The 57,671-nt window shown below is 52.8% G+C and carries 41 protein-coding genes and 4 pseudogenes (1 of these 45 only partly in view); 27 read left to right on the forward strand and 18 right to left on the reverse strand.

The features are described from left to right. From FD737_RS07665 to FD737_RS07675, 3 genes are all read left to right on the forward strand, one after another. A protein-coding gene (locus tag FD737_RS07665) for a DMT family transporter (RefSeq protein ID WP_176505746.1) crosses the window boundary here: on the forward strand, positions 1 to 266 show its 3' end. 601 nt of this gene lie to the left of the window's left edge; 266 of the gene's 867 nt are visible here — the last part of the coding sequence; its start codon lies beyond the left edge, outside the window; its stop codon occupies positions 264 to 266. Positions 267 to 713: 447 nt separating this feature from the next. Continuing rightward, entirely contained in the window at positions 714 to 1,949 is a 1,236-nt protein-coding gene (locus FD737_RS07670; protein WP_160833162.1) for a polysaccharide biosynthesis C-terminal domain-containing protein, read from the forward strand. Positions 1,950 to 1,954: 5 nt separating this feature from the next. Beyond that, entirely contained in the window at positions 1,955 to 2,824 is an 870-nt protein-coding gene (locus tag FD737_RS07675) for an ATP-grasp fold amidoligase family protein (RefSeq protein WP_160833163.1), read from the forward strand. A gap of 107 nt (positions 2,825 to 2,931) precedes the next feature. Here the strand turns inward: FD737_RS07675 and FD737_RS07680 are convergent. Then, positions 2,932 to 3,057, reverse strand: a pseudogene (locus FD737_RS07680) (Fic family protein); the annotation flags it as partial. A 479-nt stretch (positions 3,058 to 3,536) separates the two neighbouring features. Between FD737_RS07680 and FD737_RS07685 the strand changes: the two are divergent. From FD737_RS07685 to FD737_RS07705, 5 genes are all read left to right on the forward strand, one after another. Then, a complete protein-coding gene (locus FD737_RS07685; protein ID WP_237448766.1) occupies positions 3,537 to 4,181 on the forward strand; it encodes a response regulator transcription factor in 645 nt (214 codons plus the stop codon). A 118-nt stretch (positions 4,182 to 4,299) separates the two neighbouring features. Beyond that, entirely contained in the window at positions 4,300 to 4,857 is a 558-nt protein-coding gene (locus tag FD737_RS07690) for an autotransporter outer membrane beta-barrel domain-containing protein (RefSeq protein ID WP_160833164.1), read from the forward strand. A gap of 458 nt (positions 4,858 to 5,315) precedes the next feature. After that, positions 5,316 to 5,597 (forward strand): response regulator transcription factor, encoded by a 282-nt coding sequence (locus tag FD737_RS07695; RefSeq protein ID WP_160833165.1) that lies wholly within the window; start codon positions 5,316 to 5,318, stop codon positions 5,595 to 5,597. A gap of 226 nt (positions 5,598 to 5,823) precedes the next feature. Next, on the forward strand, positions 5,824 to 6,045 hold the full coding sequence (locus FD737_RS23850; protein ID WP_058960781.1) for a hypothetical protein: 222 nt from the start codon (positions 5,824 to 5,826) through the stop codon (positions 6,043 to 6,045). 95 nt (positions 6,046 to 6,140) lie between these two features. Then, a complete protein-coding gene (locus FD737_RS07705; protein WP_058960780.1) occupies positions 6,141 to 6,590 on the forward strand; it encodes a GNAT family N-acetyltransferase in 450 nt (149 codons plus the stop codon). Between the two features lie 7 nt (positions 6,591 to 6,597). Here FD737_RS07705 and FD737_RS07710 read toward each other — a convergent pair whose 3' ends face one another. Beyond that, a complete protein-coding gene (locus FD737_RS07710) occupies positions 6,598 to 7,206 on the reverse strand; it encodes a TetR/AcrR family transcriptional regulator (protein ID WP_160833167.1) in 609 nt (202 codons plus the stop codon). 190 nt (positions 7,207 to 7,396) lie between these two features. Between FD737_RS07710 and FD737_RS07715 the strand changes: the two genes are divergently transcribed. Next, complete coding sequence (locus FD737_RS07715) at positions 7,397 to 8,602, forward strand: MFS transporter (protein WP_160833168.1); 1,206 nt, start codon at positions 7,397 to 7,399, stop codon at positions 8,600 to 8,602. A gap of 75 nt (positions 8,603 to 8,677) precedes the next feature. On the opposite strand, the gene FD737_RS07720 is transcribed toward FD737_RS07715, so the two are convergent. Further along, entirely contained in the window at positions 8,678 to 9,598 is a 921-nt protein-coding gene (locus tag FD737_RS07720; protein ID WP_160833169.1) for a LysR family transcriptional regulator, read from the reverse strand. 110 nt (positions 9,599 to 9,708) lie between these two features. Here FD737_RS07720 and FD737_RS07725 point away from each other — a divergent pair, with 110 nt between their 5' ends. The 3 genes from FD737_RS07725 (at position 9,709) to proX (ending at position 13,597) form a co-directional block, all read left to right on the forward strand. After that, the gene (locus tag FD737_RS07725; protein ID WP_160833170.1) at positions 9,709 to 10,848 is read left to right on the forward strand and encodes a M20 family metallopeptidase; all 1,140 of its coding nucleotides are present in this window, start codon (positions 9,709 to 9,711) and stop codon (positions 10,846 to 10,848) included. Then, complete coding sequence (locus FD737_RS07730; protein WP_160833171.1) at positions 10,835 to 12,235, forward strand: YfcC family protein; 1,401 nt, start codon at positions 10,835 to 10,837, stop codon at positions 12,233 to 12,235. The genes FD737_RS07725 and FD737_RS07730 overlap by 14 nt, the downstream gene beginning before the upstream one ends. 363 nt (positions 12,236 to 12,598) lie before the next feature. Then, positions 12,599 to 13,597 carry a glycine betaine/L-proline ABC transporter substrate-binding protein ProX gene (gene proX, locus FD737_RS07735; protein ID WP_097117693.1) on the forward strand — a complete coding sequence of 333 codons (999 nt, stop codon included), beginning with the start codon at positions 12,599 to 12,601 and terminating at the stop codon, positions 13,595 to 13,597. A gap of 62 nt (positions 13,598 to 13,659) precedes the next feature. Here proX and FD737_RS07740 read toward each other — a convergent pair whose 3' ends face one another. Further along, positions 13,660 to 14,430 carry a GntR family transcriptional regulator gene (locus tag FD737_RS07740; protein WP_160833172.1) on the reverse strand — a complete coding sequence of 257 codons (771 nt, stop codon included), beginning with the start codon at positions 14,428 to 14,430 and terminating at the stop codon, positions 13,660 to 13,662. Positions 14,431 to 14,509: 79 nt separating this feature from the next. On the opposite strand from FD737_RS07740, the gene FD737_RS07745 reads away from it, so the two are divergent. The 8 genes from FD737_RS07745 to ddpX are packed head-to-tail and all read left to right on the forward strand — an operon-like array spanning position 14,510 to position 23,749. Continuing rightward, positions 14,510 to 15,790 (forward strand): M20 family metallopeptidase, encoded by a 1,281-nt coding sequence (locus tag FD737_RS07745; protein WP_160833173.1) that lies wholly within the window; start codon positions 14,510 to 14,512, stop codon positions 15,788 to 15,790. 21 nt (positions 15,791 to 15,811) lie between these two features. Next, a complete protein-coding gene (locus FD737_RS07750) occupies positions 15,812 to 17,410 on the forward strand; it encodes an ABC transporter substrate-binding protein (RefSeq protein WP_160833174.1) in 1,599 nt (532 codons plus the stop codon). A gap of 9 nt (positions 17,411 to 17,419) precedes the next feature. Continuing rightward, positions 17,420 to 18,367: an ABC transporter permease gene (locus FD737_RS07755; protein ID WP_084932348.1), complete on the forward strand. Its 948-nt coding sequence runs from the start codon at positions 17,420 to 17,422 to the stop codon at positions 18,365 to 18,367. Further along, on the forward strand, positions 18,360 to 19,187 hold the full coding sequence (locus FD737_RS07760; protein WP_058960763.1) for an ABC transporter permease: 828 nt from the start codon (positions 18,360 to 18,362) through the stop codon (positions 19,185 to 19,187). Before FD737_RS07755 ends, FD737_RS07760 begins: the two co-directional genes overlap by 8 nt. Then, positions 19,187 to 20,824 carry an ABC transporter ATP-binding protein gene (gene nikE / locus FD737_RS07765; RefSeq protein WP_097117696.1) on the forward strand — a complete coding sequence of 546 codons (1,638 nt, stop codon included), beginning with the start codon at positions 19,187 to 19,189 and terminating at the stop codon, positions 20,822 to 20,824. The genes FD737_RS07760 and nikE overlap by 1 nt, the downstream gene beginning before the upstream one ends. A 10-nt stretch (positions 20,825 to 20,834) precedes the next feature. Further along, on the forward strand, positions 20,835 to 22,061 hold the full coding sequence (locus tag FD737_RS07770; protein ID WP_160833175.1) for a M20 family metallopeptidase: 1,227 nt from the start codon (positions 20,835 to 20,837) through the stop codon (positions 22,059 to 22,061). Then, positions 22,061 to 23,173: a Xaa-Pro peptidase family protein gene (locus FD737_RS07775; RefSeq protein ID WP_160833176.1), complete on the forward strand. Its 1,113-nt coding sequence runs from the start codon at positions 22,061 to 22,063 to the stop codon at positions 23,171 to 23,173. The genes FD737_RS07770 and FD737_RS07775 overlap by 1 nt, the downstream gene beginning before the upstream one ends. 15 nt (positions 23,174 to 23,188) lie before the next feature. Then, on the forward strand, positions 23,189 to 23,749 hold the full coding sequence (gene ddpX / locus FD737_RS07780; RefSeq protein ID WP_160833177.1) for a D-alanyl-D-alanine dipeptidase: 561 nt from the start codon (positions 23,189 to 23,191) through the stop codon (positions 23,747 to 23,749). Positions 23,750 to 23,752: 3 nt separating this feature from the next. Here the strand turns inward: ddpX and FD737_RS07785 are convergent, their stop codons facing one another. Continuing rightward, the gene (locus FD737_RS07785; protein ID WP_160833178.1) at positions 23,753 to 25,237 is read right to left on the reverse strand and encodes an MFS transporter; all 1,485 of its coding nucleotides are present in this window, start codon (positions 25,235 to 25,237) and stop codon (positions 23,753 to 23,755) included. Between the two features lie 117 nt (positions 25,238 to 25,354). Here FD737_RS07785 and FD737_RS07790 point away from each other — a divergent pair, with 117 nt between their 5' ends. Further along, positions 25,355 to 26,359, forward strand: coding sequence for a helix-turn-helix domain-containing protein (locus FD737_RS07790; RefSeq protein ID WP_370523032.1), 1,005 nt, complete (start codon positions 25,355 to 25,357; stop codon positions 26,357 to 26,359). A gap of 7 nt (positions 26,360 to 26,366) precedes the next feature. Here the strand turns inward: FD737_RS07790 and fhuB are convergent, their stop codons facing one another. The 9 genes and pseudogenes from fhuB to FD737_RS24120 form a co-directional block, all read right to left on the reverse strand. Beyond that, positions 26,367 to 28,286 (reverse strand): Fe(3+)-hydroxamate ABC transporter permease FhuB, encoded by a 1,920-nt coding sequence (gene fhuB / locus FD737_RS07795; RefSeq protein WP_237448758.1) that lies wholly within the window; start codon positions 28,284 to 28,286, stop codon positions 26,367 to 26,369. After that, positions 28,283 to 29,167 (reverse strand): ABC transporter substrate-binding protein, encoded by an 885-nt coding sequence (locus FD737_RS07800; RefSeq protein ID WP_160833180.1) that lies wholly within the window; start codon positions 29,165 to 29,167, stop codon positions 28,283 to 28,285. The genes fhuB and FD737_RS07800 overlap by 4 nt, the downstream gene beginning before the upstream one ends. Next, positions 29,167 to 31,515 carry a TonB-dependent siderophore receptor gene (locus FD737_RS07805; protein WP_160833181.1) on the reverse strand — a complete coding sequence of 783 codons (2,349 nt, stop codon included), beginning with the start codon at positions 31,513 to 31,515 and terminating at the stop codon, positions 29,167 to 29,169. The genes FD737_RS07800 and FD737_RS07805 overlap by 1 nt, the downstream gene beginning before the upstream one ends. Positions 31,516 to 31,594: 79 nt before the next feature. Next, on the reverse strand, positions 31,595 to 32,632 hold the full coding sequence (locus FD737_RS07810) for a FecR domain-containing protein (RefSeq protein ID WP_160833182.1): 1,038 nt from the start codon (positions 32,630 to 32,632) through the stop codon (positions 31,595 to 31,597). Beyond that, positions 32,629 to 33,132 (reverse strand): RNA polymerase sigma factor, encoded by a 504-nt coding sequence (locus FD737_RS07815; RefSeq protein ID WP_058960788.1) that lies wholly within the window; start codon positions 33,130 to 33,132, stop codon positions 32,629 to 32,631. Before FD737_RS07815 ends, FD737_RS07810 begins: the two co-directional genes overlap by 4 nt. A gap of 158 nt (positions 33,133 to 33,290) precedes the next feature. Beyond that, complete coding sequence (locus tag FD737_RS07820) at positions 33,291 to 33,581, reverse strand: type II toxin-antitoxin system RelE/ParE family toxin (RefSeq protein WP_034822506.1); 291 nt, start codon at positions 33,579 to 33,581, stop codon at positions 33,291 to 33,293. Then, positions 33,574 to 33,816, reverse strand: coding sequence for a type II toxin-antitoxin system ParD family antitoxin (locus FD737_RS07825; RefSeq protein WP_160833183.1), 243 nt, complete (start codon positions 33,814 to 33,816; stop codon positions 33,574 to 33,576). The genes FD737_RS07820 and FD737_RS07825 overlap by 8 nt, the downstream gene beginning before the upstream one ends. Positions 33,817 to 33,994: 178 nt before the next feature. After that, complete coding sequence (locus FD737_RS07830; protein ID WP_370523041.1) at positions 33,995 to 38,884, reverse strand: autotransporter outer membrane beta-barrel domain-containing protein; 4,890 nt, start codon at positions 38,882 to 38,884, stop codon at positions 33,995 to 33,997. 2,016 nt (positions 38,885 to 40,900) lie between these two features. Continuing rightward, a pseudogene (locus FD737_RS24120) lies at positions 40,901 to 41,074 on the reverse strand (ESPR domain-containing protein); the annotation flags it as partial. Positions 41,075 to 41,515: 441 nt separating this feature from the next. On the opposite strand from FD737_RS24120, the gene FD737_RS07835 reads away from it, so the two are divergent. The 5 genes from FD737_RS07835 to FD737_RS07855 all read left to right on the forward strand — a co-directional run bounded on the left by FD737_RS07835 (position 41,516) and on the right by FD737_RS07855 (position 48,510). After that, positions 41,516 to 42,139, forward strand: coding sequence for a response regulator (locus FD737_RS07835; protein ID WP_160833185.1), 624 nt, complete (start codon positions 41,516 to 41,518; stop codon positions 42,137 to 42,139). Beyond that, positions 42,139 to 45,633: a response regulator gene (locus FD737_RS07840; RefSeq protein WP_160833186.1), complete on the forward strand. Its 3,495-nt coding sequence runs from the start codon at positions 42,139 to 42,141 to the stop codon at positions 45,631 to 45,633. Before FD737_RS07835 ends, FD737_RS07840 begins: the two co-directional genes overlap by 1 nt. 95 nt (positions 45,634 to 45,728) lie before the next feature. Beyond that, the gene (locus FD737_RS07845; RefSeq protein WP_160833187.1) at positions 45,729 to 46,364 is read left to right on the forward strand and encodes a response regulator transcription factor; all 636 of its coding nucleotides are present in this window, start codon (positions 45,729 to 45,731) and stop codon (positions 46,362 to 46,364) included. Between the two features lie 93 nt (positions 46,365 to 46,457). Further along, positions 46,458 to 47,015 (forward strand): lipid IV(A) palmitoyltransferase PagP, encoded by a 558-nt coding sequence (gene pagP, locus FD737_RS07850; protein ID WP_097117704.1) that lies wholly within the window; start codon positions 46,458 to 46,460, stop codon positions 47,013 to 47,015. Further along, entirely contained in the window at positions 47,005 to 48,510 is a 1,506-nt protein-coding gene (locus tag FD737_RS07855; RefSeq protein ID WP_160833188.1) for a carboxylesterase, read from the forward strand. The genes pagP and FD737_RS07855 overlap by 11 nt, the downstream gene beginning before the upstream one ends. Here the strand turns inward: FD737_RS07855 and FD737_RS07860 are convergent. The 3 genes and pseudogenes from FD737_RS07860 to FD737_RS07870 form a co-directional block, all read right to left on the reverse strand. Next, positions 48,500 to 49,465, reverse strand: a pseudogene (locus tag FD737_RS07860) (acyltransferase). The gene FD737_RS07855 and the pseudogene FD737_RS07860 overlap by 11 nt on opposite strands. Then, positions 49,462 to 52,524: pseudogene (locus FD737_RS07865) on the reverse strand (efflux RND transporter permease subunit). Before FD737_RS07865 ends, FD737_RS07860 begins: the two co-directional pseudogenes overlap by 4 nt. Next, positions 52,524 to 53,609, reverse strand: coding sequence for an efflux RND transporter periplasmic adaptor subunit (locus FD737_RS07870; RefSeq protein ID WP_160833189.1), 1,086 nt, complete (start codon positions 53,607 to 53,609; stop codon positions 52,524 to 52,526). The pseudogene FD737_RS07865 and the gene FD737_RS07870 overlap by 1 nt, the downstream one beginning before the upstream one ends. Positions 53,610 to 54,373: 764 nt before the next feature. On the opposite strand from FD737_RS07870, the gene FD737_RS07875 reads away from it, so the two are divergent. Next, complete coding sequence (locus tag FD737_RS07875) at positions 54,374 to 57,061, forward strand: cation-transporting P-type ATPase (protein ID WP_160833190.1); 2,688 nt, start codon at positions 54,374 to 54,376, stop codon at positions 57,059 to 57,061. 117 nt (positions 57,062 to 57,178) lie between these two features. Here the strand turns inward: FD737_RS07875 and FD737_RS07880 are convergent, their stop codons facing one another. Continuing rightward, positions 57,179 to 57,493 carry a hypothetical protein gene (locus tag FD737_RS07880; protein ID WP_153012301.1) on the reverse strand — a complete coding sequence of 105 codons (315 nt, stop codon included), beginning with the start codon at positions 57,491 to 57,493 and terminating at the stop codon, positions 57,179 to 57,181. Positions 57,494 to 57,671 lie beyond the last annotated feature (178 nt).

A 57,671-nucleotide genomic window follows, 5' to 3' on the forward strand; every position in this document is an offset into this window, starting at 1 on the left:
GGCGCGGTTGGCTCGGGGTCATCTACAGCGCGCTGGGTTCGTCCATCCTCGCTTATTCATTGTGGTACGGCCTGCTGAAACGCTATCCCGCCAGCCAGATTCTGCCCTGGTCACTGCTCAGCCCGGCGCTGGCATTACTGATGGGCGTGGCAATTCTGCATGAATCGCTGGATCACAGCAAAGTGATCGGCACGCTGCTGATTGTAGGAGGGATATTGCTGGCAGTGGTGCGAGGCACAGTCATGAAGAAGAGGGTGGTCGTGTAATTGGGATTTTTCAGCCGGAATGCCCAGAATTCTTTATGTAAGAGGGTTATATCGGCATATCACTCAACCCTGCTATGCGGCATGTAAGGCGCGCACGTCGGCTCAAAACCGCGAGTTAATTCCCCTATCTTCCTGATTATTACTCTCCTATTTAATTAACTCCCTCAATACAACGCTTTATTAATGTCTGGCACTAATATTTATAAATGACTGCTATTAATCTGATTCGAATAGAAAACCCTTCACTATTTTTGTGTAAACAGTCACAGTATCGACCAATTAAAATGAAAGCGTAAAGTAAAGAGAGAATGTGAAGGTTATTTGACTATATAACCTTTTGACAAATAAATATACCAGCAATGCATATAAACCCCGTTGCTTTTGAGCGTAGAACATCAATCAAGCATAAACAACTGCAACTCAACATAAGTGTATGTGAGACGTGACATGTATTCTAACGCGATATGGATCATGCTGGAGAAGTCAGTCAATATCATCGGACTGATATATATCAATTCATTAATGGCTAAATACATTGGCCCGGATAACTTTGGCAAGATAAACATCGCCACCTCGCTGTTTATCTTTGTACAGACGTTGTCATGGTTTGGTGGCCAGAATATTATTTTTAAACGCATGAGTGAGAGAGCCCGTTCAGGTATCTCTTTGGCGATGCACACGCAGAATCAGAGGCGTTTTTTCTTTCTCATCTCCTCAAGTGCAGTACTCACGTATCTCTACTTCTTTACGGATCTCACGGTCTTTATCTTTGGCGTTGCCAACTGCATCGCGACGTATTACATCGTGATGGACTTCTTTTCGATCTATAACAACACTCAATTAAAATCGAAGATCAATACGATTACCAATGTCATCGGATTGTCTTTGGCACTGATGGCCAGATTCTACATATCTCACTTTGAACTGCCGATTTACTATTTCACGATACCTATCATCATTATCCCTCTGGTCCCTTACGTCATGCGCCTTGTGTACTTTAGGCAGACCACAGCAGTCAATGAAAGTAGTAAAGGTGCTGTGATGTATAACCGCCATATGTTGTATACCGGCGGGGCCTTAATTCTGTCGAGCATATCAGCGGATATCTACACGCAGATTTCGAGTATTTTTCTGGCTAAAATGATCTCTTACTCAAATCTGGGAATCTATAGCGTTGCATTAACCATAGGAGGCGCCTGGTCATTTATCGTATTGGCATTAATAACGAGTTTCTTCTCAAAGATTTACAATGAAAAGAATCAACCTGCTGTAGATGAATTACTAAGTAAAATCAACAGGATTGTTATCCTGCTGTCTTTAGTTGTGCTAGGTGGGTTCTATCTGTTTGGTGATGACTTTATCCATTTGCTTTATGGCAATAAGTATATGGAATCTGCCGAAATTATACCCATCATCATTATTGGCACGATGTTCTCGTCACTGGGAACGATCTGCTACCGGTATATGATTAAAGAGTCCGGATACAACTACCTGGCTAAGAAGATGTTTTTATGTTGTGTATTAACCGTGCCATTTTCCTGGGTCATGATCCGTTCCTTCGGAATTAATGGCGCTGCATACTGTTTTTTGATTGTTGAAATTTTGTCTTGCACGTTACTGAATTACTTTTTCAAGAATAGAACAATCATCAAAATGCACCTCAACATTTTTAAAACGAGATAATTTCAATGAGAATGATAAAACACACAGTTAAGTCAGCTCTGAAAATTAGCGCTAATATTTCACCAGAATTCTGTGCTAAAGCCCACTACTACATTAAATTCAAGAAGAAACTTAATTTAACCAATCCTACCAATTTTAATGAAAAGATTCAGTGGCTCAAGTTCAATGAGCTGAACAATGATATCTACACTCGCTGTGCGGATAAGTATAAAGTCAGAGAATATATTTCATCCAAAGGCTGCGGTCAAATTCTGAATGAGCTTTATGGCGTCTACGATAGTCCTCAAGATATTGACTATGCTGCACTGCCTGAAAGGTTTGCGCTCAAGTGCAATCATGGTGCAGGCTACAACATCATTTGTAGTGATAAATCCTCATTAGATGTTGATAAAACCAACCGGCAGTTGAGCAAGTGGTTAAGTGAGGATTTCTCATCACTTTTTATTGAGCCACAGTACCGAAAGATTGAGAGAAAGATTCTCTGCGAAAAATTTATCGAGAATGAACGCGGTGGTTTTCCAGACGACTATAAGTTTTACTGCTTTAACGGTAAACCCTACGCCGTCATGGTTTGTGTCGGCCGTGAAAAAGGCACGCCTAAATTCTATTACTTTGACATGAACTGGAATCCGCTACCCTTTGAGGATACGGTGAAGTTGATTAATAAGTATGACCTGCCCGAGATGCCTGAGGGCTTTGTAAAAATGAAGCAGTATGCAATGAAACTGGCGAGCGATTTTAAATTCGTGCGCGCTGATTTCTATCTTCTCAATGGCGAAGTCATTTTTGGTGAACTGACATTTACGCCTTCAGCAGGTCTGGATGTCTCCCTTCAGGAAGCGGATGCCATTTTGGGTGGGCAACTGAGGTTGTGATTGGTGTGCATGGAGCGCCCCAGACAGAGTAGAGTTAACTCTGGCAGTTGATGAATAGCGGTTCGGGGATTGAGGGCGGCATAATGAAGCACTCAATCCCTTTTCATTTATTGATTCAGTTCCTGCAACAGGCGTGTATTCATGTACAGCTTCTCGCGCCCATAACTTTTCTCTTCTAATACGCCGATTCCCACAAGCTGTTTCAAATAAGCGGATGCCGTTTGACGTTTAGCGGTAGCCAGTCGCTGTACTGCATGGTAACAATCCAAAAAACTATTTGGTGAGGCACCATAGGGGTCCCATTGATGCTGTTTGTCCTGCATTAACGCCAATAACCCGTTCTCAATTTCCGTTTGCTGAAGTAGAGGCTGATCGGAATGTAACACCACGGCCTGACCGTGCAGCCAGGGCAAGGAGGCGGCAACGGTACGGTTGTTCTCCAGAGCGGGACGCCAGATGGCCAGCATGTCGATGTCACCCTGATGTAACGCCTGTCAGAGAAGTTTGATGGCACTACTATTTGCCATGGCTGTGTAAGTAAATCCCTACCGTTTAATCAGTAACTGTTGACTCAGAATGGTCTCAACTTGCGTTTCGATCAGCACGCAATAAAACGTATTTTGTTGTTTATTCTGGCTGACTGATGAGGTTGACATTGATGATTCGTTACGCGGGTGAAAAAATATCGGTAGTATTACTGGATGACCACCCGATGATTCGATTATCACTGGAAATGGCAGCCAGCCACTATCCCGATATGCAGATCACCGGCAGCTTTTCCCATAGCCACGAACTCTTATCATGGTTGCAAAAGAACGCTGCTGATGTGCTGGTGCTGGATTATATTTTGGGTGGCGATGAGCTTGATGGTTTGTCGTTAATAAAACAGATCTTATCACGCCATCCAACATTAAAGATTTTACTCTCGTCCTCCATGGAAAGCCTGGCGGTAATACGTGCCGCCTTTATGAGTGGAATCAAAGGCTATATTTCTAAACGTGAAGAGGCGCAGACGTATTTTGAAGCCATCCGTGTGATTGACAGAGGGCTGCGCTTTATTCCAGATAACATTGAAAGTGAATTAAGCAAAATACCGGTGCGAAAGCGCGATGGCGCGGTATTAGATGGGCCGCTGTATCACGCCAACGGCGAGAAGCTTTCGCGACTGGATACGCTGTTATCGCCGCGTGAAGCGGAAGTGATCCGTTGTTTCCTTGATGGCATGCAGGTAATTGAGATCGCAGAAAAATTAAAACGCAGCCGTAAAACCATCAGCGGGCACAAGCAATCGGGGATGAAAAAACTGGGGCTGACCACCGATTTAGAATTGTTTAAATACCGCGATCATCTTTTCTAACATTCAATTTTTTATTCCATTCAGCAGAGACTGGATGGTTTTACGTCAATCAGGAAGTATACACCTTATCAACACCTTGGGCGCGTCACTTTTAAAGGTGTACCGCCGCAAAACAAAGGTGAGAATCAAGTGCGTATGTCAAAGCAGTGGCAATGTATTACAGGGCAACAGCAATGCCTTAGCCGCAGTCACCGCCAGCCATGACTCGGTACTCACCGGTAACAACCGCACTGACACCACCAGCCGCATCGCACTGGCATTGAACAGTGGTTCCTCGCTTGCAGGTACGATGACCGGTTTAGACAGCTTCAGTATTGATGGCAGCGGTGGCGGGTTCGTTGAGGCGTCGGCACAGTTGAGCACGCTGTGGACGAAGAGTGATAGTTTGGCTGCCCGTAGCGGTTCGGCTCGCTCGCAACAAGTTGCGCTGCACGGCGTCGTGGGCAAGTCACTGACCTTATCCCAGGGGGCGCAGTCAACGCCGTGGGTACGGTTATCAGCGATTCAGGAGTTGGAAAACAACAATCGCATGACCCTTAACGATCAGCGTTTCAGCAATGATCTGGCCGGTACGCGCGCAGAGATGACATGGCGGATGCCTGCTCAGCTTCAACCTGATCTACAGCTTTATACCGAAGCAGCGACCAGCAAAGCACGGCATATGAACAGCCCTTAGAATGCGTCTTTCGGTGTGCGCTGGAGCTGGTAATCACAGATATCTGGCGGCATCCTGGCGCCGGAATTTTGCTCAACAGATAAGTACTCTCCTACAGCCGATGCAGCGTTCGCGGGCTAAGGTGATAAGCATGCAAGGACGTTTATTCACCCTCTGAAAGGAACATCAGTACGCCATGAAAACCGCCATTATGATCGATGACCACCCAGACCACTGCCGCGAACGCGTGATGGCGTTGGAATACAGCGGCATCGCCGTCTTAGCTGAATGCTTGCCTGTGGTTGAAGGGCTGGATCAGGTTCAACGACGGTGTCCGGACTTGCTGGTGGTTAATCTCATCAACAACCTTGAAGGATTAACGCTGCTGTCCGCATTTCGCGCAGCGTTGTCTGGACGCGGGTGCCGATGGCTATGTCATCGCCTCGGATCAACTCAGCGAATTCAAAGAGGTGGTGCGCATGGTGATGCGTGGTTACAGTTTCGCCCCAGCGCAGGATTTTCCGACGGCAGCCCATCGTCGCCATGGGGCCAGTGATGAGCAACGCTTACGCATGCTCTCCGCGCGCGAAATGACGGTGTTGATTTTGCTGGCAAAAGGCATGGGCAATAAACAGATTGGTGCGCAACTGTCGCTCAGTGAAAAAACCGTCAGTACCTATAAACATCGCCTCAAATTAAAGCTGAACATCACCTCATTAGTGGAACTCATTGACTTCGCGCGGCGCTATCATCTGCTGTAGCAGCACTCACAGTCTTAATCAGAACTCTTCCAGGCAACGAACAGCATGACGGTGTGCCGTGTGTGATTGATGAATGGGTGATGGACGAAACCCCATTGCAGCACCCAATCAACAACCATTCATCAACAGCCCGCAATCAGTGGTGCGCCTCAGCGAATAGTGCACGAATTCAAACAAATTTATCGGTAACGTACTCAGCTTCATCCCTTTTCGGAACCACAGTTGTATGAAAAATCTGTCAAAGTTGGTAATCACTTTAGGCCTGTTTTTAGCCGTCAGCGCTCAGGCTGAAGCACAAGGATGCCTGAAAGGCGCGATGATTGGTGCCGCAGCGGGGCATGTTGCGCACCATGCCGTGATGGGCGCGGTAGGGGGGTGTGTCGTGGGTCATCACATGGCCAGTAAGAAGCAAAAGGAAGCTGAAGCAAAACAGCAGCAACAAAAGTAATTGGCAGATAAGCGCTTCCGGTTTAACGTGCTGACTGCAGATTAATCCGGAGGCGATGAGCATCATCGCCGCACATCAGGAATAGATCCCCCATTATGATCACTATCGAGTCCGCTGACCCCCTCGCCCCTGAATCCCAACGTCTGATTGAACAACTCTCCACAGAGTTGGCGGCCATCACCGGGAACAACGGAAAGAGCCACTTTAATGCTGAAGCCTTGAATGAAAGACGCTCCATCTGGGTGTTAGCAAAAGATCAGCAAGGGAGAGCGGTAGGATGTGCTTCACTGCGGCCGCTATCGCATGACATCGCAGAACTAAAACGCATGTATTCGGATCGCAGCGTATACGGCGTGGGGGCGGCGCTGTTAGAACATTTGCAGCGGTGGGCCGTGAGTGTAGGCTTCGAAGAAATTCAGCTTTCAACACGCGCCATCAACACTCGCGCCGTGGATTTTTATCTTAAACACGGCTTTAAGCAGATTGAAAACTACGGCCCGTATGTTGGTCGCACCGAATCCGTTTGTTTAAGCAGAACACTCTGATCTCACCTTATCTATTCGCATCCCACATCCACATCATCTGCGTAATCGCCTGGTTAAGTTCCTCAATGCTGGCGCCGTCGCGTGCCTGAATCGATAAACCAAACATAAAAGTGCTGAAAGATGCCGCCAGCGCGCTGACATCAACATCCGGCCGCAACTCGCCCGCGGCAACGGCACGCGCGATCGCGGCGGTGATTCCGGCTCGGGTACGCTTGCGCGAGCGTGTCAGCGGTTCGGCCACGGCAGCATGTTCGGCGGAGGTGGCGCTCATGGCACCGAGGCCTACCATACATCCGGTTGGATGGCCTGGCTCGCACTGCATCTGCGCTGAGCGTCGCAACGAGGTTTCCACGGCTTCACGTCCCGTCAGATTCGTATCCCACAGGAATTCCGTTACCTGACCAAAGGTCGCGAGATAGCGCTGCACACACTCACGAAATAATGCCTCTTTCGAACCAAACGCGGCGTAAAAGCTGGGTGCGGAGATGCCGCTATTGATGCTGGCCTTGAGCTGATTCAGTGAAGTCGATTCGTAGCCCTGCTGCCAAAACAGATACATCGCCTGTTCGATCGCCTGGTCCCGATCAAATGTTCTTGGGCGTCCCATCGTCGCCATCGCGTCCTCCTGTTTAATACGTGCGGTGGATTACTATACTAAACGATACATAACTCATTGACAAAGCGAACCCGCCTTACTAGTGTATCGATCGTTACATTAGTTCAGGTCGCTCTCTTTAACTTCATCAAGGCGATATTGCACGGCTAAATATATACCAGTCGATACATAAATGATTTCAGAAGGAATTATGGAAAAAGAACTCGCACTCACCGGGGAAGATGCAGCAACAGAATCGCTGCCGATATCTGCTCTGCTGGCGCTGGCGATGACAGGCTTTATTTGCATCATCACCGAAACCTTACCCGCCGGGCTGTTGCCGCAAATGGCAGCGGGACTGAGCATCTCTAATGCGCTGGCGGGGCAGACGGTCACGGCTTATGCGCTGGGCTCGCTGATCGCCGCGATCCCATTGACCATCGCGACACAGAGTTGGCGGCGCAGAAATGTATTGCTGCTGGCTATCGCCGGGTTCCTGATTTTCAATTCTATTACGGCGCTGTCCGCAAACTACTGGCTCACGCTAACGGCACGTTTTTTGGCTGGCGTAGCAGCGGGATTGTCATGGAGTCTGCTGGCGGGCTATGCCCGCAGGATGGTGGCGATTCACCAGCAGGGCAAAGCGATGGCCATCGCCATGGTGGGCACGCCTATCGCCTTGTCACTGGGCTTACCGCTCGGCACCTGGCTGGGTGGCCTGCTGGGTTGGCGCAGCGCCTTCGCGGTTATCTCTGCCTTAACCCTTGTGCTGGTGGTATGGGTGCTGACCAAAGTGCCTGATTATCCGGGGCAATCGCGCCATGAACGTATGCCGCTATTGAAGGTGCTCACCACGCCAGGTGTGAGACCCGTGCTCAGTGTGGTGATCGCCTGGATGCTGGCTCACAACATTCTCTATACCTACATCGCCCCGTTTCTGCAATTGGCCGGATTGGGTTCTCAAGTGGATGTCGTGCTGCTGGTCTTCGGGCTTTCCGCGCTGCTGGCGATTGCTGTGATCGGGCGGCTGATCGATCGCCAATTACGCAGCAGCGTACTGGTGAGTCTGGCGGTATTTGCCCTGGTTTCATTGGGGTTTATGGGCTTTTCGCACATTCCAGCAGTGCTGTACCTCGGTGTTGCCGTGTGGGGGTTGACCTTCGGCGGGGCAGCAACGCTATTGCAAACGGCGCTCGCGGATACCGCCGGAGAGGGCGCAGATATCGCACTTTCCATGAACGTGGTGGCGTGGAACGGCGCGATTGCGGCGGGCGGCATCACCGGCGGCATTTTGTTGAATCACTGGGGCGCGCAATCATTCCCACCCGTTTTGCTTGTGCTCTTGATCGTGGCATTCGTTATCGCCTGGCAAGCAAGTGAACACGGATTTAGAGCGGGCGCTCGCACGGGTCATTAATCGTTCGCTCAATATAAGGTCTGCCCCCACGTTGGAAATGTTAATCGCCGCTCACGTGGAGTGGCATCTCCCACATTAAGCGTCATGTGAACTGCCCTCAAAAAACTGGCACAGCAGCTGCCAAAGGTGCTGTGCCGCTGGGGTAAAGCGGTGGTCGGCGCTGCGTAACAGATGGCATTGGCTCTCGCGGGCGATGCGATGATTGATCGGCACCGCGATCAGATTACGCGACGTCAACGCGTCTTCAACGACTTTGGTGGTCATAAACGCAATGCCCATTCCCGCCTGGCTCAGCGCAATCGCACTGGAAAACAGGTTGCAGCTGTAGGCGGGCGTGAACACCAATCCTTCCTGATTAAACATGACGTTCATATAGCTTTGAATACCAAAGTCTTTGTCCATGCCAATCAGTGGATATTCGGCAAGATCGCTGACCTCAACCTGCTGATACAATCCGATGGGGTGATCACGATGCACAATGGCGCAGATGGGGCCGCGCAGATAACTGTGACACTTCACGCCGGGCGGACCCAGGGGGCCAAAACCCACGGCCATATCCACTTCGCCACGAGTGATCAGGCTCACCGTGGTTTGCATATCGCCCGATAAAATATCGATGAACACTTCAGGATAGCTTTGTGAAAAAGGCCGCAAGACATACTTCACCACCTCATCGACCATCCCCTGGCCGACACGCATACGGATCGAGCCGCCGCGTTTATGGCGCAAATCGCGCAGACGTCTTTCCAGGTGGCTTCTGCGTTGATGCGTTTGCGCATAATCCTCAGCCAGCAATTTCCCCGCTTCGGTGAGTACCACATTGCGTCCGCGCCGCTCCAGCAGCGGTAGTTGCATATCACGCGCCAGCTGCGAAAGCTGACGACTGATGGCCGCGGGATCGACATCCAGTGCTTCCGCCGCACGACGAATGCCGCCATGGACACCGACTTCATACAAGTATCTTATGGACTTGTCAGGATAGAGCAGCATTGCCATAGGTTTTCATTATCTGTTGTTCTCAGGTCAACAATAATAACGTTTTATACCCATTTTTTAAGCGCAATTTTATCCTCATACTCGAGATTCACTTGGTGAGGACAGAAGTAATGAAAAATATAATAAGTTATTTGCAACAGCATTCAGACGACATTCTCTCAGATATCAAAACCCTGGTGGCAGCAGAGTCACCCTCCATGGACAAGGCAGCGGTGGATCGCTGTGGCAACGTGCTGCAAGCCCTGTTCGCCGAGCGTCTGGGTATTGATGCTGTAATCGATGTACAGGAACATTACGGGAACCACCTCAAGTTCACGCTGGGCTCAGGCGACGATCAAACCGTGGTGCTCGGCCATTTTGACACCGTCTGGGATGAAGGCGAATTGCCGATGGGCGAGGAAGACGGCAAGTTTTATGGCCCCGGCATTCTGGACATGAAAGCGGGCCTGGTGCAGTCGATTTGGGCGGCGCGCGCGTTAAAAGAACACGACTTGCTGGCAGGGAAACGCATCGTTTTCCTCTGTGGCAGCGACGAAGAGGTGGGCAGCCCAAGCTCCAGTGAATGGCTTTCCCGTCATGCGTTAGGGTCATCGCAAGTGCTGGTGGTGGAACCCGCCGTGGCTGGCACCGGTGCGCTGAAGGTTGCGCGCAAAGGCACGGGTCAGTATCAAATCGTGATCACCGGCCAGGCCGCGCATGCGGGTAACAACCCTGAAGAAGGTATCAGCGCGGTGCAGGAGATGGCACATCAGGTGCTGTTCCTGCATGGATTGAATGCACCGGATCGCGGCACCACCGTCAACGTGGGTATTGCGCAGGGCGGTAATCGCATCAACGTGGTGGCGGATAAAGCGGTGCTGGGCATCGACACGCGCGTCACCAGCGAAGAGGAAGCCCAGCGCATTCACGCCGAAATCACCCAGATTCAGCCACACTTACCGGGCATTAAGCTGAAGATTACCGGCGCACAATCACGTCCACCGATGCGCCAGAGCGCAGAGTCTTTGGCGATCATGCAGCGTGCGCAAGCCGTGGCACAACAGATCGGTTTCAGCGTGGAAGGTCAATCGGTGGGCGGCGGCAGCGATGGTAACTTCACTGCAGCGTTGGGTATCCCAACCTTAGATGGATTGGGCGCGACCGGTGCAGGTATTCATGCGCGTCATGAGCACATCATCATTGCCGATATTGCCTCACGCACCGCGCTGGTAGCGGGTTTAATGCTGGGGGAAGACCATGTCGCAGGTTAATGTTGAAAAAAATAGTGCGATGCAGCCCGCAGGCAAGAAGAGTGAGCAGAGCCCTTATCTGCTGCTGTTTATCATCCTGGTGCTGGCAGCGGTCGCTACCTGGATCATCCCGGCGGGTAAATTTGATCACGAAACCCGCAATGGCGTGACCTTTGCCATTAAAGGCAGTTTGCATGAAGTGGCGCGTACCGGCGTTTATCCCGGCGAGATTTTCATGGCCATCGTAAAGGGGGTGATCAAAGCGGCACCGATCATTTTCCTGATTCTGTTCACCGGCGGGCTGCTGGCGGTGATTGAAGCCACAGGCGCGATTGCCACCGCGCTGAATTCGCTGTCACGCAGCACCAAAATCAGCGATACCCGTTTGATCCTGATTTTTGCAGTGATTTTCGCTGTGCTCGGCAGTACTGGCGTGGTGCAAAACTCGGTGGTGGCTTTTGTGCCGATTGGCCTGCTGGTGGCGCGTTCGTTAGGCTTGCCGCCCGTTATAGGTATGGCTCTGATCTATCTAACCTGCGCGGCAGGCTTCAACGTGGCGTTCCTCGGCCCGGCCACCACCGGTCTGACACAGCATCTGGCGCAGCTGCCGCTGTTCTCAGGCATGCTGCTGCGCGGCATTACCAACCTGCTGTTTGTGTTAACGGTGGCGATTTACCTGATTATTACCGTGAAGCGCATGCGCAAAAATGGTCAGGTGCGCGTGGCCACGGCGGTGGAAAGCGCTGAGCCGCTGGCGATTACCGGCCGTCATAAATTGATTCTGCTGACCTGTGCGGTGACGCTGATTCTGTTTATGGTCGGCACGGTGCAGCTGCATTGGGCCACCAATGAGATGTCGGCGATGTTTATCATCCTGTCGATCATGGTCGGTTTGATTGGTCGCCTTTCCGGTTCTGCTATTGCTAACACCTTCCTGAGCGGCTGCTCTCAGCTGGTCAAAGGCGGTTTTATTGTCGGGATGGCAGGTGCGATTTCGGTGGTGCTGCAGCAGGGCAATATCCTCGATCCGATTGTTGGCTTCCTGTCAGACTTGCTGGCACCGGTTCCGCCTGCGATTGCCGCTGTGGGCATGTTTATCAGCGCCGCACTGATGCATTTCGGCATTTCATCCGGTTCGGGCGAGTCAGCGTTGTTGATCCCGATTTTCTCCCCGCTGGGCGATAACCTCGGCCTAACACGTCAGGTCACGGTGCAAACCGTGCTGCTGGGCGAAGGGATAGTGAACTCCATCAGTCCGACCTCGGGTGTGCTGATGGCCGCGCTGGCCACGGCCAATATCTCGTTCGGCAAATGGCTTAAATTCGTGGCACCGGTCGTCGCCATCTGGTTTGCGATTTGCGTGGTGACGCTGCTGATTGGCGTGGCGATCAACTGGGGTCCGTTCTAAATATTTTCTTCTGACAAAAGGGATGGCCTGTTTGGCATCCCTTTTTCATCGCTGCTAATATTTCATTAGCGGTTGCAGCTCGAAAATAATGTGTTATGGTAACTGCACGATTAATTTACCGGAGTGAATGTCGCGGACCTGATAACAGGAACCAGGGTCTGTCACCAGATATCATAATGATGAATTCTGACTTATCTTTTTTCTCCACCTACAACACCCGCCTTCGTTACGCACGTCACTATCTGCAACAGTAATATTCTGCTTTTAAACTTTTACTGACAGCTGCATTTCATCTCTCTTCACTGCAGAGGGATATTCTCACGCCATTTGCTGGCATCGACCAAAATAATAAGGTTTTAAATTATGACCAGGAAGAATCTACTCGCGATTTCCCTCACTGCGTTAATCAGTTCACCGACACTGTTTGCTGCCGACTTGCCGGGCAAAGGTGTGACGGTCTCCCCGGTGCAAAGTACCTTGCCGGAAGAGTCATTCCAGACGGAGCTGATTAACAGAGCGCTGGAAAAACTGGGCTACGAGGTCAAACCCACTGAAGAAGTGGACTACAACGTGGCTTACACGGCGATTGCTGCGGGCGATGCGACTTACATGGCGGTTAACTGGGAACCGCTGCAAAAGGATATGTACAACGCCGCAGGCGGGGATACAAAATTCTATCGCAAAGGCACCTATATCAGTGGTGCCGCGCAGGGTTATCTTATCGATAAAAAGACCGCTGACAAATATCACATTACCGATCTCTCTCAGCTGAAAGATCCGAAACTGGCTAAACTCTTTGATGCTAATGGAGATGGCAAAGCCGATCTGGCGGGATGTAATCCGGGCTGGGTCTGTGGTCAGGTGATTAATGCACAGATTGATGCTTATGGTCTGAGTAATACGGTGCAGCAGAATCAGGGTAATTATTCTGCGATTATTGCCGATACGTTGACCCGCTATAAAGCGGGTAATCCGGTGCTCTATTTTACCTGGACACCTTATTGGGTGAGCGATGAATTAAAACCGGGCAAAGATGTGGTCTGGTTGACGGTGCCGCATTCTGTCACGCCAGGCTCGCAGAAGAATGAAGATACTGCGCTGCCAAATGGCAAGAATTATGGCTTCAAACCAAACAATGAACATGTGGTGGCAAATAAAGCCTGGGCAGAAAAGAATCCTGCCGCGGCGAAACTGTTCGAGATCGTCAAACTGCCGCTTAATGATGTTAATGCGCAGAACCAGCGGATGCATCAGGGAGAATCGTCCAGCGAAGATATTCAGCGCCACGTGAATGGCTGGATTCATGCGCACCAGGCCACGTTTGATGGCTGGGTGAAGCAGGCCGCCGCCGCAGCGCAATAACGGCGTTAGCGTCCCCAGGGATCCGCTTCCCGCCCTGCAGAATCGCAGGGCGGGAAACCGTTTTACCGTACTTCATTCACATACATGAAGTGCTCGGTGCTGAAACGATGATGCGCCAGGATCACGGGGATCGCACTCTGGTCAAAAGACACTTCATCTATCACCATCACCGCGTGCGGCAATGCCAGCTCCAGCAACGTCGCATCTTCTTCGTTCGCCAACTGTGCCGTGATCTGCTCACGTACCGCTGCCACTCGCACATCGTAATGTTCGAACAGAAAGCGATAGAGCAGCGGCGGCAAGTGTTCTGCCGGAGGGAAATCAGGCAGACGCGCAGCAGGCAATATCAGCGTTTCATGCATGGCGGCAATGCCTTTCACCCGACGCGTGCGCTTCAGGCGTATCACGCCATCTCCGGCAGCGATCTGCAGTTTTTCTGCTTCCCGCTCGTTAGCTTGACTCAACTGATAATCCAGCAGTGTCGTGTCTGAATGTAGCAGTCCGCCGCTTTTATCGTGCAGGCGAAAATACTGGAAAAAGTGGCTCAGGTTGTGCAGCGGTGCCCAGCCGGTCACCACCGTGCCGGTTTTGCGACGGCGCATCAACATCCCTTCGGTGGTCAACGCGGCCAGCGCTTTGCGCACCGTTCCCACCGACACGCCAAATTTTGACGCCAGGCTGTTTTCACTCGGCAGGATTGTGCCCGCAGGTAGCTCACCCTGCAGGATCGATTCGCTGATATGGCGTTTCACCACTTCATACAATGGCGCGCCTTCCCCTTCGCTTAAACGAGAGAATTGCGGCCTGTCGTCTGCGTCATAGTTTTTTTGCATGTTTCCGATTACCGATTGACCTGCGTCCTTGAATTGCATTATCTATAAACTATATAGAAATACAACAGACGATAATCCTATGTTGCAGAATTCTCGACTTAACAGTGCGTTAGAGACCATTGCGGATGACACCGCACAGATAACTGACGATATGCAGCGCATGCTGGCCGTGGATACCTGTTTTCCACCGGGCAATGGCTATGGGCAATTTGCCGATCTGATGACACAGCTGTTAGCGCCAATGCACTTTAGCTTTGAGCGTGTTTCAGTGCCGGAAGATCTCTGGCAAGCGCCCGATGGCAGCGCATCCGGCGAGCGAGTGAATTTGCTGGCAACGCTTAACTGTGGCGCAGCCGAAAACTGCAATCTCTACTTTCACACCGATACGGTGCCTGCGGGTGATGGCTGGCGATTTCCTTCGCTGGCACTGACGGTGGCCGAAGGTAAGTTGTTTGGGCGCGGCGCGGCGGACATGAAAGGGACGATCGTGGCGGCGATGGCGGCGATCCGTGCAGCGCAGGCCTGCAATCTGCCGCTGCGTTTCAATCCGGTCTTTCTGCTTTGTACCGATGAAGAGGGCGGGTTGTATCCCGGTATTCGTTACCTCGCGGAACAGCAGCGCTTCGCTGGGCATCTGTTGAGCTTCAATGGTGGCGCAGTGCCACGCATCTGGGCGGGCTGCTTTGGCAGTATCGATCTCAAAATCATTGTTACCGGGCGTTCCGCGCATTCTGGCGATCCGCTGCACGGCATCAATGCGATTGAAGCCGCGCTGCCGCTGATGAACGCGCTTTATCAACTGAAAGGCGAAGTGGAACAGCGCACCTCGGCAATGCCTGCGCCGCCGCATTATCAGGGCAAACCGCTGACCTCACTGTTGACGCTGGCTGCCGCACAGGGTGGCAGCAAAGGCTCAACCATCCCCGAACGTTTCGAACTGCTGATCAATCGACGTTATGCCCCAGAAGAGGCGTTTGACAACGTCTGGCAGGAGTTGACCCACTGCATCCAACAAGCGATGCAAGGCAGCCCAGCGCTTGATGTCAGCGTGCAAATGATTGGTCATCTGGCCCCGGTGGCCAATCCTGATGGCCCGCACTGGCCACGCTGGCAGGCCGCACTGAGTCAGGGGTTTGGTTTTAAAGCGGAGGAGTTTAAACCCTGGGGATCCTCAACCAGTTCGGATATGGGTTGGGTTCAGCAGGCCGGTATGCAGGAAATTTTACTGGGTGGTTTAGCCCGCCCCGACAACCGCATTCATGCCGCCGATGAGTTCACAACGATGGCAGATGTTATCGCACTTTCGCAGTCCATTCTGGCGTATCTCGCCGATGAGTTTCAGCCAACCCAGGATATTTAACAAACTAACGAGGAAGAGAAGATGTGCGCGATGAAAGGGTTAAACCGCAGACAGTTTATCACCAGCTCTACCGCTCTGACCGGTGCAGCCATGTTACCCTGGTCGTTCTCGGCCCATGCCGCAGCGGTAACCAGCGCGACGCCGGGCGGCACGCCACGTAAAGGCGGCGTACTGCGTATTAGTGTCGATCAGGCGGTCAGCGTGCTGAATCCGCATCAGGTGCGCGTCAACCCGGAATATCTGGTCGCGGAGTTGCTCTACAGCGGCCTGACGCGCCTGACGCAGGAGATGAAAGCCGAAGCAGACCTGGCCCAATCCTGGCAGGCGAGTGCCGATCTCAAGCAGTGGACTTTCACCCTGCGTCCGAACCTCAAGTTCAGTGACGGCAGCGCATTGACCTCGGCAGATGTGGTAGCCAGTTTGCAGGCGTTGCTGGATCCGAAAAATGCTTCTCCGGCACTGCACAACATCGGTCCGATCAAAGCGGTGAGCGCCAAAGATGCCAACACCGTGTTGATCGAAACCGATGCCCCTTACGCTGACCTGCCGGTGATGCTGGCCTATCCCGATGCCAAAATCATTCCCGCCAGCATTGCGCAGGGTCAGTACGACAAACTCACCAAAGCCTCGCTGGGCGCCGGTCCGTTCCAGCTGGTTTCCTACGACCCCGAACGCAAAATCGTGGTAAAGCGCAACCCGCATTATTACGACCCGGCGCGTCCTTATCTGGATGGCGTGGAAGTGGTGGTCTATCCCGATGGCATCGCAGAAAGCTCGGCGCTGATCTCTGGTGATACCGATTTGATGCTGAGTGCGCAGTCGAGCGAATTTGCGCGTCTCTCCAAATCGTCAGGTGTGCTGCCACTGCGGGTGGCATCCGGTCAGTTCCTCAATGTGAACATGGGCTGCGATCAAAAGCCGTTTAACGATGTGCGCGTGCGTCAGGCGCTGGCACTGTGCGTTGATCGCCCGGCATCGGTGGACTTTGTTGCCGATGGCCTCGGTTCGCCAGGCAACGATACGCCAATCAACGCCTCTTACCCTTACTTCGCTAACCTGGCGAAAAAAGCGGTGGATTACAGCAAAGCCAAAGCCTTATTGGCGGACGCGGGTTATCCCAACGGCCTCGATTTAACGTTGATTGCCTCGGATAAACCGGCGACTCGCACCCAGTTGGGTATCGCGCTGCGTGAGATGGCTAAGCAGGGCGGTTTCCGCATTGACGTGCAGACCATGGCACACAGCACTTACCTCGATCAGGTATGGAAAAAAGGCAATTTCTACGTCGGTTTCTACAACATGCAACCGACGCAGGATGCGGTGTTCTCGCTGCTCTACACCTCGACCGCGTCATGGAACGAAACACGCTGGAACAACGCCGATTTCGATAGTGCGGTCAATGCCGCCCGTGAAACCAATGATGATGCGCAGCGCACCACGCTGTACGGTAAAGCACAACAGTTGATGCATGACGAAGTGCCTTCGCTGATTCCGACCTTCTTCGATTTGCTGGCTGCCAGCCGTGATTACGTTGGCGGATATCATCTGCATCCGCGTGGTGCCGTGTTCCGTCTCGACCATACCTGGTTAACTGACAAAGCGCCTAAGCGTGCAGTGTAAGGAGCGACCGTGACAGCCAGTTATCTGCTTAAACGCCTGCTGCTAATGATCTACACCTTGCTGGTGGTGTCATTGCTGGTCTTTGGCATCACGCAGCTGTTGCCAGCGGACGCCGCTGTCACCTTGCTGGGGCAAAACGCCACGCCAGAGGCACTCGCCGCGGTGCGCGAACGACTGGGATTGGATGCGCCAGCATGGTTGCAGTATTGGCATTGGCTGAGCCAGGCGTTGCAGGGCAATTTTGGTGTGTCGATGCGCAATGGGCTTGAAGTGGGGCCGACGTTGTTGACCGCGCTGTCGCGATCGCTGTTGCTGGCGGTGTGTGCACTGTTGCTGATGCTGGTGATCGCTATTCCGCTCGGTATCTGGGCGGCGGTACGTCGCGGTAAAACCGCCGATGTGCTGGTCAGCGTCATCTCCTACATCGGTATCTCTTTCCCGGAGTTTGTCACCGCCACGCTGGTGCTGCTGCTGTTTGCTGATGTCTGGCAGATTCTGCCCGCCACCGGTTATGTGCCGTTGAGTGAAAACTTCATCAGCGGCGTCCAGCACCTGATCCTGCCGTCAATCACCGTGGCGCTGATCCTGGTGGCGCACGTCTCGCGCATGGTGCGTTCGGAGATGGTGGATGTGCTGCATACCGACTACATCCGCGCCGCCTGGCTGAAAGGCCTGTCGCGCCGCCGCATTCTCTGGCGTCACGCGCTGCGCAATGGCTTGTTGCCGACCATTACCATTGTGGCGTTGGATGTCGGTTATCTGCTGGGCGGCATTGTGGTGGTCGAGGAGATCTTCGCCATTCCCGGTATTGGTCGTGAGCTGATTGTTGCCGTGCAGGCACGCGATCTGCCCACCATTCAGGCCGGTGTGATGATTCTCGCCGCGACCTATTCGGTGGTGAATTTCCTCGCCGATTTGGCCTATGTGGTTCTGGATAAGCGAATTTCCTATGCCTGATATTTTAAAACGTTTACTGCGCTCACCGCAGGGCGCGGTCGGGGTACTGATTATCCTGCTGTCGCTGCTGATGGTGGTCGGTGGCGCGCATGTTGCGCCCTTCGATCCTGAATCCATCTCGATTTTGACACGTTACAAACCGCCGAGTGCCGAGCACTGGTTTGGCACCGATCAAATGGGGCGAGACATCTTCAGCCGGGTAATGGTGGGCGCACGCTCTACCATCGTGCTGTCACTGCTGGCAACCGCATTGGCCATGGTGATTGGTTCAGTACTGGGCACCGCCAGCGCCTATCTGGGCGGCAAGATCGATGAATTTATGATGCGCACTATGGATGCCGTGATGGCGATCCCCAGCCTGCTGTTTGCTTTGCTGATTGTCAGCACTTTGGGTCAGAGCAGCATGAATGCGGTGCTGGCGATCACCATTGCGTTTGTGCCGGGCATGGTGCGTATTTCACGCAGCGTGGCGCTGGCGGCGCGGCAGCAGGATTACATCAACGCGGCGATTGCCCGTGGTGAAGCCGGGCACTACATCATCCTGCGTGAAATGCTGCCGAACATCCTCGCACCGATCATCGTGGAAGCCACCATCCGCGTGGCCTTCGCCATCATGCTGTTCGCCACCCTGAGTTTCCTCGGTTTAGGCGCACAGCCTCCCGAGCCAGAGTGGGGGCTGATGGTCTCCGAAGCCCGCACCTATTTCTTCACCGCGCCGTGGATGATGATGATTCCGGGCCTGGCGATCGCGCTGGTGGCGATTGGTTTTAACTTACTGGGTGACGGGCTGCGAGACGTGCTCAACCCAAGGAGCCACTGATGAGTGTGAAGCCTGAACCGGTGCTGTCGGTGGAAAATTACAGCCTTGATTACGCGTTACAAAGCGGTGAGTCACTGCCGGTGTTGCGCGATATTACGTTAAACGTGATGCCCGGCGAAGTGCTGGGGTTAGTGGGGGAATCCGGGTCCGGCAAAACCACGCTCGGCTGGGCGATCATGCGTTGGCTGGCGGGCAATGCGCGCGAGAAGTGGGGCGACATCCGCCTCAACGGAGAGAGCCTGCTGAGTTTGCCCGCCCCAAAACTGATGGCCTTGCGCGGCGCGAAGCTGGGGATGATTTTTCAGGATCCGAGCGCTTCGCTCAATCCCACCCTCACGCTGGGCGAGCAGGTGACAGAAGTGCTGCGGCGCCATCGCGGCTTAACGGCACGTGAAGCGCAGGAATTGGGCGAGTCGCTGTTACATGACGTCGAGCTCAAACATCCGGCACGCATGATGCGCCGTTATCCGCATCAGGTTTCCGGAGGTGAGAAGCAGCGCATCTTAATCGCCACGGCGTTCGCCTGTCAGCCGGACTGCATGATCTTCGATGAACCGACCACCGCGCTGGATGTGATCAGCTCGGCGCAGATCCTCGATCTCTATGAACGTCTGCGCGAAGAGACGGGGGTGGCCTCACTGTATATTTCCCACGATCTGGCGCTGGTGGCGAAAGTCGCCGATCGCGTTTGCGTGCTGGAGAAGGGCCGTATTGTTGAACAGGCCGATACGCAGAATTTGTTTAGTGCACCGCAGAACAGCTATACCCGCAAATTGATCTCAGCAGTGCCAAATCCGCAGCAGCGTCTGGTACAGGATGCCGCCGGATCGCAGCCGCTGCTGACGCTGGACGCGCTCACCATCGATTACGGCCAGCAAGGTTTTGTCGACCGCTTGCTTAAACGTGAAGCCAATACCACGCGTGCCGCCAACGCGGTTTCGCTCACCGTGCATCAGGGCGAGATCCTTGGCGTGGTGGGCGAGTCAGGTTCGGGGAAATCCTCGCTGGGCAAAGCGATCACCGGACTGGTGCCGTTTAGCGGTGAGCTCGACTTCTGCGGCTATGCGCTGCAAGGCCGCGCGCAGATGGATAAAGAGTATCGCCGCCGGGTGCAGATGATCTTTCAGCATCCGGACGCCTCGCTGAATCCACGCATGACCATCGGTGAAATCATTGCGCGTCCGCTGCGCTTATACGGTTTGCCGCCGGGAGAAACGGAAGCGCAAGCCGTGGCTCGCCTGTTAGAGGAAGTGCGGTTGCCCGCAGAGTTTGCCATGCGCTATCCGCACGCGCTGTCCGGTGGTCAGAAACAGCGTGTTGCTATCGCACGTGCTTTTGCCAATCCACCAGATTTAGTGATTTGCGATGAAATCACCGCTGCGCTGGATGTGTCCGTGCAGGCCACCATCATTGAGCTTTTGCTGGAACTGCGTCGCCGCTACGGCACGGCCTATCTGTTTATTACCCACGATCTCAACCTGATACGTCAAATCGCCCATCGCGTGGCGGTAATGTATCGCGGCGATGTGGTGGAAGTGCTGCCCGGCGAGAATATGAGCGCGCTGGCGCAGCATTCTTATACCCGCGCACTGCTTGACGCGGTGCACGTTCCCGAGTTAAACCAATCCGTTGCTTAACGAGAAACGCATGAATCCTGAACAGTTAATTCATCATATCGATCGCGAGTTTTGTCTCTCTTTCCTGGCAAAAATGGTGCAGCACAAAAGCTACAGCGCCACCGACGGCGAGCGTGAGTTAGCCCGCTATATGGCAGAACAAATGGCACAGTTGGGCCTGGAAACCGAACTGCAAAAAGTCCCGGGCGACCGTCTCAATGCCATCGGCCGCCTGGCGGGCAGCGGCTGCGGCAACAGCCTGCTGTTCAACGGCCATCTGGACACCAATCCGGTAACCGAAGGCTGGACGGTGGATCCCTGGGCAGGAAAAATTGACGATCAGTTTATTTACGGCATTGGCGTCTCCAATATGAAAGCGGGCGATGCGGCCTACTTCTGTGCGCTGAAAACGCTGATTGATGCCGGTGTGAAACTGAAAGGTGATGTGATTCTGACCTACGTGGTGGGCGAATTGCAGGGCGGTATCGGCACGCTGGCGGCAATTGAACAGGGCGTGCGCGCCGATTACTTTATCAATGCGGAACCTACTGATCTCCAGGCGCTGACCATGCACGCCGGTTCGCTGATGTTCACCATTGAACTCACCGGAGATACCCGCCATCTGTCGAAACGCGAAGAAGCCGTCGATGCGATTAACGCCGCCGTGGAGCTGATTCCGCAGATTAACGGCATGGTGTTCAGCGACGCAAAAAGCGATGAACATCTGAAAATTAACCGTGGGCACATCGGCACCGTGCACGGTGCGCTGGGACGCGATCTGGAAGAGTGGCGTCCGCCGCAGGTGGCTGACTTTGTACGCCTGAAGGGTTCAGCCCGCTTTGCGCCGGGTCAAACCGTTGAAGGCGTGTTGGCGGATCTGCAGGCGCTGCTGGATACCCTGTGCCAGCGCTTCCCCGGCCTGAAAGCCGAGCTGTTTGATGACGGTATCCGCGATAAGCCCACCATGTTGCCTTTCGAAGTGTCGCCAGAGTCACCGATTGTCAAAGCGGTGAATCGCGGCTGGAAAACCGTGCGTGGCACCGAACAGCCTACTGGCGTCATCACGCCGCCAGCCTTCTTTGGTACGGATGCTGCACACCTGTATCAGCATGCAGGCATGGAAGGCATCGTGTGTGGTCCGGGCGGTAAATACAACACCATGCCGGATGAGCGCGTCGAGATAACCGAATTCCTTGATATGGTGCGTATTTATCTGCTCGCGATTCTGGAGATCTGCCAGCCGGTCGAGGGCGCATAATGAACGCTGCGGCGCTGAGTCGCCTGCGTGCCACGATGCAGCAGGCCAATGTGGACGTAATGATCATCGATCATGGTGAACTGCTGGCCTGGCTGACCGGTTATACCGTGTCAGAAACCTTGTATCGCGCTTGCCTGGTGCCGCTTAACGGCGATCCCTGGATGGTGCTGCGTCAGTTAGATGAAGCGCCGTGCCGGGCGCAATCTCCTGCGCTGACAGTAGAAAGCTATCGTGACGATGAGGACCCGTGGTTTGCGGTGGCGCACAGTCTGCTCCGACGCGGTTTTCAACGGGCGCGGTTGGGCGCGGATTACACCTCTTATGGCATGACGGTGCACAGCTGGCAGCAGCTGTCGCGCCATTTGCCGGACGTGCAGTGGTGCGATTTAACCGGTGTGAACGATCGGCTGCGCAGCGTGAAATTCCCGGCAGAGCTGGAGGCGTTGCGTCAGGCCTCCGCCATTGCCGATACCACGCTGGACGCGATGGGCAAAGCCGTGCAGGGCAGCTGGCGTGTACGCGATGTCGCTGCGCTGGCGGCAGGCGAATTTTTGCGTCTGGGTGCGGATACCGGGGAAACCGGGCCTATCGTCATCGCCAGCGGCGACAACGGTTTTCTCCATGCCAGCGGCCACGAACAGCGTTTACAGCGTGGCGATGTGCTGCACGTAGAGCTGATTCCTAAAGTGAAACACTACAGCGCGCGTCTGATGCGTCCGTTTATTGTGGGGGAGATCTCCACCCAGCGCGCTGAGCTGGCGCTGCAACTTATCGCAATACAGGATGAACAGTTCAAGGCCATGAAATCCGGCGTCAGTGCGCGGGAAGTGGATGCGATTGTGCGCGAGGGGTTATTGCGCAATGGACTTCGCGCGGATTATCCCAACATCACCGGCTATGCGCTGGGGCTGTATACGCGCACGCCGCGCCCGAGTGATTTTTCCTGTAGCTTCCATGCCAAAGCGGAGTGGTTACTGGAGGAGGATATGGTGTTCCATATGTATACTTCCGCGCAAAGTCTGGCGTTCAGCGAAACCGTTCGCGTGACGCCGCAGGGTGCAGAGCGGCTGACAACGCTGCCGCGCCAGCTATTATCATTGCCGGAACATTGATCAACAGGATGAAGGATGACGCAGGACATTTTACTCACTGATTTAGCCGCTAGCTTTCCAACGTTGGCTTTTGACCTGAAGTACGCCACAACCGATAACATCACCGGTTACGCCATTTATCGCGAAGCGCGAGCCCTGCTGCATCCAGCAGCCGCGCGCGCGTTGCAAAAAAGTGTTGAGGTCGCCCGACTGGCTGGCTTCACCTTACTGATTTTTGATGCTTATCGCCCGCAGCAGGCGCAGTGGCATCTGTGGGATGCCTGCCCGGATGCCGACTACGTGGTGCCGCCCGCAATCGGCTCGAATCACAGCCGTGGCGTGGCAATTGATCTGACGTTAGTGGATGACGCGGGCAAGGTGCTGGAGATGGGGACGGCCTTTGATGCGATGGAAGATCTGTCGCATCCGTTCCATCCCGCTGTACCGCCACAGGCACAGCGCCATCGTTTGATGCTCAATGCCATTATGCTGGCAGGCGGTTTTGTCGGTATGCCAACCGAGTGGTGGCATTTTGAGTTACCGGATGCGCAGCGCTATCCGTTGCTGGAAGATCGCTTTGGCTGCGTGGCGCGATAACCCTCACTCTCGTCGGCAGGGATGGGTCGTCCGCTCAGCCACTCTCAGACTTTCAGGCCTGAACAGCAGATAACTCGCCAGTGCCAGACCGCTTACACCCAGCGCGCCATAGGTCAGCACGGCGGAAAAACCGTCAGCCAGCACTTGCGAGGCGATAGCGCGGCTAAGCGAAACTTCAGCGCCAGCCGCTATGCGTTCTGCGAGCGCAACCACATCGCTGGAGGCAGGAAGCCGTTGCCGCAGACTGGCGGCGATCACTGCCACCAGCAGGCTGCCCATCAAGGCGATGTTGATCGCCAGCGTGATTAAACGTGCACTGATATCAATCCCGGAAGCCATGCCAACCCGATTAGCGGCAACGGAACCGGTCGTGGTGTTGGTCACCGGCGTATTGGTGAGTCCGAGCGCGGTTCCCGCCAGCAGGGCACCCGGCAGTAAACTCAGTTGGTAGGTGATGGCCAGTTTCATCAGCACGAACCCAGCACCGATCGAAAATAATCCGAGGGGAATGACACGGGCAGCGCCAAAACGCAGCACCAGTTTTTCCCCTATCGGCGGCATCAATAAGGTGGGCAAGGTATAGGCAAGCAGGGCAAAACCGGTATCCATACTGCTGAACCCAAGCCCGCTCTGGTAATAAACCGGCAGGTAGATCATCAGCGGCCAGAAACTGAAGTTCATGCCAATCGAACCCATCAAAGCCCCCGAGAAGGAGCGAATGCGAAACACCGAGAAATCAAACATCGGGTGAGGATGGCGCTTCTCCGTGCGAATAAACACCACCGCGCTGATCAGGATCACCAGCATAATTAGCCGGGCTTCAAGACTTCGCCAACCGATGCTGGCACCCTGAGTAATGAGATAGGTCACGCCAACCACGCATAGGGTGAGGGTGATCAACCCAACCCGATCGAGTTTGTTGCCCTGTCCAGGGTGGGATTCATCCACATTTTTCAGTGTGAGCACGAATGTCAGCAGCGCGATAAAGCCGTGCACCAGAAACACCCATTGCCAGCTTAAAACCGCCACCAGCATCCCGCCGATGATAGGACCGAAACCCAGACCAAAGCCAAAGGTTATCCCCCATGCGGCAAAGGCCTGGCTGCGGGGTTTTCCCTGCGGGAACTGGTGCGAGAGTATGGCGATCAGGCAGGTTAACATCGCACCGCCGCTCAGCCCCTGCAGGAAGCGCCCGATGATGAGCCAGAGTGCACTCCCGACCAGCCCGCACATCACCGAGGTCAAACCAAAACCGACAATGGTGATGAGAAAGATGCGCTTGCGGCCATAGTTATCCGCCAGCGTGCCGGTCGCCATTAAAACGGCGGTGCAGGCCAGCGTATAGGCATTCATGATCCACTGCAGATCGCGAAAATTCGCCTGCATCTCCTGTTCCAGTACCGGCAAAATCACCGGCACGCTGGAGATTTCCAGCCCCGACATCAACGCGGCTAAGCACACCGCCATCAGCGCCAACATGTTCTTCATCCTGAATTCCTGCGTAACGTTAAGAGCGTGCCAGCATGGAAGATTGACGCAACGGTGGAAATCCATGCCGATGCCAGATATCGTCAAGATCGTGCCAACATCATGGATAAGGCTGACATGCAAATCACTTCTTCTCTGCGTTCCCCTCCTGCAGCGCCGAAAAATCGGCGGCTGGTGCTTTTGGCGTATGAATGCCTCTGTACCTTTGAATTTGGTACTGCCGTTGAAGCGTTTGGCCGAGCAGATGACGTCTTCGGCCATCCGCTGTATGACCTGAGCGTGGCGTCGGTGGAAGAGGGTGTGTTTGGTGCGCAGGGCGGTGTGCGCCTGGTGGTGGATGGCGGGCTTGAGTTACTGGAAGACGCCGGAACCATCGTCATCCCCGGCTGGCGCAGCGTGACCGCACCGGCCTCTGAGGCGTTAATCACAGCGTTACAAAAAGCCCATCAAAATGGCACACGGATTGTCTCCATTTGTGCCGGAAGCTTTGTACTGGGTGAAGCGGGGCTATTAAACGGGAAACGTGCCACCGCCCACTGGAACAGCACCGAGATCCTGGCTGAAAGATTTCCACAGGTGCAGGTGGAACACGGCATGATTTACGTGGATGAAGGCAGCATCATCACCTCGGCGGGCGGTGCAGCAGGTGTCGATTTATGTTTGCATCTGATTCGACGCGATTACGGCATCGATGTCGCCAATCGCACCGCACGCAGAATGGTGACGCCGCCGCTTCGTGAAGGCAGCCAGGCGCAGTTGATCCAACAACCTGTTCCACAACGTCGCAACTATAGCCTCGCGCCCCTGCTGGACGATTTGCGCAATAATCTGAACGCGCCAATGGTGATCGAGCAGTTGGCGCGGCAAGCAGGCATGAGCCGTCGGACCTTTATTCGTCGCTTTCATGATGCCACTGGTACCTCGCCGGGTGAATGGTTGCTCGGTATTCGGCTGGAAAAGGCCTGCGCGATGCTGGAAAACAACGCGCTCAGTATTGATCAGGTTGCCGAGCTGGCGGGGTTTGGTTCTCCCGAAGCGTTGCGCCATCACTTCAGACAACGCTTTAACACCACGCCGACTAAATGGCGTAAGGCGTTCAATGAGCGTGTAGTCATGGGCTGAGTGTTCTTCAGCCTGACGTTCTGCGCAGCTGCCATAAAAACCAGGGGGCACCGATAAATGCGGTCAACAGCCCGGCGGAAATCGGCCATGGCCAGGCGATGTTGCGCCCCAACCAGTCGGCAAGCACCATCAATAATCCTCCCATCAACGCGGCGGCGCACAGTTGATGACGCAACAAATGGGCACCCAGCGCTCTGGCGCACTGCGGTGCCAGCAAACCGATAAAACTCAGCGGGCCGACCAGCAGTGTGCCCGCAGCAGTGAGTAATGCCGTGAGCAGCAGAATCAACAAATTCGTGCGGCGCAAGGCGATGCCCAATGACTGAGCAGTCGGCTGCCCTAATCCTAAAAGCGTTAACCAGCGTTGCATCATCAATGCCAGCGGACACAACACCATCGCGGCAACCATCGCACCAGCGGCCATGCTTGCGTCTATGTTCGCGGTCGAGCCGGTACTCCAGTTCAACAGCATCAGGGCACGCGGGTCGCCACTTAGCATCAGTATCATATTCAGCGCGCTGGCGAGGCTGGTGAGGCTCAAACCAATCAGCACCATCTTCTGCGGGTTAAACCTACTGCGCGCGCCAAACAAAAACAGCAACAGCATGGCGACCAGGCTGCCGACCACCGCAGCGGGTAACATAAACGTCAGAGGCCAGGAGGTGAACAGCACGGTCAATAACACCGCGAGGGCCGCGCCGCTGCTGATGCCGGTCAGCTCCGGGCTCGCCATCGCATTACCTGTTAAGCGTTGAATTAGCACCCCCGCACACGCCAGCATCATCCCTGCACAGAGCGCACCGCTGATTCTCGGCCAGCGCCAGACCAGTAGCTGTGAAGTGATCGCGCCTGGCGGTGTACGGTTGAACCAGAGAGACGCAGGCAGAATCAGCAGCAAAAGCAGTAACAGCATCCCCAGTTGACGCGTGTTGAAACGCGGGGTCGCGCTGAGCCGCGTTTGCCCGGTCGGCAGATGTGTGGCGCGTTGCCGCATTAGCAGTATCAATAATAACGGAGCGCTTAACAGTGCCGTCACGGCGCCTGATGGGATGTCGCCCGCCGCAGGGGAACAGCGTAATGCAAGCTGATCGACCAACAACAGTAAGGTTGCACCGGTGAGCATGCTGGCGATCAGCTGCGGTGAGAAGCGGCGCAGGCCGCAGGCTTTAACCATCGCCGGGGCCGCCAGCCCGATAAAACTGATAATCCCCACCTGGCTGGTGATCATCGCACTCAGAAACACCGCCACGCCCAGCGCCATAAAGCGCACCTGCACGGTGGCCAGACCCAACGCACGGGCATTTTGCTCGGATAATCCCAGCACCGTCAGCGGCCTGACCATCAACAGACTGGCGATCATTGCACTAGCCAGCGTTACCGCCAATACCAGGCTGCTGCTCCAACCGCTTTGCGTCAGTGTCCCGGCTTGCCAGCTAAACAGATCGCTGAGGTAATCGTGGTTGAACAGCACCAATAGTGTGTTCAGCGCGTTGCCGTACAGGCTGAGAACCATGCCAACCAGTATCACGCTCAGCGGTGCGAATCGGCGACCCGCGGTGAGCGCCATCAGGATCAAAATAGCCACCATCGATCCGATCAGCGCCAGCAGAGGCAAACCGATAACCAGCAGGCCCGGCGCGAAAACCAGCGCTGCGGACATCGCCAGATTGGCACCGGCAGCCACGCCGAGCGTTCCCGGTTCAGCCAGCGGATTTTGCAGCACCTGCTGAAACAGCAAACCGGCCAACGCCAGGCCCGCGCCGCACAGCAGGCTGACAGCGATGCGCGGCAGAAAGCTTTGCTCAACCAGCAGCGATGATAGTGAGACGGGATAGCGTGCCAGTAGCGCAGTGTAATTGACCGTGACCAGCGTGAGTGCCGCAATAAAAGCGGTGCACAGTAGCACCATGGCGCTCATCGGTTTCATGATGCGGTTTCCAGTACGCGAGTGATATCGTTCGCCAGCCCAAGCGCCGTCGCGAGGCTGCCAAACGGAAAGAAATGTTCCAAACGGGTCACACGCCCTTGCGCCACCATCGGCAAGTGGTGCCATAAACCGTTCGGCTGCCGGGCGCGCATTAAACGTGTCATCGCCGTGGGTAATTCAGTGTAGAAAAGCCAGTCGCAGGGGAGATCGGCCAGTTCCTCTATGCGCACTCGCGCGACGTGCGCAGCGTTAACCGATTTCTGCCAGGCGTTGATCAAACCGAGCTGGCATAACACCGCATCGGCCAGACTGCCGTTGCCGTAAAGCGTTGCGTACTTACCATCCTGATCCAACACCATCACCAGTACGCGCTTGTGTTGAGGATTAATCAGGCGCTGGCGATAAGTGTCCATTGCCGTGTCGATCTGTTGCAGCCACTGAGTTGCGCGAGGGCTAACATCCAGGCGCGCGCCCAGTTGCTGGGTCCATGCATGCAAGGCTTGCCATAAATCACCAGACGTCGCAAATGCGGTGACGGTTTCTACCGGGGCGATGGCCGCCATTTTGGTCATAACGGCGGCGGGGAGTGCATCGCTGATAATCAGAGCAGGGCGCAGGGCCGCGAGCATTTCCAGATTGGGCTCCCAGAAAGGCCCGATATCCTGCACGCTGTCAGGTGACAGCGGGCGCGGAATGCGTTGGCGAAAATAGTGGCTATCGGAAATTGCCAGCGGTGTGACGCCCAGGCTTAGCAGCGTTTCCGCTGCCGCCCAGTTGATCGCCACAATACGCTGGCGATCGGTAATGACCTGGCTCGCACGTGCCGCGATGGGCAGCACGACGAGCATTTTCAGGCAGGTACGACGACTGATGTTGAACATCAGAAGTTCAGCTTCAGCGAGCCTATAAAGGTGCGTTCCTGGCCCGGATAGCAGCTGGTATCGCCATCACAGGTGCCGACGTAGTGATGATCAAACAGGTTTTGTACGTTGAATCCGACCTGAATATTTCTGTTCACCTGATATTTCACGCCCGCATCCACCAGGGTGAAGTTCTTTACCGGAATGGTGTTGGCGTTGTCGCCGTACATGCTGCCGATATAGCGCACGCCAGTGCTCAGCAACAGCCCGTCGAACATGCCCTGATGGAAGCCATAGTTCAGCCATGCCGATGCCATGTTTTTCGGCACGTTAGCCTGCTGCTTGCCCTGATCGCCATTGTTGCTTTTGCTGATCTCGGCATCGGTGTAGGTATAAGAAGCCAGCACGTCGAGGTTAGAGGTCAGCTGTGCCTGTGTTTGCCACTCGATGCCGCGTGAGCGCACTTCACCTGATGCCACCTGATAACCGGTGGCGAGGCCATCGACGATTTCATTGGTGAGCACGTTGGATTTGGTGATATCAAACGCGGCCAGTGTCATCAGCAGATTGCTGTCCGGCTGATATTTCACCCCAATCTCATACTGATGCGCCTTACTCGGATCGAAGGTGCGGTTCTGGCTGTCGGTGCCGCTGTTGGGCACGAATGACTCGGCGTAGCTGATGTACGGCGCCAATCCGTTGCCAACCAGATAAGTTAATCCTGCGCGTCCGGTCCAGGCATCTTTGTCCACCCATGAGTTGCTGCCACTGAGGTTGTTCTGCGTGCGCATGCTGATATCGTCATGACGACCGCCGAGCGTCACCAGCCATTGATCGGTCAGGTGAATTTGATCCTGCATGTACACACCCAACTGGGCGGTGGTTTGATCGTTGTTATTCACGGCGTTGGTCGGGTCGGCGATATCCAGACCGTAAACCGGATTGGTGATGCTGAGCGCGGGCGCAACAGCGCTGAAGCGCTTGGCGTTGGCATCCAGCCAGCTGTAATCCACCCCGGCCAGCAGCGTATGAGCAACTGACGCCGTGTTGAAATCCATCTGCAACTGGTTATCGATGTTGAAGGCTTTCATATGCTCATCAAAACGAATGGCGTTGCGTGACACGGTGTTGGTGGTGAAGTCTGGATCGCCTGCAAGCAGGTTGTTCAGAATGGTATCGGTCTGACCATAACGCAGGTTCTGGCGGAACTTAATGCCCTCTGAAAGCTGCTGGCTGAACTCATAGCCCACGCTGTATTGCTCCTGGCGGAAGCGGTTGTAGTTGTAATCGCCTAAGAGCGTGTCGGTGGTTTTGTTGCCCGGATTCGTCAGTACTGCCACGGTGCCGCCGGAGGTATCGCGCAGGTAATCCGCACGCAGCGTCAGACTGGTATCGGCGGAGGGAAGCCAGGTTAAAGTTGGTGCGAGGTACAGGCGGTTATCTTCGACATGCGGGCCATCGCGATACTGGAACTGGGTATCGCTGTCACGAGCCAGACCGACCACGCGATACAGCCACTGACCTTCATCATCCAGTTTATCGCTCATATCAAACTGCGCCTGGCGGCGATTGAAATTCCCCAACTGGACTTCAACTTCATGCACGCCGCGCGCGTCAGGCATTTTGCTGACGCGGTTCACGATCCCGCCAGCATCGCCGAGACCAAACAGGGTTGAAGAGGGGCCGCGTACAATATCAATACGCTCCAGCGCGTAAGGCTCGGTGCGGAAGTAGCTGTAACTGTTGTTGAGTTGACGCAGGCCGTCGCGGTAGTCGTTGGTGGTCAGAGCATTAAAGCCGCGAATGTAGATCCAGTCATAACCCTTAGGATCGACGCCATAGGTTTCGGTTTTCACTCCCGGCACGTAGCGCAACGCTTCGGTGACGCTTTGGACATTCTGGCGGTCCAATTGCTGACGCGTGATCACCGAGACTGACTGAGGCACTTCAAGCAGAGGTGTATCTGTTTTAGTGGCGCTGGTGGTTTGATCCGGTACGGCGGAAGAGTTGCTCGGGGTTTTGGTTACCGTCAGCGTATCTTCGCCTACTGCCGAAGGCGTGACGGAGACGGTGTCACCATTCTGCGTCCACTCCAGTCCACTTCCTGCTAACAGTTGACCCAGCGCACTGTTCAGCGTCATCGAGCCTTTCACCGGAGGAGCAGTTTTATTAGCAAGGGATGCCGGTGCAGCAATCAGCTGCACGTTGGCCTGTCTGGCTAACTGGTTGAGTGAGGTCGCCAGTGGTTGCGAGGGCAGTGACAGTGACAGCGTTGCCGCGGCGAAAACGGCGGATGCGGGCAATGCCACCGCCAGCGCGACGGCAATATGCGAAGGTCGAAATGCACGTAAAACAGAAAAACCAGCCATTCAGGATCCCCAGAGATAAGATAAATAATAATCATTCTCTTCTGAAGACGAAGCACGGGGTCAAACCCTGACGTCGATTTTAATTATTTTTTAACGTCATGCTGGTTGCGACCACAGTGGATTGATTTTTAATGTTTTTTATCTTCACCGGCAGCACGCGCGGCAATGCGTTAGCAAAGCTATCCACCCGATTGGTATCAAAACTGCCGCTGATGCGCAGTGCGGCAACAGCAGGCGAATTCAGCTTGAGCGAAACGTCGCCGTAGCGAGCAAACTCCGCCAGTGCCATATCCAGCCGCGTATCATCCAGCACGATACGATCGTCGCGCCAGGCGGCGATGCTCTCTGTGGGCAGCGTCGAGCGTGAAATCAGACGCCCCTGCGCATCGGTCAGCGATCGTTCTGAGGCGTGCAGCACACTGATATGTCGCTGTGCTTGTGGAATGTGCAGATGCTGCATTGCCCGCCACCAGCGGTTCTCCCAGTTGCCGCGTGGACCGACGCGAACCGCGCCTGAACGCACGGCGACATCGCTGCCTTCACCACTCATGGTATGCGGCAGGTAACGGACCCGGAATTCGGTGCCCACTACGGTTACGCGGGTTGGGCCGCTAAGCACCTCAAACGGTTGGTTCGGGTTGTGTGTGACCTGGAAGAAGACTTGCCCTTGCGGCATCTCCACTTCCCGGCGATTGGCAAAGTAGCGCACGTTGAGCTGAGTACCGGCATCCAGTGACAACTTGGTGCCGTCGGGAAGTTGTACGGTGCGCATCTCGCCACGTCCGGTGTGCCAGCTTGCGCTGTAAATCGGCGGGGCGAACGAGTTACGCAGCGGGAAGAACAGCACGGCTGCCAGTAAGAGCAGCGCACAGGTCGCGACCATCGGACGCCACCCAATACAGCGTGCTGGCGCGGGGCGCAAATGCGCAACGGCAGCGGCAGGAATAGCCGCCGTCTGTTGCCACAGCCCGCCCAAATCCTCGTATTCCGCCTGATGGGCGGGCGTTTGCAGCCAGCGTTCGAGAGCCTGCTGCTCCTCTCGCGTCATGCCCTCTTGCTGACGGAGTAGCCAGTGAATCGCCTGTTCGGCAATTGTCTGCTCATCATGACGCGTCATCGTGCCTTCCCTGTCGATTGTTCATCACGCCAGCTGTCGCGGCTGGCACGGCAGGCCAGCATGGCGCGAATGATGTGTTTTTCCACCATGTTGGTTGAAATTCCCATGCTCGCAGCCACTTCGCTTTGCGACTGCCCCTCAATACGATGACGGATAAAAGCCTCCCGGCAGCGCGGCGGCAGGGTCTCAATGGCAGCCACAATATGGTCGATATATTGTTGGTTCTCAAGGCGATTGTCCGGTTGCTCGTAGCCGGGTGCCAGTAACTCATCGGTGTCAGTATCTTGCGAGGGATCATACTGTTTCTGCAGGCGATAGCGGTCGACCAAAAGATTTCTGGCGATATGGTAGAGCAATCCGCGGTGCGAGGAAATCTGTTCCGGGGCAGCCAGCGCGCGGCTGAATGTCTCCTGGGTCAGTTCTTCCGCGAGGTGTTTATCCCGCAGTTTACCGCTCAAAAAGCGGAACAGTTCCGTGTAGTAACGCTCAAACGCTGACAAGATGGATTCCCAACAACCGCACAGTGCTGCATGCATGAAAGAGTGGCAGGCTGTATTTGAATGAAAATCGTTATCGTTATCAAGATGGGATGATTGGAAAAGGTAAAAAAAGCGTTGTTGAGGAAGATTTTGGGCGCGATAGGGTGCTGAGTGCGGAATTAAAAGTCGGGTAGGTGACGAGCCGTATCCATCTGTTGATGTAAAATTCGGGCAATAAATATTCCGGAAGGATTGGCAGTATAAAAAATGGTATGTGACTGGAAAACAATACGTTTCACATCCTGCACGCGCGGGTAATCCTGTCCCATCTCAGGCATCTTTGACAATGTTTCAAGGAACTCATCCAATGCATCGGTGTAGCGATCGGCTTGGGCTTCACCAAATTTGAGCAAGGTATAATCATAGATATTGGCAAAGTCACTGTCGGCAAGTTTGGACAGTTTATACATGATGAAGCTTCTTCCTTTCCGCAGCGATCTCACGCAGTGAACGCGGGCTTTCGCCACTTTCTAACCCTTCAACAACGGCATTTCGGACAACTTGATCATGTGATTCCTGTTGTTCCAGCAGCCGTAAAGCCGAACGCATCACTTCACTGGCTGATCCATATCGCCCTGAATCAACCATGCGGGAGATAAAGTTATCGAGTTGTTCACCAACGCTAACTGACGTTATTTTTCTCATTGAACTCACCGTGTATTAACTGTTAATACAAAAGAGCATAGTTTGCTCAACTAGTGGTGACCAGTCAAATGGACTTTCACGATTTGGAACCTCATACGCAAGGCTGATTTTTACCCATAAAAAAGGGGAACCGAAGTTCCCAATCAACGTGCAATTAAACGTAAACCGATTACGTCAGTTAGAAGTTAACCTTAACACCCAGCAGGGCGCTGGTATCTGAGTAGCCTTTGTCGCCCATCTGCTGGCCGATGTTGCCCCACAGGTTAACGTTTTTGGTGATCTGTCCTTCAACACCGACTTTCAGCTCACCCAGGTTAAGCGTGCCTTTCTGGCTGACCTTCACGCCGTTAAGTTCGCTGCCAAATTCCTGGGTGTTGTGGATCCAGTTGGCCTCAACAAACGGCTGGAACACGCGATCTTTGCCGTCATCAATCGCGTTGTGGCCTTTGATAAAGGCACGGGCACCCAAGCGGGTCTGAATGTTTCCATCACCAGTGCCTTTCACGCGGGTGCCATTCTGCTCGCGAATTTCATCCGCTTTGACACCCATCCAGGTGATTTGTGCCTGAGGCTGCACGAAGTAGCTCTCGCGCTCATTTTTCTCGCCAATTTTCCAGGTGTAACCGGTCTCAAGTGACGCGGTGATCCCTTTCGATTTGTAAGACTCGGCCGCCAGTGAATCTCCTTTCACGGTGTTGTCGAACCAGCTGTACTGCGCCCAGCTGTCAAGGTAGGCACCAGATTTCTCTTCATTGTCCTGTAACCAGGTCGCGTAGATGCCCGTGCTGTAACCATTGATGCTGCCATCCGCTTTCTGACCAGACAAATGGTTGCGGCTGTTGCTCTGCTGGTTAGCATAACCGGCCATCACACCGAGGTGATAGCGGTTGGTGCCATCCGTGGTCCACTGTGCAATATCGCCACCCATGTGCATCACATAACGGTTGGCCTGCGTTTTCATCTGGCCACTGCTGTCGCTGGAACGGGTATGACCGCCAACGTTGCGCAGCCACATGCTGGTGACTTTCTCCTCGCCCGTCAGCGCATCGACATAGTGGGTTTCACCCAAACGGTCATGTAAACGCGTGTTGAACAGATTGTTTGCCGCAGCCATATTCGCGGAGTAGGCGGCTGATTCCGGGCGGTAAATCTTAATGACGTCATCTTTGTCGCCGTTATCACCACCATCGCCTGGGTCTACTACACCACCGAGCACGTTAGTCAGATACCAGTTATTGTTGTTACTACCTTCACCGCGCACCAGGTTGTAATCATAGGCCCCGGCAACAATACGCCCGTCCTTCACAAACTCACCGTCAGATTTTCCGCCGACATTGATAACTTCAATACCGTTGATGGTTTTGGCACCGTTGCCGCCAGCATTATTAACGCTGACGCGTGTTGTGCCGCTGGTATCACCGGCAACGATCATTTTATCGGTGACCGAATTATCATCGCCGAGGGCGGTGTTCAGAGTGATATGACCGTTATTACCGCTGTAGTTGCCCGCGATATGCAGCTGATTGCCTGCCGCTGCGCCTGCACCACCCACAATGATGTCGCCGTTGTTGGTCAGATTGCCGCCAACGTTGAAGCGCACTGCATCGGACACTGCCAGCATCGAAACCGGATTCAGGCTTCCCAACTGCAGGGTACCGTTGTTGCTCACGTTGCCCGCCGTGCCGCCAAAGCCACCAGCAACGGCACCTTTAGCAATATTCAGGTTGCCGGAAGAGAGCGTGACGTCATTACCTGCGCTGCCAAGCTGTAAACCACCTGCATTGACCTGCGTATCACCGGTGTACTGCGCCGCCTGCTGGCTGAGCGTGACCACTCCTGAACCGTTTTGGTTTAACTGACCGCTGCCGGTAATGGCGTTGTTCAGCAACCAGCTGTCGCTGCTGGCAAGATTTAACAATCCTTCATTGGCGATGTCAGCTGAACCGAGACTCGACTGAGTTGACGCCGTTAATGTCGATGCGTTTTCAACGCTAAATTTACCCGCAAAATCACTGTTATCGCCCAGCAGTACAACATCACTGTTCTGTGCGATATCGGTTTCACCTGCACCGCTCAGGCTATTGAACAGTGCGCCCGCCGCGTTTTTCAGCGCCAGCAGACCTTCGTTGACGATATTGCCGCTGCCCAGACCGCTGGTATTGTTCAACTGCACGTCAGCGCCAGAAGCAATTGAAGTCGTTGCCTTAAGCCCAATATTGCTGCCATTGACTGTCAACGTGCCGCCGTTGACATTCAGGGCACCGCTGCCCTGCAGGCTGCCATCAACCGAACCGCCGTTAGTGATACTCAGCGCGCCGCCGTTGAGGTTTGCCACTGATCCTGTCGACGTGTTTAATGCGCCGATAGTCTGGTTGTAGCCATTCATGTCAAAGCCAGTGTTGGCCGCCATTGCCAGCTCTGAAGTCTGACCCAGCACGTTGTCATTGTTCATCAGCAGGGTGCCACTGCGCACATCCGTTTTGCCGCTGTAGCTGTTGTCCATATTAGACAGTGAGACAGTCTGACCCGCGCCGGTATCAATCGCCAGATCGCCGGTGCCAATCAGTTTCGCGCTCATATCCGCAGCATTGCCTTTTTTACCAAAGGCGTTAAGCACCAGCGCATCGCCGCCCTGAGTTAACAGGTCTAACTGCGTCAGGCCATACGTCACATACAGTCCGTCATCAGCCTGACCGCTGGTCAGGCGATAGTCGTAAGTGGCATTCGCCACCACGTTGCCATCCTGCAGCACGTTAGTGTTCAGGCGGTCGGTGATCAGGTTGCCGCTGGTATCATGCAGCTCCAGGTTACCGCCGGATCCGTTAACAGGAATCGCGCTACCCGCCAGTTTGATGCCCTGATCGCCTTCATCCTGCTCCAGTAATGAAACGGTTTGCGGTGGTAGCACATGGTGGTTGTTAACCGAGCCAGGATTAATTTCAACGGTACCGCGTCCGCTGATATCCATCAGTCCAGAGGTTTGCACGACGCCTTTAGCAACGGTATCGCCCGGTGTACCGGTATCAAATACCACGGTGCCACCGTCAAAGTTCAGTCCACCGATTTGCTGCACGCCATCGGCTACGGTGACTCGGCTATCCGTTCCTGCAAGCAGGGTGGCATGGGTGAGGGCCTGAGTATTCAGTCCATCAAGTCCAAATGTACTGTCGGTCAGCGCCAGCGTGCCGGTAAAGCTGTTGATTGCATTGTTGGACGTGAAGTCGAATGCATTTCCGTCCGTGCTGGCTGCAATTGTCCCCGCGCCGCTGATGTGACTGGCAAACTGCGTGTCAGCGCTTTGCTTGAGTGCCAGAGTGCTGTCTTGATCAATGTTGAAGCCCGTGCCTGCTGCATCATCCTGAGCATCACCTAATGGCAAGAGGATGTTGTCCAGCGTTAGCGTTGAGCCATTTTTCAGGTTGACCGTTTCAAAACCAGTGATGGTTTTACCGCTGGCTGCCAATGTCAGATCTGACTTGTCCAGATTCAGCGTATCGCCCGTGCCGCTACCTGCATTCAGCGAGGTGAACAGACTGGTGTCCGCTGCCTCAACGTTGACCAGGTTAAAGGTATCGTTACCACCTGCGGTAGTGACGTCCGTTGCCGTACTCCCTTTGTGCAGATCGACGGTATGATCGCTGGCAGTGGTGAGGTTGACCTGACCGACGATATTGCCGCCTTCAACATTGGTGAAGTGAACGCCAACCAAGCCACTGGTGATCTCCATTGCCACTTGTGCAGCAGAGTTGGCAATGATGTCGCCACTGTTGATGAAGCTGGTCAGCGAGCCGTTGTCGACATCCACCACCGGACTCAACGTTGATTGAGAGACCAGACGGCCACTTTGCTCAACTGACGATGTGCCTCCAGTTACTTTCAATGCTGAACCGCCTGCTGCGTTATTCACGTTTACGCTGGCACCGGATTTAACATTACCTGCCACATTGGCCACGATACCTTTGCCATTAGCGCTATTAACATCAATCACCAATTCACGGGAGGCTGACATATCCACGCTGCCAGTCGCGGTCGAGCCATCTGCATTTTGCAGCAGCAAACCGGTGCCGCTGCCATTAACTGTAATGGTGCCGCTATTGGTTTTGTCCATGCTCGCAGCTGTGCGCACACCTGCACCGTTATCAACAGTGATATGCGTGTTATCGAGTTTAATGCCGGCAATTTCAGCGCGGTTTTCAATCCCGTTGCCGTTACCAACGGGGTTCATTTCAATGGTGGCGTCTTTTACCGTCAGTCCAGTTGCGCCGCTATCCAGCAAGATACCGTGTGCGCTACCGCTGGCCTTAACAATGCCGTTACCGTTGAGGTCGAGATGAGCACCACTGCCAACTTTAATTGCAGCTTCGCCGTTAGTGGCTTCAATCGTACCGGTATTACTGACGGTTGAATTTGCGCCCTGAATATCAACAGCCACACCGTTAACGTGAATATCACCGATATTATCAAGCGTGCCGCCATTCACCAGCACCCCTGTGGTATCCGCAGCGGTGAAATTGATATTCCCATGATGCTCAAGGGTGCCGCCGTTACGGGCAATGTAACCGATAGCATTTGCCGCTGTGGCAACGCTGCCGTCCAGAGTGGCGTAGCTGATCAGTTTCGCGTTGCCACGGTATGACGCATCGCCGCTGCCGGTGATATCGCTGTAACTGCCGTCAACAATACCCGCGGTACTATTGGCGCCAGTCAGTGAAAGGGTGGTTTCTTTCGCAAGCGTGCCCTGGGCATTACCCATGACTTTGATACCGGTTGCGCCTTCACCGCTAGCGGTGATGGTCATGTTACCGGTGTTAAGCTGGCTGGCCTGACTGTTGCTCGTCACCAGTAGCGCAGTGGCATTTTTGCCGCTGCTTTCAACCGCAGAGGCGCTGCCTGTGCCGTCGAAGTTTGCTCCGCCGTCAATACGGTACATGGTTGAGTCTTCGGTACTTGCGACCTGTGCACTTGTACTGTTATCCAGTAAGGTGGAATTGGCACCAAACACAAAGTATCCGGTCTGTTTAGTGCCATTGCTGAAGTTCATGCTGCCTGCACTAGACACTTCGAGCATACCGCCATCACGAGCATGTGCACCAATCGCGCCATTGCCTTTAACGTTAATTGTATTTGCATTTACAGCACGACTACGTGCTCCTTGCGCCCAAAGACCGTAATTCGCAGTGCTGGTTAGAGGATCAAGGCCAGCTTCGATGTTAATCGTACCTTCATTACGTACGATTGCTGCTGCCCCTGGTGCTGAATAAAGTTGGGTATTCGCCTGCATTGCAATTGCATTAATACCGTTAAGAGTGATAATGCCACTTGAACCATTAATAGTGTTTTGGGCGTTATTAATTGCACGCATACCAATATTCTGCAGCGGAGCGTTACCTGCAACACCTGTAGCGACACCATTAATAGTGATATTTCCAGAGTTAGTCGCTCGTGTGTTGAAGCCCGTGGTGTCTACAGCAAGAGCCCCTTGTGTTTTACTGCCAATAACCATATCAGCACCAGATTTATTACTAAAAACACCGCGGTCATTGACGGTAACGAGCACATTACCTGGGTTTTTCGTATCAATATCAACGGTTGCATCACCAGCGATACGCTGCTGTTGACGTCCCAAATACATCATTCCTTCGTTAGTAAACGTAGCTGGCCCGGATAAATTAACACCACGTGTTACTCCTCCCGCAAGCGTATAAGACGAAGGCTCTGATGTGGCCGAAACATTGATAATGCCTTTGTTGACTAATGAAGACGATGTGAGTTGAACGCCGGTGTTATCATTGTATTGCTGGCGAGGGGCGAGGTTAATAATACCCTCATTAATAACTGTACTGCCGTTTAAGGCTTGAATACCCGTTCCTGGTCCATAGGTGGAGAAAACAAGGCCAATAGGGCTAGCGTCTGTCAGTTCACGTTTAAATTTGGCCATGTCTGGATCTGTACCGACATCAATAACACCTTTATTAGTGATCGTTGAATTATCTGCACGAATGACTACGCTACCTAAACTGGTGTTGTTAAACGAACCTAATGTTCCTTGATTTATCAGATTCGCACCATTAGCTAAACTGATAAGCGAAGCTGTAGATGCATACAACTGAATACTAGCACCACTGCTGATATTCACATTCGCATTTGCGCCATCAGCAATAATATAGGCAACCCGATCGGAGTTAATGTCGTCATGAATGGGGTCATTTTCAAAACCAGAATACTCTGCATAAACATATTTGAAACTGCCATACGCTTTTTTGAATTCTCGGTCGTAGTTAGTGGACTCTAAGCGACCTTCCTTAACAGCTAAAATCAGGGCGTCGTTATAAGCCCGAAGAGAGTTGATATCAGTGACATTTTGTGCGCCAATAGTACTTTCAAACACACCATTGTAACCAGCATAAAATGACGTGACATCAGACTGAGCGCTATCAATCTGATTTTCACGATAATTTCCTAATTGAACGACAGTTTTACTCTTATAATCTAAAGATGAGTTACCATTAACTTTAAAGATTGAAGAAATAAAAGTAGGATCTGTTTTGCTACCTTTTAAATACGCTAATAATCTGTTGGTATCCTGGTTATACCAGTCGGCAGATGTCGAGCCAATGCTAACATCAAGAGTGCTACCGTTCTGTAGTTCAATCAGATTTCGGTCTACGTATTGACCATTATCGCCAACGTTCTCTTTTATGCTTAACTTTGTAGAAAGTAAACTTCCACTTCTTAACTGGTTAGTATCAAAAGCCTGGAAGGTGGTTTTGTTGTGAGTAATAGGGTCAATGTAATCCACACCTACTTTGTTCCCCAAAGTGAGTGTATTGCCCAAGTAAGGAGCGCCATCGCCTTTCAAAATACCACCTGAAAGTGCTTCCGCAAAAGTCATTTCAATAAATCCAGCCTTTCCTGAATCGATACGTTTAAAGCCGTCAGTAGATTTCAATACTGAGTTGCCTGAAATGTATTGGGTGTTACTTCTATCAGTTGAGATGAATTGTTGTAATTCAATATCATCTGCTAATGCAGGTGCACCCATCGCCAGAGCAAGTGCACTCAGAGAAAATAATCCCATTGAACGAATCAAGTGAGAAGCACTTCTTTTGCTACCACAGTTTGACTTGGTTTTACCTAATGTTAATTCAGATGTGACATCGAAACGCCCTAACGTGCTGTTCCATTTAACTCTAAAAATCTTATTCATGACTTTACCTAATTTCTCTAAGACGTAAAAAATCCTGCCTGCGAGAGGCATTCTTTAGTGTGATAATGATTTACTTCGCCAACAGAAGTACGCTAATAAGCAACCAAAACCCTGAGCAAAAAGCGATTAATGCAAGCCAGGTTGTGGCTCTTAAATTAACAGTCGACGAAGGCAGATGTTTTTTTGTGATATTCATTACTACTCCAGATACGGATATCAAAATCATGGCACCGTACGTCTCTACGTCCTCAGCCATGAATACCTGATTATTTTCCCATTCGTCTGAATCAAAAAGAATGAGAAGATCTTACGAGCCGTGTAGGACATGGACTACAAATCCTCAGAAAAGCCCAATTAATGTGATTGAAAATTAAGGTTATAGGAGTAATTGAAATATTTTGTAGGACATGGACTACAGGGGCCTGATACGCATTGTTTGTTCTTTATTACTGGGCTACGATTAATAAAACGTCAAAACTCCAAAGGATTGTCATGGCCAATTTCATCATCATTGATGATCATCCTCTTGCCAGACTAGCTATGCGACATATGCTTGAAAAAGAAGGGCATAGCGTTGTTGCTGAATCAGGTGAAGGAGAGGGTGTTGACCAGCTAGTTAGTCAAAATCGTGTGGATGCACTGATTGTGGATATTGATTTGCCCGGGATGAATGGCATTGAAATGATATCTCTATTACGTAAATCAGGTGTCAAATTACCCGCCATCGTGATGAGTGGGAAAAATGCGGACTATTATTCTGTGGAAAGCATGAAAGCTGGGGCGAATGGCTTTATTAGTAAGAAGAATAATCTTGAAGACCTACTACAGGCTATCAATGCAGTCTTTTCTGGCTACGGTTATTTCCCTTTGCGAATGCATCAAGCCTATGAAACATCTGGACCAGAAAATGATAACGAGAGAATTCAAACGCTATCTAAAAGAGAGTTTGAGGTGTTGAAATATTTATCTGAGGGAAAAGAAATCATTAACATCGCAAATCGTATGAAAATCAGTAACAAAACGGTCAGCACCTATAAAACCAGACTCATGGAAAAGTTGGGTCTAAAAAACCAACGTGACATTCTCGATTTTACTCGCAGGAATCATATTAGTTAATGCTACGCTACCTTTTAATTTCGCTGGTTTTCTCTTGGTTTTTCACCGCGCCAGTCTTTGCTGACGCGGTGAGCTTGAAATACACGTCGCTTAGCAATGATGTCGTTTCAGCACCAAATTTAAATGATGAAGAATGGCGGTGGCTTGGGAGAAAACAGGAAATTAATTTGGGTTTTTATGGACTCGCGCAGCCCCCTCTCGTAAACATTGCTCCTGATGATGAATTGTCGGGATACATCCCTGATCTCTCGTATCTAACCCTGCGAAGCATCGGGGTCAGGATGAATTCGTTTCATTTCACGACTAAATCTGAAGCGATAGACGCACTTAAAAACGGCAGCATCGATTTACTCTTTAAGCCGGCAGGAGAATCATTGGCTGGTGAGTCGGCAATGTACTCAAGCGTTGACGTCCTACCTGCCACTCCGGTCATTATCAGTCGCCTTGCTGACACTAAACGTAATGGGTCAAAAAATCTCCCATTGACTCTCTCTCCTGTTTATCCCGCACCCATGAATGTACTGATGGGCATGAGCCAAATTGATGACAGCCGAGCATTGCTTCCTGCCCTGGAAGCTTACTACCTGATTCAGCGAAATTTTGCTGATACGCTTGTCATTACTGACGCTTCCAGTGAAGCCCTGCCTGGCTATCAATTCCTGCTCAGAAAAGATGAACTCGTATTAACCAATGTCATAACTCAAGCTTTGGCGCATTTGAACCAGGAGCCAGCCGGTCGCTCTTTGGCTTCACGTCGAGACGAAGATAATGTTGTGCGCTTTTTCACGTCAGCATTGCCACTGACCTCTGCCGAACAAAGATGGCTTAAGCAGCATCCCGAAATCAGCGTAGCCGCATCTTCATTTATCGCTCCTTTTTTCTTACTGGAGTCTGATGGAGAACAACGAGGTGTAATGCCAGACCTTCTGTCACTTATCAGTGTGAAAACCGGGCTTAAATTCAGATTTGAAGAAGAAGATGACAGCCAAAAGCTAAAAACGCTGTTGCAAAATGACAAGATCCTGATGACCGGCCCGTTAGTGTGGAGTGAAACGCGTAGTAAAGAGTTTTTGCTAACCAGACCCTTTATGTACAGCCCTGAAGTACTCATCACACAAAAGGGGTTTGAAGAGAAGGAGATTAAAACTGCAGCGTTAGTACCTGGTCAGGACGCTACAGAGTGGTTTATGAAGCAAAGACCGGATGTAAAAGTTACTTACGTAGGCAATCCTGGTCTGGCAATGCATTGGGTGGCAGAAGGGAAGGTGGATGCAACCATTAATACGTTGTATAGCAGCCGGTATTTTATTGAAGGTCTTTACCCTGGCACCCTTCAGGTCAGCCGTTCATTACCTGTTCCGGATGCTGCAATTACGTTTGCTATAAATCGAAGTGAACCTGAACTCTACGGGGTTATTAATAAAACCATTGCAGCACTCCCCCCCAGTGCTATCTCACGCATAGTATCTCGCTGGCAAAGTATGCCTGCAGCACGATTTGAGACCTGGAATATTTACCAGCGAGAGTTCTACATTGGGGCCATTGCAGCACTTCTTGTTTTGCTCAGTGCAGGTGTGTGGGCCTTCTTTCTTAGTCGTGAGGTCAAACGTACACGCAAAGCGAAAGTTTTACTCAGAGAAGAGATTTTATTCCGTGACAGATTAATTAATGGGCCGCCGAGGCCCGTTTATGTTGTGGATCTCCATGGTACAATCATTCATGCCAATAAAGCCTTTACTGCATTTTTCACGATTGAGCAGCGTCAGTCATTGGCTTTAAATCTTTATGACACCCGCCACCCCTTATTTCACATATGGACTAAAGTCATTCAGCAGCTTGAAAATGCCGTGCTGATTCATGAAGCCGAATTCGATATTCGTGTAGGAAATACGGAACGTACAGTGAATCACTGGATGACCGCCTATAAAGACAATAACGGTCAGGTGGGGGGTATCATATGTGGCTGGCAGGATGTCACCGATTATTTAAGCATGCAGAAAGAACTATCGCAGGCTCGTACTGATGCCGTGCTGGCGAGCGATACCAAAAGCCGATTTCTTGCCAATATGAGTCACGAAATACGCACTCCATTGAGTGCCATTGTTGGACTACTTGAATTGCAAGTACATGAAGGGCGTAGCGATGCAGAAATGATTCGTGTGGCGCATGCCTCATCACTCAACCTTCTTGAGTTGATTGGTGACGTGCTTGATATCTCTCGTATCGAATCAGGCAAAATGACGTTGCAACCGGATTGGTGCCGGATAAGTGCATTGCTTAACCCGTTAACTAATACCTTCAGTGGCTTAGCGCGCCAGAAGGGTCTGCTGTTATCTCTGGAACTCCCAGAAGTCGAATGGGAAATTTTTGTCGATAACCACCGCTTGCGCCAGATTCTCTCTAATCTCATCGGGAACGCAGTGAAGTTTACCGTGCAGGGAAGTGTGCATATCAATGCCAGGCTGAACACCATCGATGGAGAGCATCAACTCGATATTGAAGTTACCGATACCGGGCCGGGAATCGCTTACGAAGCGCAGCAGAAATTATTTTCACCATTCGAACAGGGGGGGCACTCGACGTCCGGCGGAAGTGGATTAGGGCTGGCCATCAGTCGTGAGATTGCTCAATTAATGGGTGGGGATGTCAAGCTGCACAGCATCCCGGGCAAAGGCACCACGCTTAGTGTGTCGATCCCGGTCAATGTCCGAAGCTCCTCACTGGCTGAGGTTTCCGCCTCGAAACGGCCTTTGGAAACCATGAAGCACTTGCACATTCTTATTGTCGACGATCATCCTGCTAATAGGCTGTTGATCACAAGACAGTTGTCTCTGATGGGACATCGCGTGACAGAAGCCATTGATGGTCAGGAGGGGTTAGCGCATTGGAAAAATGAGCAGCCCGATGTGATTATTACTGACTGCAGTATGCCGGTAATGGATGGTGTTGAGATGTCACAACATATTCGTGAAATGAGCGGAGATGTGGTGATCATTGGGATCACGGCCAATGCGCAGGAGTCAGAGAGACAACGTTGCATTGCTGCGGGGATGAATGATTGCTTATTCAGACCGGTAAGTCTTGAACAACTTGCTAATGCTTTAGAAACACTTACCGATACAGGGCCATCAGATAATGAAACATTGGATTACTGGCTTAACCTTGAAAAAGTCACCGCTTTCCTGCCTGACAGCCCCATGGAAATTAGTCAGTTCATTTCGACGGTGATAACTGAAACACGCCATGACATCAAGCGAGCTAAAGAGGCTGTCAGGATAGATGACTATTCTACTGCCCAACGCTATTTCCATCGAATGGCTGGAACGCTGAGAGTAATTGGTGTCGAGAAAATCACTGATATTTGTGAGTTGCTGGAAGAATTAACAGCAATGCATGAAGAAAAAAGCATTCTGCTGGCGCACCTTTCAACAGCTGAACAAAATTTAGAGAAATTTAACCATGCATTTTTAATATCAGATGCGTACTGCCAATAACCAGGACATTTCATACAAGCAGCTTTTACCCTGTCTGATGTGCATCTCTCTCGTCAACGTGTTTAATACAGGTTTTGATCGAGAAGGATGCTTAAATGTTCAAGTTGACGGTGTTGGACAATGACAAGTGGATTACAGAAGGTATCGCTTATTATTTTGCGGAAAAGCATATTTTAACTTGCATCCCAGAAGAAATAAAATCGAGTGATATCATAAGGCTGGTTGCCGGTTCAGATGTCGTAGTCAGTGAAATTTCCGCTTATGGGAGAGATGTGCAATTTTTCTCAGAGATACTGATGGACATCAGTAATAAATTGCCGGATACACGTTTGATCCTGCTTACTGCTATCGAAGAACCCGCAGTCATCGGTTATATTCATAAATTAATGCCACAAGTTACTATTTTATCCAAACGCAGTGAAATACAAGCATTGGCAGACGTTGTCTTTAACCATAGTGGTGGAGTGGATTTGACAAAAGGGAAAGTGTTCATTGGTCATGAAACAGATTGTTTAACTTCAAGAGAGTTCAGCCTTTTACGCTCTTTCGCCAGCGGACATAGTCTTGTTAATATTGCAAGAACACTTAATGTCAGTGGAAAAACTGTTAGCCATCATCGTAGCAAAATCATCAAGAAACTGAACTGCAGTAATGTGATGGAATTTACTCAACGGCTCATAGATATGGGTTTTTCAATTCAAAACTCCTCAACCCCGACTCAACAACTATAATATTCCCTGATGGTCTGCCCGGTATGGGCACACAGATCATGCTGGATGTTTCCCTTGCTCACTATCATCGGTGCTTTTGCAGAAGGATAACCCATGCGTAATTTTCTGGTGGCGTTGTGCATCTCGTTGAGTGTTCTGACCTTCCCGGCTCTGGCGGCGGGCACATTGAGTGATGGCTGGGAATGGCTGAAGCAGGATGTCTCGCAAACCTGGGAACAGCCTCAGTATTACGATATCTACCTACCGTTTATCAGCTGGCATGCGCGTTTCGCCTACGACAAAGACAAAACCGACAACTACAACGAATCGCCGTGGGGCGGGGGTTTTGGTGTGTCGCGCTACAACGAGGACGGTGACTGGAGCGCGCTGTATGCGATGGCGTTTAAGGATTCGCACAACATGTGGCAGCCGATTATCGGTTACGGCTGGGAGAAAGGCTGGTATCTCGATGAGGCACGCGATGTACGCTTAGGGCTAGGGTTAACCGCTGGCATCACCGCGCGTGATGATTTTGCCAACTATGTGCCACTGCCGATTGTCCTGCCGCTGTTCTCCGCAGGTTATAAAAATCTTAACGTGCAGTTCACCTATATTCCGGGTAGCTACAACAACGGCAACGTGCTGTTTGCCTGGTTCCGCTATGGTTTCTGACAGGGTGCAGCGTTCTCCCGTGCTTAAGTGGCTGAAGATAATCGCCCTGAGCGTGGTTTCTTTGCTGATCATGTTTTTGCTGATTCGTGGATATCAGTCTGAGCAGGGGCCGCCGCTGCATCGCTGGCACACCTGGGCGGCTGATGAAATGACGGTGGAGCAAATAGATCACGCCACCTTCGACGATTATCTGGCGCAGGAAAATGTGATCTTCAAGCAGATGAAACACAACGTCACGGATCAACTTAGCGTTGAAGAGAAAACCTCGCTTAACCGCTATTATGCGCAAAGCCCGGTCTATCCGGCAGGATTTGCCACCGACTGGAACCGTTCGTTTGTACTCAAACCCGCTGGTGAAATTAAAGGCGCGGTGGTGCTGTTGCACGGTTTAACGGATTCACCTTACAGCATGCGTTATCTGGCACAGGCCTATCAGCAACAAGGCTATGTTGCGGTAGTACCCAGGCTGCCCGGCCATGGCACCGCGCCGGGATCGTTAACCAAAGTTGACTGGAAAATGTGGCTGGCCGCGACGCGTCTGGCCGTGCGTGAAGCCACCCGGATAGCGGGAACCCAGGTCCCGTTTCATCTGGTGGGCTACTCCAACGGCGGCGCGCTGGCGATGAAATATGTGCTCGATGCTCAGCAGAATCAAAATCTGCGCAAACCACAACAGGTGGTGTTGTTGTCACCGATGATTGGTGTGACGGCATACGCCCGTTTTGCGGGGTTAGCGGGATGGCCAGCGGTGTTCCCGGTGTTTGCTAAAGCGGCGTGGCTGAATATCGTGCCGGAATACAACCCGTTTAAATACAATTCATTCCCGGTGCGGGCGGCGCGCCAGTCCTGGCTGTTAACCCAGGCGTTGCAGGAACAGATTGTTCAACTCGCACGCGATGGCGAAATACGTGGCTTACCACCGGTACTGACTTTCCAGTCGATCCTCGATTCTACGGTCAGCACTCGAGCAGTGGTCAATGCGCTGTATCGCTATTTACCGGACAACGGCAGCCAGTTAATGATTTTCGATATTAATCAGGCAGCCAATTTGCGCGCGCTGTTCCGGCCTGCACTGTATTCAGCGGTCAACGACTTACTGCCTGCCGCGCCGCGTCATTACGCCACAACGGTGATCACTAACGCGTCGCCCACCACTTATGAGGTGGTTGCCCGCATCACGCATGCCGATCAAACCAACGAAGTGACGCGTCCGCTGCATCTGGCGTGGCCGCAGGATATGTATTCCTTGTCGCATATCGCTGTCCCATTCCCTCTCACCGATTCGCTGTATGGTCGCGAACCCACCGAGAAAAATCGTTATGGCATCAGCCTTGGCACCATTTCACTACGCGGAGAAACTTCCAGCCTCACCGTGGGGCTCGACACGCTGATGCGTAATACCTCCAATCCGTTTTTCACTTATATGATGGCGCAAATTAATGGACGGATTGCCTGCGGCCAGCAGTCGGATCTGCAACAGTGCCTTAAAGAGTGATGACTTTTTTCAGCAGCCCGTTGGCAAGAATCAGTCGGGCCAGCAAAACTGAGAGCACAAAGGTCAGCACAATCAGCGTGAGTTTAGTGGCCAGCGAGTTAATCGGGATCAACGCGGTGACGATATGAAACACCGAGTAGTGCATGATGTACACCCCGGTCATGGTTTTACTCACGGTGGCCAGCAGCGTCTCTTTGAGGGCGACATGGCGGCGAAAGCGCACGCCGCTGGCGGCTAACACCAGTGCGACCACCAGCAGGTAGATTTGTGAGCCGGTGAGGAGGAAAGCATTGCGATCGGCTTTAAACAGCGCGAAGAAGAAGTGCTGCTCGTACAACCAGGTGAACAGATAAATAAACGGCAGGGCGCAGGTAGCGATAAGGGCGACTCTTCTCCGACTCAGCCAGTCGGCAATCACCGGTTCACACAATAGCTGGCCGGTGAGGTAAAACAGTAACCAGGTCCAGATACGGTATTGCGGCGCGAGACTGAGCACCCGCACCTCGGGATAGAGCACCGACAGCAAATCGTAGCCATAGGAAAACAGCAACAGGGCGCCGACCAGCGCGCAAAACGCCAGGCGATGAAGGCTGAGCCAGCTGAGCAGCGGATTGAAGCTGTAGATCACGATAAACGAGAACACAAACCACGGCTGAATCAGATAGCCGCGCTGGTAAGGTTCCCAGAGATAGTAAATCGTCATCCAGAACAGAAACACGATCACCACATTGCGTATCTTGTTGAGCTGCCAGCGTAAATCCTGCTCGGCGTGGCTATCCATAATGCCCGCCACCACAAAAAACAGTGGGGTGGCGATGGTGGAGATAAACGTCAGGAACGCCAGAATCCAGTGGTAATCATAATCGTAGCGATCCTAGGTGTTATACAACGTAAAAAAGGTCACTGCCGCCATGCAGCCGAGTGTCTTAATGACATTCAGCCCGGTGGCGTTCATGTTGACGTCGCTTTCTCAGCGCGGTGGAAGCAGGCATAAATCACCGGCAGAACCAGCAGCGTCAGTATCGTTGCGAAGCCCAGTCCAAACATAATCACCACCGCCATGCTCTGGAAAAACACATCGCGCAGCAGCGGTGCCAGGCCTAATACCGTGGTGAACGCGGTCAGCAGGATGGGGCGCAAGCGCGACGTGGCGGCATACAGAATCGCGTCGTGCTGCGTTTTGTCCTGTTTTTGCTGTTCAATCTCTTCCACCAACACAATGCCATTGCGGATCAGCATGCCGCTCAGGCTCAGCAAGCCGATCAGTGCCATAAAGCCAAACGGAATACCGGTGAGCAAAAAGCCCGGCGTCACGCCGATTAGCGCCAATGGCACCGTGAGCCAGATTGCCACGGCATTTTTTACGGAGCTAAACATCAGCACGGTAATGACAAACATCACCAGATAGCCCAACGGCAACGTGGTGAACACGCCTTGCTGCGCTTCGCTGGAGTTTTCGGCATCGCCGCCCCATTCAATGCTGTAGCCGTGCGGCAGTGGGATCTGATCAATTTGCGGCCGCACGCGTGACAGAATATCACCGGAGGTATCGCTGCTGAGCGGGCTGGGATCGGTCATCACCGTCAGCACGCGACTGCGATCGCGACGCAGAATTAATGGATCTTCCCATTCAAGATTAAAGCCACTCACTACATTACTCAGCGGAAGGTAATGCTGCTGGCTTTGGCTCCACACCAGCACGTTGTTCAGATGATTGGCATCCTGGCGTTCACTGGCGGGCGGACGCACCACCACCGGCAGCAAATCTGCACCTTCACGATATAAGCCCACGCGGCTGCCGGTGAAATTCATTTGCAGCGCGTTATCGATTTCCTGTTTATCCACCCCCAGCTCGCGGCCCAGCGCCGGATTAAACTGTGGACGGATGACCTTGCTGCGGTTTTGCCAGTCATTGCGCACGCTGTCGGTGGCGGGATCCTGCGCGAGGATATCACCCACTTCACTGGCAATCAGTCGCATGCGGTCGGGATCGGGGCCTTTGATGCGTACTTAAATGGCGCTGCCGCCGGAAGGACCAAACATCACCCGTTTGGTGCTGGCATTCACCTGCGGATACTGGCGGGCAATATAGTTATCCACACGGCGTGACAGCGCGGCGATGTTACGCTGATCGTCCATGCGTACCATGATTTGCGCATAGTTGCTGTATTGGCGCTGTCCATTGTAAGTGAGGATAAAGCGCATGCTGCCCTGGCCGACGGTGGTGACCGTAGACACCACGCCTTGCTGCCCGGTGATCGACTTTTCAATATCGCTAGCCATTTGCTCGGTGGCTTTGATGTCCGTGCCGTATGGCAACCACAAATCGACAAAGAAGATCGGCGTATTAGACGAGGGGAAGAAGTTTTGCCGCACGCCACCAAAACCCCAGATCGACAGCGCCAGCAGGGCAGCCATCACCGCAAGCGTGACCGTTTTCTGCTGCAACAGCGCGTTGAGCGTGCGTTGGTAGAGTCGATAAAAACCGCCATCATAGGGCGAGGCTTCAGCGGCGGGTGTTGCCGTGCTACTCGTTTTAAACAGCCACCATTTGATTAACACCGGCGTGATGGTGAGCGCCGAGAACCAACTCAACATCAGCGAAATCAGCAACACCTGGAACAGTGATTTGCAGTACTCACCGGTGGAATCCTGCGACAACCCAATCGGCGCAAACGCCAGTATCGCGATAATCGTGGCCCCTAACAGCGGGAAGGCCGAGCGCCGGATAACAAAGTTGATCGCCGAGGTACGCGATGAGCCTTGCTGACGTGCAATCAATACCCCTTCGACGATCACAATCGCGTTATCCACCAGCATGCTGAGGGCAATAATCAGCGCTCCCAGTGAAATACGCTGTAGCTCAATACCCCACAGATACATGATTAGCAGGGTGCCCAGCACGTTCAGCGCCAGCGAGAGCGCAATAATGATGCCGCTGCGTACGCCCATAAAGATCAGCAGTACACCCACCACAATCGCCAGCGCCATCAGGAAGTTGGTGATAAAGCCGTTGACGGAGTGCGCCACTTCCGCAGCCTGATCGTAAAAGGTGTTGATCTGAATACCGGCCGGTTTTTCGGCCGACATCTGCTGCAGTTTGGCTTCCAGTGCACGACCTACGTCAATCACGTTGACGCCAGGGATAAAGGAGACGCCCATGGTGACCGCTGGGCGGCCGTTGGCGTGATAGATGCTGGAAGGGGATTCGCTCAACCCGCGAGACAGAGTAGCGATGTCGCGCAAGCGGGTGGTGGCAGTGTCGCCAACGGGGCTGATAAGCAGATCGCTCAGCTCATCGATATTTTCAAATTCCCCGGTAGGGTGCAGACGAATCGATTCGGAGCCTGATTTGATCTCTCCCGCGCTGGAGACCACGTTCAGACGGCTCAGTGCGGCGGAGAGTTGCGCAGGGGTAATCCCACGCGCGGCCATTTTGGTCAGCGAAACATCAACGTTGATTTGCTGCGGAATCGCGCCGCCAATCGCCACCTTGCCCACGCCGGGCACCAGAACCAGTTCTCGCCGCAGCTGTTCAGCGTATTGCACTAATTCAGGATTGCTGAAGTTGTCACCGGAAATGGCGAAGAAAAAGCCGAACACGTCGCCAAAATCATCGTTAACGAAAGGCGCCGCCACGCCGGGCGGGAAGAAGCGTGATGCATCACCGACGCGCCGCCGCAGCTCATCCCAGATTTGTGGCAGTTCGTTAGAGTGATAGCGTGACGCAATATTCACCGTAATTTGTGACAGGCCGTTGGAGGAGATGGAACTGACGCTGTCCAGATAGGGCAACTGCTGCAGGGCATTTTCCAGCGGCAGCGTCACCTCTTCTTCCACCTGCTGCGCAGATGCGCCAGGGTATTGTGTGACCACCACGGCGGTTTTAATGGTAAAAGCGGGGTCTTCCAGGCGACCAATATTCAGCAGGGCAAAAATACCCCCTAGCCCTAATAGCAAAATCGCCAGCCAGACGCGAATCGGGTTATCAATAAACTGTTTGGAGATGTCCATTACAGCCCTCGCTCACGCGTCCAGATGCGTACCGGCTGTTGCGCATGTAACTCATTGACGCCTGCTGCGACCACGCGTTCACCGGCTTTCAGTCCACCGGTGATCACCACGCCCTGGTTTGTGACATCGCCGACGACGACCTTACGATCTTCCAGCTTCAGCTGATCGCCGCTGCCTTGCACCACCCAGACATGAGGCTCATTGCGCTGGTGGCTGTCGGGGTTAAACACCGCTTCGACCGGAACGACCAGCGCAGCATGATTAACGTTGGCGGGAAGATTGGCCAGATTGATGGTGACAGTACCACTGACACCGCCCACGGCCGGAAAATCGGCAGGGCGCGGCATGGTTAAGATCACCTGCCAGGTCAGAGTGTTACTGCTACTGCTGCCGGTGTGCTCTTTGTATTCAGCCTGAAATTCGCGATCCGGCAGCGTGTTAATCCTCACTACCGGGCGATACGTCATGTTGCGGATATCCAGCGCGGTGAACAGGTTTTCCGGCACGTTAAACACCACATCAAGCAGGTCGGTGCGCGTTAACGTGGCGATGGTCTGGCCCGCCGCAATCACCTGATGATTACGCACATTGACCGTCGCCGCGGTGCCGCTAAAAGGCGCGGTTAAGGTCATCTGGCTTAACTCTTCACGGGCAATTTGTAAGGCCGCGTTGGCAGCATCGCGGTTCGCGCGCTGCACGTCCATTTCAGCCTGTGAGATCGCCTGGCGGCCAGATAGCGTCTGGAATCGTGCAAACTGTCGCTGAGCGAGGGTGGCGGCGGTCTGTCGTTCGTTAACGCGCTGCTGCGCCTCTCGTGCCACCAGTCTGGCGATCACTTGTCCCTGCGTCACATTGTTTCCCTGGCGAATTTCCAGGGCGTCGATCTGTCCACCTCGTTTAAAGGAGAGGTCGGTGGAATCCCCCGATTCAATGCGTGCGGGGAAGATGCGTTGCTGAGCCTCACCGGAAGACACTACCTCAACCACTTTCACCATGCGCGGCAAAGGAGTAACTTCCGTTTTTTTTTGATCGCAACCTGTTGTTATCAATATAACAATGGCGATCAGCGGAAAATAACGCGTCACGAGTTTGTCCTCAATCAGCAATATTGAATTAATTATTGGCGTTATTATTAGCGAGGTTCTTATTCACCGAGCATTGAAACGACGGCGTAGGTAAATAACCCCACGGCAGAACAGGTTACAATAGCGATAACCACATAAAGACTCAGGCGCAGCAGACTATAGTCCGGCATCGTTACCTCCATTAACAGTGGGCGAAATAGAGTCATCTCACTGCGGACGGATAGGAGTGACGGTTAAGGTTTATTTGTTAAGCATGAGCATAGCTGTGGATATCCAAAAATGTAAAGTTTGATAAACGCAATAACTTTATCGCAACTCATGGAATTTAAATCTGATTTGTTTGATTTAAATAGAGCTTTAAACCACGTTAACAACATAAACACAAAGTGTGGCTTTTCTCGCCATTTCATTAACATAGGGGTTGGTTAATTTATTTTCGTTAAAAACGGCTTATTTATCTTTGGTTTAAATTTACGCTAAAAATTGTTTTTTGATTACGGATGACTTTCCTCATAAAAGCAGAGTGAGTTGAATAGCCTGTGCTACGTTTATAACGTTCATTTCTCTTGTCAAAAGTTTGTCGTATAGATTATTTCCCTACTCAATTTCGTTGGGCAGCCATTAATGACATGTCTTTCAGTTATAAACGGGACTCACCTCAGGCAGTGCGTAGATGTTTGTCTTTGTATTTGTATTTGAAGTGGATCTGTTAATAACGCGATGTCACCGCCTTGATTTCCGAAACAGGATTTGAGGAGAAAGCGATGAATACTGCTAAATCGGAAAGGTCGTACTATCAGCTTTCTGTCGATGAAACCTTGAGCCAGACAGAGAGTTCACTCGAAGGTATCTCGGGTAGTGAAGCAACAGCACGCTTACAACAGTACGGTCAAAATGCCCTGCCACAAAAACCGGGCAAGCCAGCATGGCTGCGCTTCCTCGCCCATTTTAACGATGTACTGATTTACGTGTTACTCGCTGCCGCGCTGCTGACGGCAGTGATGGGCCATTGGGTCGATACACTGGTCATTCTCGGTGTGGCAGTGGTCAACGCGTTGATTGGTCATATCCAGGAGAGTAACGCGGAAAAATCCCTGCAAAGCATACGCAATATGCTCTCCAGTGAAACGGTGGTGATCCGCGCCGGTAACCATGAAACCTTGCCGACCACCGCGCTGGTGCCGGGTGATGTGGTGGTGATCCGCGCCGGGGATCGTATTCCTGCCGACTTGCGCGTGATCGAAGCCCACAATCTTCGCGTCGAAGAGGCGATACTCACCGGGGAATCCACGGTGGTAGAGAAAACCACCGATGCGCTTGCGGGCGAACTTCCGTTAGGCGACCGCACCAATTTACTGTTTTCGGGAACAACGGTCAGTTCTGGTGGCGGTAAAGGGCTGGTGGTGGCTACAGGTGGAGAGACCGAACTGGGGCACATCAACCAGATGATGTCCGATATCGAAAAACACCGCACGCCGTTGCTGGTGCAAATGGACAAGTTAGGGAAAGCCATCTTCCTGATTATTCTCGCGATGATGGCGGCTCTGTTCGTCTTCAGCCTGCTGTTCCGCGATATGCCGGTCTCTGAACTGATGCTGTCATTGATCAGTCTGGCGGTGGCGTCGGTGCCCGAAGGTTTACCCGCCATCATCTCCATCATCCTCTCACTTGGCGTGCAGACCATGGCGAAGCAGCAGGCGATCATTCGCAAGCTGCCGACGGTGGAAACGCTGGGTGCGATGACGGTGATCTGCTCAGATAAAACCGGCACGTTGACCATGAATGAGATGACGGTCAAAGCGGTGATCACCGCCGACCATATCTATCGGGTAGACGGTGACAGCTATGAACCGGTTGGTGCCATTCATAAAGCGGATGACGCCGAACCGATTACCGTCACGGGTGGGTCCTTGCTGGAGCAATATTTACGTACCATCGATCTGTGTAATGACAGCCAGCTGATTAAGGATGAGAGCGGTTTCTGGAAAATCACCGGGGGCCCGACAGAAGGTGCGCTCAAGGTGCTGGCCGCCAAAGGACAGTTGCCGGTGGTCACCACCGAGTTACGCAGTAAAATTCCGTTTGATTCGCAATACAAATACATGTCGACGTTGTACCGCATTGGTGACGAAGAGCGCGTGCTGATCACCGGCGCGCCGGATGTGCTGTTCCGGCTTTGTCAGCAGCAGCAAACCGAGCACGGCCTGCAACCGCTCGATATCAGCTGGTGGGAAGGCAAGATTGAAGAGTATGCGCGCGAAGGGCTGCGCATGGTGGCGGCAGCCTGGAAACCGGCGTTACCGGGACAAACTGAACTCACCCATCAGGATCTGCAACAGGGCGTGATTCTGCTCGGCATTGCCGGAATGATGGACCCGCCGCGCCCTGAAGCCATCACCGCGATTCGTGACTGTCTGCAAGCCGGCATACGCGTCAAAATGATCACCGGAGACCACCCGCAAACCGCGATGAGCATTGGGCAGATGCTGGGGATTGGCAATGCAGGCTCAGCCATCACCGGGCGTGAACTGGAAGTGATGGACGATCACCAGTTGAGTGATGCCGCGCAGGCCTACGACATCTTTGCCCGCACCAGTCCGGAGGATAAATTCCGTCTGGTTCAGGCGTTGCAGAGTAAGCAAGAGGTGGTCGGTATGACCGGGGACGGCGTGAACGATGCGCCCGCCCTGAAGCGCGCCGATGTCGGTATCGCGATGGGTATTAAAGGCACCGAAGTGACCAAGGAAGCCGCCGATATGGTGCTCACGGATGACAACTTCGCCACCATTGCCAGCGCAGTAAGGGAAGGGCGCCGGGTTTATGACAATCTGAAAAAAACCATCTTGTTTATTATGCCCACCAACCTCGCGCAGGGATTGTTGATCATCATCGCGCTGCTGGCAGGGAATCTCATTCCGCTCACGCCGGTACTGATTCTGTGGATGAACATGGCGACGTCGGCCACGCTGTCGTTTGGTCTGGCATTTGAAGAGGGTGAAAAAAACATCATGCGCCGACCGCCGCGCGATCCCAAATTGCATGTGATGGATGGATTCGCCATCTGGCGCGTGGTGTTTGTTGGTTCAATGATTGCGATAAGTGCGTTTGTGCTGGAAGCCTGGCTGCAGCCGCGTGGCTATTCCCCTGAGTTTATCCGCACCGTGCTGTTACAGACGCTGGTTACCGCGCAGTGGTTCTATATGCTCAATTGCCGTGTGTCGGACGGCTTCTCTCTGAGTAAAGGGCTGCTGATGAACAAAGGTATTTGGATCGTTAGCGCGGTGCTGCTGGTGCTGCAACTGCTGATCATCTATGCGCCATTTATGCAGCTGCTATTCGGTACCACTGGACTGCCATTCCGTTATTGGGTCATTACCTTCATCATCGGTTTCGTGATGTTCCTAATTGTTGAAGTCGAGAAACCACTTACCCGGCGATTCAGAACGGCTTGAGTCTGCTGCCGCCCGTCACGCTGGTGTCAGCGAGGCGGGCGGTGTTTAAGACGATACATGTAGATTTCGAGCCAAAAGATGGGATTTAAACGTTGCAGGACATTTGCTGTCATCAAGTCAGAGAGGAAAGTGTCGCACGGGTTCGACAATCTTCACCGGTTTCTTTCTCTTTGGTTTTGTCGCCCTGCACAGTGCTGGCATAGCTGCCTTGGATTTTTCTGGCTCGGTAGTCTTATTCACAGTGATACAGCACGGGCAGTAATGAACATTCGTATATTGCGCTGCGGCGACGGTTAATGCCTGGCTGTGGTTATACATACTGCCAATAAACGCCCGTGAATCGATACCGGGTAATTGTTCACATCCTGCGGTATGCAACAGCAAGCCCCTGCGGGCGTGATCGCAGACGTAATATTTCGTTGCCTTATACATGGTTTTTATCCGTTTGCTGCGTGAGTCAATGGACTCATTAAAGTTTATCGTATTCAATATCTTGTAAATTTGAACATCTCACTACGGCCTGAAACTCAGTTTGCCCACGATGGCTCGCCAAAGTAAACGGAACGATAATACGTGTACCATTTTTTTGCTACGCCTTCATTGTGGACCA

Origin of the sequence: Pantoea sp. Seng (assembly GCF_009829935.1) — a bacterium.
Classification (GTDB): Bacteria; Pseudomonadota; Gammaproteobacteria; order Enterobacterales; family Enterobacteriaceae; genus Pantoea; species Pantoea communis.

Coding starts and splice junctions, on each gene's coding strand:
- FD737_RS07670 (WP_160833162.1), top strand. CDS start 714: ATGTATTCTAACGCGATATGGATCATGCTGGAGAAGTCAGTCAATATC.
- FD737_RS07675 (WP_160833163.1), top strand. CDS start 1,955: ATGAGAATGATAAAACACACAGTTAAGTCAGCTCTGAAAATTAGCGCT.
- FD737_RS07685 (WP_237448766.1), top strand. CDS start 3,537: ATGATTCGATTATCACTGGAAATGGCAGCCAGCCACTATCCCGATATG.
- FD737_RS07695 (WP_160833165.1), top strand. CDS start 5,316: ATGGTGATGCGTGGTTACAGTTTCGCCCCAGCGCAGGATTTTCCGACG.
- FD737_RS23850 (WP_058960781.1), top strand. CDS start 5,824: ATGAAAAATCTGTCAAAGTTGGTAATCACTTTAGGCCTGTTTTTAGCC.
- FD737_RS07705 (WP_058960780.1), top strand. CDS start 6,141: ATGATCACTATCGAGTCCGCTGACCCCCTCGCCCCTGAATCCCAACGT.
- FD737_RS07710 (WP_160833167.1), bottom strand. CDS start 7,206: ATGGCGACGATGGGACGCCCAAGAACATTTGATCGGGACCAGGCGATC.
- FD737_RS07715 (WP_160833168.1), top strand. CDS start 7,397: ATGGAAAAAGAACTCGCACTCACCGGGGAAGATGCAGCAACAGAATCG.
- FD737_RS07720 (WP_160833169.1), bottom strand. CDS start 9,598: ATGGCAATGCTGCTCTATCCTGACAAGTCCATAAGATACTTGTATGAA.
- FD737_RS07725 (WP_160833170.1), top strand. CDS start 9,709: ATGAAAAATATAATAAGTTATTTGCAACAGCATTCAGACGACATTCTC.
- FD737_RS07730 (WP_160833171.1), top strand. CDS start 10,835: ATGTCGCAGGTTAATGTTGAAAAAAATAGTGCGATGCAGCCCGCAGGC.
- proX (WP_097117693.1), top strand. CDS start 12,599: ATGACCAGGAAGAATCTACTCGCGATTTCCCTCACTGCGTTAATCAGT.
- FD737_RS07740 (WP_160833172.1), bottom strand. CDS start 14,430: ATGCAAAAAAACTATGACGCAGACGACAGGCCGCAATTCTCTCGTTTA.
- FD737_RS07745 (WP_160833173.1), top strand. CDS start 14,510: ATGTTGCAGAATTCTCGACTTAACAGTGCGTTAGAGACCATTGCGGAT.
- FD737_RS07750 (WP_160833174.1), top strand. CDS start 15,812: ATGTGCGCGATGAAAGGGTTAAACCGCAGACAGTTTATCACCAGCTCT.
- FD737_RS07760 (WP_058960763.1), top strand. CDS start 18,360: ATGCCTGATATTTTAAAACGTTTACTGCGCTCACCGCAGGGCGCGGTC.
- nikE (WP_097117696.1), top strand. CDS start 19,187: ATGAGTGTGAAGCCTGAACCGGTGCTGTCGGTGGAAAATTACAGCCTT.
- FD737_RS07770 (WP_160833175.1), top strand. CDS start 20,835: ATGAATCCTGAACAGTTAATTCATCATATCGATCGCGAGTTTTGTCTC.
- FD737_RS07775 (WP_160833176.1), top strand. CDS start 22,061: ATGAACGCTGCGGCGCTGAGTCGCCTGCGTGCCACGATGCAGCAGGCC.
- ddpX (WP_160833177.1), top strand. CDS start 23,189: ATGACGCAGGACATTTTACTCACTGATTTAGCCGCTAGCTTTCCAACG.
- FD737_RS07785 (WP_160833178.1), bottom strand. CDS start 25,237: ATGAAGAACATGTTGGCGCTGATGGCGGTGTGCTTAGCCGCGTTGATG.
- FD737_RS07790 (WP_370523032.1), top strand. CDS start 25,355: ATGCAAATCACTTCTTCTCTGCGTTCCCCTCCTGCAGCGCCGAAAAAT.
- fhuB (WP_237448758.1), bottom strand. CDS start 28,286: ATGAAACCGATGAGCGCCATGGTGCTACTGTGCACCGCTTTTATTGCG.
- FD737_RS07800 (WP_160833180.1), bottom strand. CDS start 29,167: ATGTTCAACATCAGTCGTCGTACCTGCCTGAAAATGCTCGTCGTGCTG.
- FD737_RS07805 (WP_160833181.1), bottom strand. CDS start 31,515: ATGGCTGGTTTTTCTGTTTTACGTGCATTTCGACCTTCGCATATTGCC.
- FD737_RS07810 (WP_160833182.1), bottom strand. CDS start 32,632: ATGACGCGTCATGATGAGCAGACAATTGCCGAACAGGCGATTCACTGG.
- FD737_RS07820 (WP_034822506.1), bottom strand. CDS start 33,581: ATGTATAAACTGTCCAAACTTGCCGACAGTGACTTTGCCAATATCTAT.
- FD737_RS07825 (WP_160833183.1), bottom strand. CDS start 33,816: ATGAGAAAAATAACGTCAGTTAGCGTTGGTGAACAACTCGATAACTTT.
- FD737_RS07830 (WP_370523041.1), bottom strand. CDS start 38,884: ATGCTCGAAGTGTCTAGTGCAGGCAGCATGAACTTCAGCAATGGCACT.
- FD737_RS07835 (WP_160833185.1), top strand. CDS start 41,516: ATGGCCAATTTCATCATCATTGATGATCATCCTCTTGCCAGACTAGCT.
- FD737_RS07840 (WP_160833186.1), top strand. CDS start 42,139: ATGCTACGCTACCTTTTAATTTCGCTGGTTTTCTCTTGGTTTTTCACC.
- FD737_RS07845 (WP_160833187.1), top strand. CDS start 45,729: ATGTTCAAGTTGACGGTGTTGGACAATGACAAGTGGATTACAGAAGGT.
- pagP (WP_097117704.1), top strand. CDS start 46,458: ATGCGTAATTTTCTGGTGGCGTTGTGCATCTCGTTGAGTGTTCTGACC.
- FD737_RS07855 (WP_160833188.1), top strand. CDS start 47,005: ATGGTTTCTGACAGGGTGCAGCGTTCTCCCGTGCTTAAGTGGCTGAAG.
- FD737_RS07875 (WP_160833190.1), top strand. CDS start 54,374: ATGAATACTGCTAAATCGGAAAGGTCGTACTATCAGCTTTCTGTCGAT.
- FD737_RS07880 (WP_153012301.1), bottom strand. CDS start 57,493: ATGTATAAGGCAACGAAATATTACGTCTGCGATCACGCCCGCAGGGGC.